This is a genomic window from Nocardioides carbamazepini, from assembly GCF_024614185.1.
Taxonomy (GTDB): domain Bacteria; phylum Actinomycetota; class Actinomycetes; order Propionibacteriales; family Nocardioidaceae; genus Nocardioides; species Nocardioides carbamazepini.
Genome location: NZ_JAHTLF010000025.1, coordinates 229,972 through 285,570 on the forward strand (window position 1 = coordinate 229,972; position 55,599 = coordinate 285,570).

The following is a 55,599-nucleotide window of genomic DNA, read 5'->3' on the forward strand; positions in this document are numbered from 1 at the left end:
GTCGCGGCCCCGGAGCGCCTGCTCCATCGCGTCGAGGTCGTTGAAGGGGACCTGGGGGAACTCCTCGGGCCGGTCGGCGAGGAAGAGCTTGGCGAACCGGTCGTCGCCGGTCGCGACGGCCAGGCCGGTGTGGCCGTGGTAGGCCTTCACGATCGAGACGATCTTGCGCTTCTGCATGGCGTGCCGTGCGCTCTTGAGCGCGATGTCGATCGCCTCACCGCCGCCGGAGGCGTAGGCCACCTTGGTCAGGCCGGCCGGTGCCGACTCGACGAGGACCTCCGCGAGCGCGGTGCGCCCGAGCGAGGGGAAGTGGTGGTTGCCGACGTCGAAGCGGTCCATCGCGTGCTTCACCGCCGTGACCACCTCGGGGTTGCGGTGGCCCAGGTTGTAGGTGCCGCCGTTGAGGTGGACGTCGATCAGCCGGCGGCCGTCCATGTCCCAGAGCAGGTAGCCCTCGCGACGGTCGATCACCAGGTCGACCCCGCTGTCGGACCAGAACCGCGTCTTGTCGGGGTTCCAGTAGTGCGCCGACTTCTCGAGCATCTCTGCCTTCGAGTCGAAGCTGAACGCGTCGTAGTCGTGCATCGCCATCCCTACGTGTCGGTGGCCGCCCCGTGCGGCACCGGAAGCCGTGTGCTGAGGATCTTGTTTGGTCGGACCGAAAAAGTCAATGGTTGGAAACTGGAAAAATTGTCTGACCCAAAACCTTGATTTGGTCTGTTCGGTAGTGCCAACATGCGGGGCCTGGTGTGAGCCAGGACACAACCCGGACGTGCCCCCTGGGCACAGGAGAGAGAGCCTCATGTCTGCAGAGGAGACGCGCGCCGTACCGGACGCCGACGCGAAGGTCCAGCGCCTGAAGCCGAACGCCGTCGGCCTGGTGGGGGTCATGTTCATGGCGGTCGCGACCGCCGCGCCGATCACCGCGATGGTCGGCAACGTGCCGATCGCGATCGGCTTCGGCAGCGGGGCGAACGCCCCCGCCGGCTACCTCGTCGCCACGATCGTGCTCGGCCTGTTCGCGCTGGGCTACTCGGCGATGGCCAAGCACATCACGTCGACCGGAGCGTTCTACGGCTTCATCTCGCACGGTCTGGGCCGCGTGGTCGGGATGGGCGCCGGGGCCCTGACGACCCTCGCGTACGTCGTGTTCGAGGCCGCCCTGGTCGGGATCTTCTCGTTCTTCGCGGCCGGCTTCTTCGCCACGCACACCGGCCTGGACATCTCGTGGATCTGGTACGCGCTGCTCATGCTCGGCGTGAACTCGGCGCTGACCTACTTCGACATCAACCTGACCGCGGTCGTCCTCGGCGTCTTCCTGGTCACCGAGATCGTCATGCTCGGCGCAATGACGGTCTCGATCCTCGTCTCCGGCGGCGGTCCCGACGGCTGGTCGCTCGGCTCGCTCAACCCGCTCAACGCCTTCCAGGGCCTCAGCGGCAGCGTCACCCACCCCGACACCGGCGCCACGCTGGTCGTGGCCGGCTCGGCCGGCATCGGCCTCTTCTTCGCGTTCTGGTCGTGGGTGGGCTTCGAGTCGACCGCGATGTACGGCGAGGAGTCGCGCAACCCGAAGAAGATCATCCCGCTCGCGACCATGCTCTCCGTGCTCGGCATCGGGCTCTTCTACGTGCTCGTGTCGTGGTCGGCCATCGTCGGCACCGGTCCGGACAACGCCGTCGCGCTCGCCCAGGACAGCGGTACCGCCGGCCAGATCTTCTTCGGCCCCGTCGAGCAGCACCTCGGACACGGAGCGGTCGTGCTGTTCGAGTTCCTGCTGATGAGCGGCTCGTACGCCTGCGGCATGGCCTTCCACAACTGCGCGTCGCGCTACATCTACGCGATCGGCCGCGAGAACCTCGTGCCCGGCTTCGGCAAGACGCTGGGCGCCTCGCACCCGCGGCACGGCTCGCCGTACATCGCGGGATTCGTGCAGACCGGAGTCGCGACCGCGATCGTGCTTCTCTTCTTCGTGACCGACCGCGATCCCTACGGCCAGCTCTACGCCCTGATGGCGATCATGGGGACCACGGCGATCATGATCGTGCAGGCGCTCGCCGCGTTCGCCTGCATCGCGTACTTCCACGTGCAGGGGAAGCACCCGGAGACGGCCAACTGGTTCCGGACCCTCCTGGCGCCACTGATCGGCGGCATCGGCATGGTCTACGTGATCTGGCTGCTCGTCGAGAACGCCGGCTTCGCGGCGGGCGCCGCGGCCAGCGACATCGTGTTCAAGCTGTCGCCCTGGGTGGTCGGCGTGGTGGGCGTGGCCGGCCTGCTGTTCGCCCTCTGGGCCAAGCGCTTCGCGCCGGAGCGCTACGACACGATCGGCCGGATCGTCCTCGAGGACACCCAGGAACGCTCCGCCTGACCCCCGTCGTACCGGACAAAACGGTCGTGAAATCACCGATTTTGTGACCGTTCCGTCCGGTACGACGGAGGCGGGCAGAGCGTAGGCTGGGCCGATCGTCAGCAGGGAGACCCGATGAGCAGCCGTCCTTCGCCGCTCGACCTGGTGGCCGACGTGGCTGCCATCTGCGTCGAGCACACCCCCGCCACCGTCCGGGCCACGGCCGTCCTGGAGCGCATCGGTGAGGCGATCCCGCTCGAGGCGGCCGCGCTGTCCACCTTCGACCCGGTCGAGGAGCGACACCTGACGGTGGCCGAGATCGGCTACTCCGACCCCGTGCTGACCTACCTCAACGACGGCTTCGTCAACGACGACCCGGCGTTCCTGACCATGCGCTTCCGCAACCCGCGGCCGCTGCGGTGGTGCGACATCCCCAACTACCGCGACATGTTCAGCGCGCACGAGGTCTTCATCCCGGGCGGCTTCGCGGAGGGGTCGACCACCTGTCTCTTCACCCGAGACGGGCGCTACACCGGGGCGCTGCACCTGAGCTCCGACTCGCCGTTGCCGATCAGCGACTCCGCCGTCGAGACGCTGATCGCGTTGCAGCGCGTGATCGCGCCGCTCATGGACGCCATGCGCCCGCCCGAGGGGCACAGCTGGACCGAGCTCCTCGAGGACGCCGCCGAGGCCGGCCTGATCACGGCCGACCGGCGGCTCGTGGCGCTGCCCGGCCTGCGCCGGGACCGCTGGCTGGCGGACGACTCGCCGCTCACCGCCGAGCTGCTGGCCCGGCCGGAGGGCCCGCCGTCGCGGTTCGCCTGGGTGTCGCCGGCCGGCCGGTGCCACGAGGTGCGCACCACCCGCCTGGCGACCGGAGTCCTGGTGACGCTGCGCGAGGCGGCGGCGCCGTACCGGCTCTCCCCGCGCGAGGTCCAGGTGCTCACCCTGGTCGCCGCCGGCCTGGGCAACCCCGGGATCGGGCTCTCGCTGTCGCTGAGCCCGCGCACGGTCGCCACCCACGTCGAGCACATCCTCGCCAAGCTCGGCTGCGCGACCCGGGTGGCCGCGGCGAGCAAGGCGGTGGCCGAGGGGATCGTCCCGCTCGCGGCGCCCATCCCCACCCCCCTGCTCGTCCGCATCTGACGCCCGGTCCCTCAGGCGTCCAGCTCGACCGGCGTGCCGATCGTCCAGCCGCCGTCGACCAGCAGGTTGTCGCCGACGACGTGGTCGGCGAGCGGGCTGGCGAGGAACAGCACGGCATTGGCGACGTCCTGGGGGCTCGCCCAGCGACCGCGGGGCGTCTGCCCGGCGAGCGCGTCGTGGGTGGCCTGGTCGTAGAGCGCCGTCATGTGCGTGGTGACGAAGCCGGGAGCGACCGCGTTGACGTTGATCCCCCTGCTCGCGTAGTCCAGGGCGACCTGGCGCGTGAAGTTCACGATCGCGCCCTTGGTCGCGCAGTACGCCGCGAAGCCCGGGTTGCCACGGAAGCCGCTGATCGAGCTGATGTTGACGATCTTGCCCGGCCGCTCGCGGGCGAGCAGGCCGCGCACCATCTCGCGCGTGCAGTGGAAGGTGCCGTCGACGTTGACGAGGAACTGGGTGCGCCAGGTCTCGTCGTCGGTCTCGTGCACGCTGCCCTCGCGCAGCACGCCCGCGTTGTTGACGAGGATGTCCAGCCCGCCGAGGCGCTCGTCCAGGTCGGCGAAGACCGACGCCACGTGCGCGCTGGCGGTGACGTCGAGCTTCACGAACTCCGCCGAGCCGCCCTCGGCGGCGATCAGGGCGGTGGTGGTCTCGCCACCCTCGCGCGCCTGCTCGGTCAGGTCGGCGACGACGACGTGCGCGCCGCCCCGGGCGAGGGTGGTGGCGATGGCCCGGCCGATGCCGGAGGATCCGCCGGTGACGACGGCCACCTTGTCGGTGAGGTCGATCATGATCGGTCCCTTCTTCAGTGGTCGGTGTTCGGGAGGCTCACGCGGTGCCGCACCAGTCGAGTGCCAGCGAGGCGTACGTCCGGGTGGCCAGGTGGACCTCGTCGATGAGGCAGTACTCGTCGTCGGCGTGCGCGACCCGCAGGTCGCCCGGGCCGTAGCTGATCGCCGGGATGCCCGCCGCCGTGAGGAAGCTGCAGTCCTCGACGGCGCAGAAGCCGGCCACCGGAGGCGGCCCCTGGTACGCCGTCTGGCCGGACACGCGCTCGTGGGCCGACGAGACCGCGGCGGTGATCGCGTGCGCCGCCTCGCCGGGGTCGTTGGCGGGCCAGTTGAGCTTCCACTCCACGACCGGCGGGTGCTCGCGCAGCCAGCCGTCGGTCTGCGCGATCGCGCGGATCTGTGCCTCGACCTCGGCCTTGACCGAGGCGGGATCATCCTGCGGCGGGTACCAGATGCAGTACTCGATGGTCATGTACTCCGACAGGATGAACGGCACGAGCACGCCGTGCGGCCCGCCCTGGACGACACCCGGGTGGATCGTGAAGTGGCCCGGCGCGAAGAGCGGATGGGTCTTGGTGAACGCCCACTCCTCCTCCAGGCGCTGCATCGCCTGGAAGACGAGCATCCCCTTGTCGATCGCGTTGACGCCGACCGCGCTGCCCCCGCCGCCCGCGCGGATGGTCTGGCCGCGCATCGACGAGTGCGTCGCCTTCCCCTGGACGGTGACGGAGAACCACAGCAGGCCCGGCGTCACGGGGATCACCCCGAGGTTGGTGGGTCCGCTCGGCTCGGCGACGACGGCCGCGTCGGCGCGGTAGCCGTGCTCGACGGTCGAGGTGACGCCGCACTCGTGGTCCATCACCTCCTCGCCGACGACGGCCTCGACGATGAGGTCGCCCTTCAGTGCGACCCCTGCTCGCTGCAGCGCCTTGACCGCGAACGCCTGCGCCACGAGGCCGGCCTTCATGTCGCTGGCGCCGCGGCCCCAGACCCGGTCGCCGTCGACCTTGCCGGAGAACGGGTCGCCCGAGGTCCACCGGTCCGGGTTGCCCGGCGGCACGACGTCCACGTGGCCGTTGAAGATGAGCGACCTGCCGCCGCCGGTGCCCTTGAGCGTGCCCACCGCGTTGTCGCGGCCCTTCTCGACCGCCCAGTACTCCACGTCGGCGCCGGCGTCCTCGTAGATCTCGCCCACGAGGCGGGACACGCGTCCCTCGAGGCCGACCACCTCGTCGTACACCTGGCCGGGGTACTTCGGGTTCACACTCGGGATCGAGATGACCTCCGAGAGCGTGGCGACGAGGTCGTCCTTGAGGGCGTCCACCGCCGCCAGCACGCGGTCGTGGGTCTCCTGCGATGTCATGACGCAGCTCCGTTTCGGATCGGTGGTGATCAGTGGGTGGGGGTGAGGGACGGCTCGGGGCGCGACCGGCCGGCCTCGAAGAGCTCGTCGATGCGCCGGCGCTCCTCCTCCGGCTGCGGCAGCAGGTAGGCCAGCACGACGTACACGACGAGGTTGATCGCGAGGGCCACGACACCGCCGGTGAGGCTGCCGAGGCCGGGCATGTCGTCCGGGTACTTCCAGGTCAGCACGGCGGCGACGAGGAAGCCGGTGCACATCGAGGCCAGGGCCGCCGTCTTGTTGCCGCGCTTCCAGAACATGCCGAGGAACATCGGGACGGCGAGCTGGACGATGCCCTGGTAGGACATCTGCGCCAGCAGCTGCAGCCGTGGGTAGTCGAAGGCGATGTAGGCGACCACGGCCGAGGCGAGCATGTACACGACCATCGAGCCCTTGGCGACGACCTTCAGCTGGAAGTCGGTGCGCGGGGAGATCACGTGGACGATGTCGTTGGCGATCTGGGCGCCACAGACCTGGACGCAGCCGTCGATCCAGCCCATGCTCGCGGCGAGCACGATGACCAGCGCCATGCCGAGCAGCCACTGGCCGCCGCGGTCGTAGAGCAGCGTGAACCAGCCGTCCTGCGGGGAGCCGGCGATGTCGGTCATCGAGGCGGCGGCGAGCGCGACCAGCGTGAGCATCAGGTAGAAGCCGCCGGCGACGAGCATCGTCTGCAGCGTGCCCTTCTTGACGCTGCGGACGCCCTTGGCGGTGTAGATCCGCTGGTAGCTGGTCGGCCAGCACAGCGAGCCGATGACGCCGGTGACGATGAGCGAGAAGAGGTACCAGGGGCCGTAGCTGCCGCCGTCGCCCGGCACGACGAGCAGGGCGTCCGGCAGGTCCTTCAGCGCCGTGAAGCCGCCCGCGTCGGAGGGGCCGAACAGGATGCCGAGGCAGACCAGCGCGGCCAGGACGTAGGCGACGATGCCCTGCACCAGGTCGGTGATCACCAGGCCCCGCATGCCCATCTGGACGGTCCAGATCTGACGGACCGCGATCACGGCGACGCCGACGATCAGGCAGGTGGTCACCGACCACTGGCCGAAGCTGGCGAAGCGGAAGATCAGGCCCATCGCCTGCATGCCGAGGACGATCCAGGGGAACAGGCACACGACGCCGATCGCGCTGGCGATGACCCGCACCGCCTGGGAGTCGAAGCGCAGGCCCAGCATGTCCGGCTGGGTCTTGAGGTCGTAGCGCTTGCCCCAGAGCCAGGCCCGCTCGGCCATCAGGTACATCGCGGTGACGCCCAGCAGCGAGTAGGCCAGGGCGTAGAACCCGAGCACGCCGGCACCGACGCTGAGCCCGAAGAAGGCGGTGTACGTCGCACCCGGCCACCACGAGTTGGTGTAGGACATCGCGATGTACCAGCTGGTGAACGACCGACCGCCGACGGCGTAGTCGGAGAACGACTTCGCGCTGCGGTTGGTCGCGTAGAGCACGAACACGATGAGCGCGAAGAACGCCGTCAGCATCCCGAGGGTGACGGCCATGGATCCGGTCATGGAGGTCATCAGGCCGCCACCTCCTCGGGCTCCTCGCCCACCTCGCCACGGATGTTCTCGAAGATCCACAGCAGCCACACGGCGGCGGTGGCGAGCAGGGCGTCGAAGATCCAGTAGGCGACGCTGAACGGGACGCCGAGGATCGGGGTGTCGATGCCGCTGCCCGCCAGGTAGAGCGGCGGGAAGACGGCAAGCAGGATGCTGGCGCCGAACAGCAGCCAGAAGATCGTCATCTTGGTGTGTGACGACATCGCTCGGATGGCGCTTCTCATGAGTCCTCCAGGGTTCGGTCTGACCGAGATGGCCTGAAACTATGTGCGCTGGGCCACGTCCGGTATCGGCTCATCTGCCCGAGCTCGGCACCCGGGAGCCCCGCGGCATCCGTCAGTTGACGGATGCCCACGCCTGGGAAACCCGACCACGCCTCGGACGCTGTGGTCCGACCGAAGCGGGGCGACGTGGAATAGAGGCGATCCCGACCTCGTTGGAGAAGACCGTGACCGGACTCGTGCTGCTCCTGCTGGCCGTCGCCGCGGCGGCCGGCTTCGGCCTGTACCGGCGCCGCACCGACGGCACCTTCGCTGCGGCGGCCCCCGCCTCGCCCACGGCCTGGAGCGCCGTCGCGACGGCCGTGCCCGAGGCCGCCCTCGGCGCGCGGGCCACGCTCGTCCAGTTCTCCAGCGCCTTCTGCGCCCCCTGCCGGACCACGCGGGTCGTGCTCGCCGACGTGGCCGGCCGGGCCGACGGCGTCGCTCACGTCGAGATCGACGCCGAGCAGCACCTCGACCTGGTCCGGGCACTCGACATCCGCCGTACGCCGACGACACTGATCCTCGACCGCGAGGGACACGAGGTCACCCGCGCCGCCGGCGCCCCGCGCCGCGAGCAGGTGCTCGCCGCGCTTCCCGCGCTCCAGGAGTCCTGATGGCCGGCGACAACCCGGGCATCGACCCCCGCGGGCCCCGCTTCACCGCGGCCGTGACCCTCGTCGTCTTCGCCGCCGCGCTGCTGCTCTCCGACGCGTCGCCGCGTGCGGCAGCAGCGCTCACCGGCGTCCAGGCCGTGCTCTTCGCGATCGGCGCGGGTCTCGGCGTGCACCGGACCCCGACCGGCGCCGTCTTCCGCCGCCTGGTCCGCCCGCGCCTCAGCCCGCCCACCGAGCTGGAGGACCCGGCTCCGCCGCGCTTCGCCCAGGCCGTCGGCCTGGTGTTCGCCGTCGTCGCCACGATCGGCTTCGCCACCGGCGCCGTCCTGCTCGGTCAGGTGTTCGCGGCCTTCGCCTTCGTCGCGGCGTTCCTCAACGCGGTCTTCGCGTTCTGCCTGGGCTGCGAGCTGTACCTTCTCGGGCTGCGTCTCTCCCGTCGCGCCGCGGCCTGATCTCATCGTCGTACCGGACGAATCGGTCGGATCTCAGGCGATTTCACGACCGTTCTGTCCGGTACGACGATGCGCGAGCCAGCGTTCGCGGTCGGCCGGGCTGAGCGCGCGGCGCCGGGCCACGGTCGAGGTGTCGACCCACCAGTCCGGCTGATCGGTGGTCCACGCCCGCGTCCCGGCCCCGGCGCGCTGGTAGGCGCCGGCGCGCTGGTAGGCGCCGGCGAGGCGGCGCTGGAACCGGCGCTGCTCGCCGGTGCCGCCCATCATCGTCACCACCTCGATGCCGAGGCGTCGGGTGAGCTCCGTCCGGTCGAGGTCCTGGCTCCGCCGGCGCCCGGCCTCGTGCACGCTGCCGTCGTACTCTCCGGCGACGCCCGCCTCCGGATCGAGCAGGTCCGGCGTGAAGAGATGGTGGCCCGCCAGATCGAAGACCGGCTGGTTGCACAGCAGCGGCCGCTCGTAGCAGCGCTGCCAGAACCGCCGCATGACGATCTCCATCGGTGACCACGCGTTCTCGTCCGCGATCTCGAGGGCGGATTCGAGGCGCTTCTTCCCGGGCCGGCTGACGAGGCGGGAGGTGTAGGCCCGCAGCTCCGCGACACTGACCAGGTCGTCGTACGCCGCCAGCTCGATGGCGCGCAGCGCCCCGATCTCGTCGCGAGCCACGCGGGCCTCGTAGGTCACCGACCGCACCGGAACTGTCACGGGCAGGCCATCGACCACGGTCACGTCACCGGGGAACAGCCAGTCCTCCGACACCCGCACCCCGGCGCGTCCGCGCTTCGCGTGACGATCGCCGACCGCGACCGGGACGGGCAGCGGCATACCGTCGGCCGCGAGCCCGTCAAACCACCGGGCTCCCTGCCAGTGGAGCGCCGCCCAGCCCGTCGCGGCGCTTCCGTCGGGCAGCGCGGTGACAGCGTCGACGATCCTCTGGGCGACCGTGTCGGGTGCCCCGGCCGGTCGGTAGCGCCCCGGGCCGACCCGGGTCCAGGCAGGTCCGCGGGCCTGGCCGGGCGTCGGTCCGCTGAGGCCCCGGGGATCGATCCGCGACGGTACGACGACACCCGGTCGGGTGAGGTGCAGGTCCATCCGAGGAGGATCCGCCGAACGGCCGCGCCGTGCTCGGGCTCATCCACAGGCTCGTCGTACCGGACATTCCTGTCGTGAACTCACCGAATTCGCGACAGGAATGTCCGGTACGACGGTCAGGGGGAGTCGAGGAGGACCGTGAACGGACCGTCGTTGACCGAGGCGACCACCATGTCCGCCCCGAAGACGCCGCGCTCGACCGGGGTGCCGGCCGCCTCGAGGGCGGCGCAGACCGCTTCGTAGAGCGGCTCGCTGACGGGGCCCGGCGCCGCGGCGATCCAGGTCGGGCGGCGTCCCTTGCGCGCGTCGCCGTACAGCGTGAACTGGGAGACCACCAGCACCGGCGCACCGGTCTCGCCGACGGACCGCTCGTCGTCGAGGACGCGCAGGTCGCGGATCTTGCGGGCCATCCACGCGACCTCGGCCGCGCCGTCGTCGTGCGTGACGCCGAGGTAGACCAGCAGGCCCGGCTCGTCGATCGCACCGACGACCACGTCGGCCACCACGACGGACGCCGACGACACCCGCTGCAGGACCGCCCGCACGTCAGTAGACCAGCGCCTGGACGCCCTCGGCGAGTGCTTCCTCCACGAAGACCGGCGCCCCCGCGATCCGTACGCCGGGCAGCAGGTCGGCCTCCGTCAGCGAGCGCCGCGCGGCGCACTGCGCGCACACCGTGACCCGCCCGGAGGCGAGGACCGCCTCGAGCAGGTCGGGCAGGGGAGTGGCGAGCGGCAGCTCGAGCTCGGCGGCCCGACCGGGAACGGCCAGCCAGGAGGCCTCGCCGGTCAGCCAGAGCGATACCGCGACCCCCGAGACGGCTGCCGCGCCCGCCACGGTGAAGCCCTGGTTGCAGCGCTCGGGCTCGTCGGCACCGCAGGTGACCTTCACGACCAGAGAGCGCGACATGCGCCGAGCCTACGCAGCGGGTCGCCCGCGACTAGACTCGGCCCTCGTGGCCTTCGAACTCCCCGACAACCTGCACCCCAACTGCGGTCCCATCGCCTGGCTGCTCGGCACCTGGCGGGGCAACGGCCACGGCGACTACCCCACGATCGACAAGTTCCAGTTCGGCCAGGAGCTGATCTTCACCCACGACGGGCGGCCGTTCTTCCACTACATGGCGCGCGCCTGGATCGTCGACGAGCAGGGCGAGAAGGTCCGCGACGCCGCGATCGAGACCGGCTTCATCCGCGGCGTCGGCGACGGGAAGTTCGAGATCCTGCTGACCCACAACACGGGCATCGCCGAGATCTGGCACGGCGAGGCCGACAACGGCAAGTTCGAGTGGACGACCGACGCCGTCGCCCGCACCGAGACGGCCAAGGAGTACGTCGCCGGCAAGCGCCTCTACGGCAACGTCGAGGGTGACCTGCTCTACGCCTTCGACATGGCCGCGATGGGCCAGGCACTGCAGCCGCACCTGTGGGCGAGGCTCAAGCGTGCCTGACGACCACGATCACGACGACCATGGCCACGACTGGCGGGCGGCCCTTCGCGAGAAGGGCTACCGGCTGACGCCCCAGCGGGAGCTGATCCTGGCGGCGGTCGACGCGCTGGGCCACGCCACTCCCGACGAGGTGCTGGCCCACGTCCAGCAGACGGTGAGCACGGTCAACCCGTCCACCGTCTACCGCACGCTGGAGGTGCTCGAGGAGCTGGGCCTGATCCGCCATGCCCACCTCAGCGACCGCGCCGCGACGTACCACTCGACCCGGGGGCACGTGCACTTCCACCTGGTGTGCCGCGACTGTGGTGACATCATCTCCGTCGACGCGGAGGAGGCCGCGCCGTTCGTCGCGATCCTCGCCGACCGGGGCTTCACCCCCGACCTCGGTCACCTCACCGTCTTCGGGCGCTGCGCCCGGTGCGAAGGAGAGTCCGCATGACCACGGTGTTGACCTATGGCACCTTCGACCTGTTCCACATCGGCCACCTGCGCCTGATCGAGCGTCTCACGGCGCTGGGAGACCGGGTGATCGTGGGCGTCTCGACCGACGAGTTCAACGCCGGCAAGGGCAAGCGATCGGTCGTCTCGTACGACGACCGGGCGGCCATCGTCTCCGCGATCAAGGGGGTCGACCTGGTCGTCCCCGAGCAGTCGTGGGAGCAGAAGCGCTCCGACATCGTCGAGCACGGCGTCGACCTGTTCGTCATGGGCGACGACTGGGCCGGGAAGTTCGACGACCTCGCCGACGTTTGCGAGGTGAGGTACCTGCCGCGCACCTCGGGTGTGTCGAGCACCGAGATCAAGGAGATGCTCCGCACGCTCGACCCGGCACACATCGAGGAGATGCAAGCAGCCCTCGGCACCCTGACCCGCCTCCTCGAGCACTACCGGGACCTGACATGAGCACCGACCTCCGCACCAGCCCCCTCCTCGACCTCCCCGGCGCCGTCGCCGGCGAGGGCATCGACGCCGGCGTGGCCGCCCACTACGGCAGCCTGTACGGCGAGCAGCGCGCCCTCGCGGCCGGCGAGGGCTTCGTCGACCTCTCGCACCGCGACGTGATCCGGGTCAGCGGCCCGGACCGGCTGAGCTGGCTGCACTCGATGACCACCCAGTACTTCGAGGGCCTGGAGCCCGGGCGCTGGACCTCCGCGCTCCTGCTCGACGCCCAGGGCCGGGTCGAGCACGCCTTCGCCGGCCTCGACGACGGTGAGGCGTTCACCGCCCACACCGAGCCGGGTGCGGCGGCGGCCCTGCTCGGCTTCCTCGACCGGATGCGCTTCATGCTCCGCGTCGAGGTCGCCGACGTGACCGCGGATCTCGCGGTCGCGTGGCGCCCGGCGGCAGGGGGCGGCAAGCACGACCTGGTCCCGCGCGAGCAGCTGACGTCGTACGCCGAGGCGGCGGGGCCCGCCGCCGGTCTGTGGGCCTACGAGGCGCTGCGGATCGCGCGCGGCGAGCCGCGCCTCGGCTTCGACACCGACGAGCGGACGATCCCCAACGAGGTCGGCTGGCTCGACCTCGGCGCGGACGCGGCCTGGACGCCTGCCGTCCACCTCGACAAGGGCTGCTACCGCGGCCAGGAGACGGTCGCGCGGGTGCACAACCTCGGCCGCCCGCCGCGCCGGCTGACCCTGCTCCACCTCGACGGCTCGGAGAACCGGCTGCCCACCCGTGGCGCCGAGGTGCTGCCGGAGGGCGGGGGCCGCGCGGTCGGCTTCGTCGGCTCCTCGACGCGCCACCACGAGCTCGGCCCGATCGCGCTGGCCCTGATCAAGCGCAACACCGACGTCTCCGCGCCGCTCGTCGTCGACGGTCTGCCCGCCGCCCAGGAGGTCCTCGTGGACCCCGAGATCGGCATGCACTTCCGCCCCCAGCGCTGACCCGTCGCAGACGGAACCGAAAGACACGCCGACCCGGCGCAAACAAAGCTCTGAAATGCACCGACCCGGCGCAGATTGAACCCAGAAAGTTCAATCTGCGCCGGGTCGGCGTGATCTGAGCGTCAGTCTGCGCCGGGTCGGGGCTCAGCCGTTGATCATGCCGGCGCCGACGGTGACGCCGGTCGCCTCGTCGATCAGGACGAACGAGCCCGTGGTGCGGTTCTTGGAGTACGGGTCGCACAGCAGCGGCACCGTGGTGCGCAGGGTGACCCGGCCGATCTCGTTGACGCCGAGCTCGCCGGCGCCCTGGTCGCGGTGCAGCGTGTTGACGTCGAGGCGGTACTGGACGTCCTTGACCAGTGCTCGGCCCGTGCGGGTCGTGTGCTTGATCGCCAGCTTCTGCCGTGGCTGCAGCGGAGTGGTGGTCATCCAGCAGATCATCGCGTCGATGTCCTGGCTGGGTGTCGGGGCGTTCTTGACCCGGGCGATCATGTCGCCGCGCGAGACGTCGACGTCGTCCTCGAGGTGGACCGTCACGCTCATCGGCGGGAAGGCCTCGGGGACCTCCTGGTCGAAGAGGTCGATCTTCGCGATCCTCGACGTCATCCCCGACGGCAGGACGACGACCTCGTCGCCCGGCTTGAGGACGCCGCCGGCGATCTGGCCGGCGTAGCCGCGGTAGTCGTGGAACTCGTCCGACTTCGGCCGGATGACGTACTGCACCGGGAAGCGGGCGTCGATCAGGTCGCGGTCGGAGGCGACGTGGACGTGCTCGAGGTGGTGCATGAGCGTGGGACCGGAGTACCACGGCATGTTCTCGGAGCGGGTCACGACGTTGTCGCCCTGCAGCGCCGAGATCGGGATGACCTCGAGGTCGGGGACGTTGAGCTTGGTCGCGAACTGGGTGAACTCGCGGTAGATGTTCTCGTAGATCGACTGGTCGAAGTCGACGAGGTCCATCTTGTTGACCGCGAGCACCAGGTGCGGGACCCGGAGCAGCGAGAGGATCACCGCGTGCCGGCGGGACTGCTCGGTGAGTCCCTGGCGGGCATCGACGAGCACCAGGCCGAGGTCGGCGGTGGAGGCGCCGGTGACCATGTTGCGCGTGTACTGCACGTGCCCGGGGGTGTCCGCGATGATGAACTTGCGGTTGGGCGTCGCGAAGTAGCGGTAGGCCACGTCGATGGTGATGCCCTGCTCGCGCTCGGAGCGCAGGCCGTCGGTCAGCAGCGCGAGGTCGGTGTAGTCGTAGCCCTTGGCCGAGCTGGTGGCCTCGACCGCCTCGAGCTGGTCCTCGAAGATCGCCTTCGAGTCGAGCAGGAGGCGCCCGATGAGGGTGGACTTGCCGTCGTCGACCGAGCCGGCCGTGGCGAAGCGCAGGAGGTCCATGTTGGTAGCGGACATCAGAAGTAGCCCTCCTTCTTGCGGTCCTCCATGGCGGCCTCGGAGAACCGGTCGTCACCGCGGGTCGCGCCACGCTCGGTGACCCGGGCGACCGCGACCTCCTCGATGATCTCGGGGATCGTGCTGGCGGTGGACTCCACGCAGCCGGTCAGGGTCAGGTCACCGACGGTGCGGAACCGCACGGTGCGCTCCTCGGCGACCTCGCCGTCGCGGAGCGGGTTGTGCTCGCTCTCGCTCAGCAGCATGCCGTCGCGCAGGAACACGCGGCGCTGGTGCGAGAAGTAGATGCTGGGGATCTCGATGCCCTCGCGGCCGATGTAGTCCCAGATGTCCAGCTCGGTCCAGTTGGAGATCGGGAAGATCCGCATGTGCTCGCCCTCGTGCAGGCGGCCGTTGTAGAGGCTCCACAGCTCGGGACGCTGGTTCTTCGGGTCCCACTGACCGAACTCGTCGCGGTGGGAGTAGACGCGCTCCTTGGCGCGGGCCTTCTCCTCGTCACGCCGGCCGCCGCCGAAGGCGGCGGTGAAGCCGTTCTCCTCGATGGCGTTGAGCAGGGTGCCGATCTGGTGCCGGTTGCGGGAGGTCTTGCCGTCATCGATGACGATCCCGTCGGCGAGGGCCTGCTCGACGCTCGCGACGATCAGCTTCACGCCGAGGCGGTCCACCCAGTTGTCCCGGGTCGCGAGGACCTCGGGGAAGTCGTAGCCGGTGTCGACCTGGAGCACCGGGAACGGGATCTTCGCCGGGTAGAACGCCTTCTCCGCAAGGCGCATCATCACGATGGAGTCCTTGCCGCCGGAGAACATCAGGACCGGCTTCTCGAACTCGGCCGCGACCTCGCGGAAGATGTGGATCGACTCTGCCTCCAGCTGGTCCAGCTGGCTGAGGCGGTAGTCGCTGTGCGTCTGAGTCATGCCTGGGCGACCCGTCCTTTCGGTGGTTCCTCTGCCTTCAGGGCCCGCTCATCGTGCCATGCCGCACCTGCCCCGGCGGCATCCGAGGACGTTGCGTAGACAAATCGACGAGTTTGGCGTCGCCGGCAGCGGCTCGGGTACGGCGAAGCGGCTGCGGGCACGGTCCGGCGCTCACTACGATCCGCGCGTGGGGATCCGCGCGTGAGGGTGGTCATCGACGTGCTCGGCGCGCCCGCCGACTCCGGTGGCATGCGCCTGTACGCCGAGCAGCTGCTGCGTGCCTGGGCGCAGGTCGCACCCGACGACCACCTCGTCGTCGTCGGCGCCCCCTGGGTCGTCGAGGTCCTCGCCGGCCATCCGTCGGCGAGCGTGCACGTCGTACCCGAGGGCTTCGCGGCGCGGGCCCTCGGCCAGTGGGTCCGGGCCGGCGTGGTCGCGCGCCGGTCCGGCGCCGACGCGCTCCTGTCGGTGAGCCCCCTCGTGAGCCCGTTCGCGGGACCACGGCCGCAGGTCTGCATCGCGCACGACTGGCGACACGTCCGGCACCCGGAGGAGTTCCCCCGGCACCAGCGGCTCTACCGCCGGCTCTGGGCGTGGTCGGCCACGCACGCGACGCGGTCGATCCAGATCTCCGCCAAGACCGACGCCGAGACCGCGCGGATCGCACCCCGGGCCCGGCGGGTGACGGTGGAGAACGGTCAGGACCATCCGCGGACCTGGCCGCCGGTGGATCCGGAGCCCGGCGCGGACCCGTTCGTCGTGACCTACGGACACCATGCCAACAAGCGCCCCGACCTCGTCATCCGCGCGCTGCGCGTCGCCCACGAGCGACTCGGGCAGCGACCCCGCCTGGTCGTGCTGGGAGCCGGAGGCGGGCTGCGTGAGCGGCTGCGCCGGACCGCGGTGGCGCAAGGGGTGGGCGCCGCGGTCGACTTCCCCGGGTACGTCGCGACGTCGGTCTACCAGGAGCTCATCCAGCGTGCCGGGCTCGTGGTCCTCGCGTCCTCCGACGAGGGCTTCGGGCTCCCCGTCGCCGAGGCGCGCTACTTCGGGATCCCGGTCCTCTCCACCGACGACAGCGGCCTGGCCGCGATCCACGGGGATCGCGTCGTCACCGCGGCCGCGACCCCCGGCGGCCTCGGGACGGCGATGGCCGAGCTCCTCAGCGAGCCCGGTCGCCGGCGCCCGCCCGCCACGGTCGCCACCTGGGCCGACACGGCGCGTGGCATCCGCGACGTCCTGGCGGAGGCGGCCGCGCAGTACGTGCCCGCTGGACAGCGGCGGTGAGCCGCCTACGCTGCACGTCGTGTCCGCCGACTTCGTCGCCCGCCTGGGCTCCCGGGCCCCGGCGCCCGAGGAGATCCGGTCGGCCTGGGAGCTGGACGACTACCTGGCCCGGCTCGACCGGCCCGGTGCCGCCGACGAGCTGGCCGCCGTCACGCGTCGTGCCCGTCGCCTGCGGCGGCTCGACCCGGACCGGCTGCACGCCGTCCTCGTGGCGCTGGCGGACCCTCCGGCCGCGGAGCTCAACAAGGCGCGCATCGCGGCGGCTGCCGAGCTTCCCGTCACCACGCTGGCGCCGTACGTCGACGTGCTGGTCCACCTCGACGTCCTCCGTCTGCTTCCCGGGTGCCGGGCGGCGGTCGCCAAGCGTGCCATCGGACGTCCCGCGGCCGTGTTCGCCGATCCGTCGCTCGCCCGGCACCTGACCGGTGCCACGAGCGCGGACCTGGCGGAGCTCGGCGGCCGACGCCTACTCGCCGCGCTCCTGCGCGGCGCCGTGGCGGCCGAGCTCCTGCGCCAGCGCGGGACGAGCGTGGTGGAGCATCGGGTCAGCCACCTGCGCGAGCGCAACGGGCTCGAGGTCGATCTCGTCATCGAGCTCCCCGACGACAGTCTCTTCGGGATCGAGGTGCGCACCGCGGCGAGCCTGCGGCCCCATCAGTTCACCGCCCTGCATGCGCTGGCGCGGCGCGCCGGTGGCCGGTTCCGGGGCGGGGTGGTGCTCAACACGGCCTCACGCGGTCACCGGTACGGCGCCCGGATGTGGAGCCTGCCGATCGCCACGATCTGGGAGTGAGCCCCTCCGGCATCTCGCCGCCTGCCCGTCACCGCGCGGCCATGCCCGCTCCGGACGCCGTTCAGGGTCCGGCCGCAGCCTCGGAGGCATGAAGATCACCGTGGTGGGCGCCGGCTACGTCGGCCTGTCCAACGGGGTGCTGCTCGCGCAGCACAACGACGTCTGGATCCTCGACGTCGATCCGGCCCGGGTCGACGCCGTCAACACGCGGCGCTCGCCGATCGTGGACCCCGAGCTCGAGCAGCACCTGCGCCGCCCCGAGCTCTCGCTGCGGGCCACCCGCGACGCGAAGGCTGCCTACGCCGATGCGACGTACGTCGTCGTCGCGACCCCGACGAACTACGACCCCGAGACCGACCGCTTCGACACCTCGACCGTCGAGCGGGTCACGAAGGCGGCGCTGGCCGCGAACCCGGCCGTGACGGTCGTCATCAAGTCGACCGTGCCGGTCGGCTACACGAACACGCTCCGCGCCGCGCATCCGGGCGCGTCGATCCTGTTCAGCCCCGAGTTCCTCCGCGAGGGGCGTGCCCTCCACGACAACCTGCACCCGTCGCGGATCGTGGTCGGCTCGGACACCGAGCCCGGCCGGCTGTTCGCCAAGCTGCTGCTCCAGGGTGCGGTCGCGGTCGACGTGCCGGTGCTGTTCACCGGCTCGACCGAGGCCGAGGCGATCAAGCTCTTCGCCAACACCTACCTCGCGCTGCGGGTGGCGTACTTCAACGAGCTGGACACCTACGCCGCCACCCACCGTCTCGACACCCGCCAGATCATCGAGGGCGTGGGCCTCGACCCGCGCATCGGCGGGCACTACAACAACCCGTCGTTCGGGTACGGCGGCTACTGCCTCCCGAAGGACACCCGGCAGCTGCAGGCCAACTATCGGGAGGTCCCGCAGAACCTGATCAGCGCCATCGTCGACGCCAACACCACCCGCAAGGACTTCATCGCCGACGACGTGCTGCGTCGCGATCCGAAGGTGGTCGGCATCTATCGGCTCACCATGAAGGCCGGCTCGGACAACTTCCGCGAGTCGGCCGTCCAGGGCGTGATGAAGCGGATCAAGGCCAAAGGCGTGAAGGTCGTCGTCTTCGAGCCCGAGCTGGACCAGAAGCGGTTCTTCAACTCGCGGGTGATCAAGGACCTCGACGCCTTCAAGGAGAAGGCGGACGTGATCATCGCCAACCGGCGCGTCGACGCCCTCGACGACGTGGCGGACAAGGTCTACACCCGCGACGTCTACGGACGCGACTGACGAGGACCGACGGGTCCGCCCGGTGGCCCGAACGGACTACCCGGGCTTACCCCGTTCAGGGGAAGGATCCGGTGGGGACGTGCGGGTACCGTGGTCAGCAGTACGGAGGGGGAGTGCCATGGACATGCTGATCGGAGTCGTCGGCGCGATGTGGGTCGCGGCTGCCGCGGTGTTCACCGTCGGGGTCGGCCGCGCCGCTGCCGACGACTCGCCGTTCCGGGTCGAGGACGCCCAGGAGTTCCGCCCCGTCGGCTGATCTCCCAGGTCCAGGCTCCGTCCGGTCTCAGGTCCGGGCGCGCTTGCGCTCCCGACTGCCGAAGGACTCGATCTCGGCGACCGTGGGCGCCCCGAACATCGGCAGTCCGTGCTGCTTGCGCAGCAGGCCCCACACGAAGGGCACCAGCACCAGCATCGCGACGCCGATCGCGGCGACGAGCATCGCCTCCAGCGTCTCGTGGCCCTCGCCGAAGGGGTGCAGTCCGGCCTTGAACAACAAGGCCACGCCCGACATCGTCAGCACGATCACGATGCCCCGGCGGATGAACGACTGCGGCACCCGCGGCGCGAGCCGGGCGCCGAGCAGGGTGCCGGGCACCGAGCCCACGATCAGCGGGATCACCAGGTCCCACTCGAGGCCGTGGATGGCGATATTGGCCAGCGCCGCGCTGAGCACCAGCGGCACCGCCTGCACCAGATCGGTGCCCACCAGCCGGACCGCGGACAGGCCGGGGTAGAGCATCAGCAGCGCGATCATGATGACCGAGCCCGAGCCGACGCTGGTCACGCCGACGAGCAGGCCACCGAGCATGCCGACCAGCAGGGTCGGGACCGGTCGGATGCGGGGGTTGTCGTCGGGCAGCGCGCCGCCGCGTCGTACCCGCTTGAGGTTGATGTAGAGCCGCAGGGCGTAGGTCGACGCCGCGAACAGCAGCGCGGTGCCGATGCAGAGCTTGAGGGTGTCCTCGAGGTGCGCGGGGTCGTCGGTGAGCGCCTTGACGAGATAGGGCCCGACGAACGCCATCGGGACCGACCCGAGGATCAGCCAGCCCGCGAGCCGCAGGTTGGGTGACCCCTCCCGGGCGTGGGTGAGTGCGCCACCGGTCTTGTAGACCGCCGCGGCGGTCAGGTCGGCGGTCACGATCGACGCGGTGTGGCCGACGCCGAGAAAGATCAGCGCCGGCGTCATCAGCGCGCCGCCGCCCATGCCGGTCAGGCCGACGACGATGCCGACGAGGAAGCCGGCGACCGCGATGGAGAGCGCGGTCAGGGTGAGGAGGTCGCCCACTACTCGTCGCCTGTCTGTGTGGTCGAGGGCAGCGCCAGCCGGAGCAGCACCGCCCGGAGCAGGACGTCGATCTGGTCGGCCGACACCTCGGCCGCCGCCTTGCCGCGCCGGTAGGGATCGCGGATGTCGTGGTGGTCGGCGGTGCCCGCGCGCCGGTGTCCGACCGCGGTCACCAGCTCGGTGCCGTGCAGGAGCGGGTCGACCCGGTCGACGGACTCCGCGAACTGGGCGAGCGTGAACGCCTTGCGGAACGCGCCCGGCACCTCCTCGAGCACGAACTGCCGGTGCGCCGCCTCGGCGGTGAGGACGAGGTCGGCCGCGGCGATCAGGTCGTCGGTCAGCGGGCGGCTGGCGAACCCGCCCAGCAGGTCGTTGCCGACCCCGCGCTCGGCCAGCACCGCCGCCATCGTGCGGTCGACCGGGTGGGCGTTGAAGCCGTGGGTGCCGGCGCTGGCGAACTCGATCCCGCTGCCGGGACCGGCCAGGGACCGTGAGCGGAGCTCCATGTACGCCGAGCGGCAGATGTTCGCCGTGCAGACGAAGAGCACCCGCAGCGGCCGGGCCCCGGACGTCGCGGTGCGGGCCCCGGTCGCGCCCGGCTCCGGGTCCTCGTCGGGGACCCGGATCGACCGTTGCGCGACCTCGTCGAGGTCCACTGGCGGCAGACCCTCCGGCGGCGCGGGTGAGGTCTGGGCCGGCGGCGCGGGCGCGGTCAGGTCGGCGTACCCGGTCTCGCGCAGGGCGACCACGACGTCCTCCAGGGCGTCCTCGATCGACCGGCCGGTCGTGTCCACCCGGACGTCGGCGTCGCGGGGCTCCTCGTAGGGCGAGGAGATGCCGGTGAACTCGGGGATCTCGCCGCGCCGGGCCTTGGCGTACAGGCCCTTGCGATCACGTCGCTCGCACTCCTCCAGCGGCGTCGCGACGTGGACGAGGAAGAACGCGCCGCCGGCCTGCTCGACCATCGCCCGCACCTGCTGGCGGGTCTCGTCGAACGGCGCGATCGGGCTGCAGACCGCGAGCCCGCCGTGGCGGGCGATCTCGGCGGCGACCCAGCCGATGCGGCGGATGTTGGTCTCCCGGTCCTCACGAGAGAAGGTGAGCCCGGCGGAGAGGTTGCGGCGGACGACGTCGCCGTCGAGGCTGGTGAGGCTGCGGCCGCCGTGCTCGAGCAGGCGGTCCATCAGGGCCTGGGCGAGCGTGGACTTGCCGCTGCCGGACAGGCCGGTGAAGAAGAGGACCAGGCCCCGCTGGTCGGGGCGCGGCCGCTCGGTCGCCGCGATGTCGGCCAGGGCCGGCAGCAGGTGGCCGCCGTAGGCCAGCTCGACGACCGGGTCGGTGTCGGCGTAGGACGTCAGCACGGAGATGCGCAGCGCGGGGTCGGCCAGCGAGGCGTGGTCGGCGAGTGGGACGGCCACGACGGCGGCGTCGATGGTCTCCGCCACCCGCTGGGTCGCGCGGAGCAGGCCGACCGGGCTGACCGCGGGAGTGCCGGTGCCGACGAGTGCGACGAGCACGACCGGTCCGAGCCCGCGCAGCTGCTCGACCTGTACGTCGGTCATCAGGTCGGTGACGGGGACGAAGGTGCGCCCGGCGTACTGCTGACGCACGGCGGCGGGCGCCAGGTAGAGGCGCCGGAACGGCCCGAACTGCGCGTGGGTCAGCGGGGTGACGGCGAGCCCGCGCAGCACGCTGGAGACGCGGGCGAGGGGGAGTCCCTCGGGGTCGACCAGCTCGATCTCGTTGCCCTCGTCGAGGTGCAGGGCGAGCTCGTCGGGCAGGGAGAGGGTGAGCGGACTGCCCGGCTCGTTGAACCCCCGGATCGGGGCGGCAGCTCCGGACGTCAGCAGCTCGAGGTCGTCGAGCTCGCGCTGCGTCGGGCAGTGCTGGGGCAGTGGCGGGCGTGGCACACGGGTGATCGTACAGAGTCGAGTGAGTTGATCCGCTTTGAACAGTGACAGCGGACACCTGCCATCGCGTGCGCTTGTGAACGAGTTCACGTTCCCTCGTGCTTGCACTTTGCTAACTATTGCTAGCACCATGGTCCGTATGGCCAAGGGCAAGGTTGTCAAGACCGTCGGTTCACTCGGCGACTATCTCAAGGAGCAGCGGGTGTCCGCCCGCCTCTCCCTGCGGCAGCTCGCCGACCAGGCGGGTGTCTCCAACCCCTACCTCAGCCAGATCGAGCGTGGGCTCCGCAAGCCGTCGGCCGAGGTGCTGCAGCAGATCGCCAAGGCCCTGCGGATCTCCGCGGAGCAGCTCTACATCAGGGCCGGGATCCTCAGCCCCGATGACGGCGTGGGGGGATCGGTCGAGCTCGCCATCGTGAGCGACACCGGCCTCACCGAGCGGCAGAAGCAGTCGCTCCTCGACGTCTACGCATCGTTCCTCGCGCTCAACGCCGCGGATGGCTCCGTCGACGCCGCGGCCGGGGCGCAGGAAGACGCGCCGACCACCACCGAGACGGACTCCGACGCCGTCGCCAACGAAGGGTGAAACCAGCAATGCCGAAGCTCGAGCTCCCCAAGATCGAGATCCCGACCCTCGACCTGCCCAAGGTCGCCATCCCCAAGGTCGACCGCCCCAAGGTCGACCTCCCCGAGATCCCCGCCGCCGCGGCGAAGCCGATCTACGCCGGCGTCGGGGCGACCGACCTCGCCGTCGAGAAGGTCAAGACCTACGTGGCCGACGTGCAGGCCAAGGTGAACTCCTACGTCGCCGACGTGCAGAAGGACGTCGCCGCCCGCGTCGCGGACGTACAGAGCAGCGTCACGAGCACCGTCAAGGGCTTCGAGCTGCCCGAGCCGAAGCGCCTGCAGAACAAGGCCGTCGCCACCTTCGCCGAGCGCCGCACCCAGGCCGAGGCTCGCATCGCCGGCATCCAGGCCGACGCGAAGGCCCTCCCGGCCAAGGTGCAGAGCTCGGTCAAGGGCGCGTACGACGAGAACGTCGCCACCGCCACCGCGCTGTACGCCGACCTCGCCAAGCGCGGCGAGGGCGTCGTCGTGAAGCTCCGCACCGGCGAGGCCCCGAAGGCTCCGGCCGTGCCGCAGGCTCCGGTCGCCAAGGCCCCGGCCGCGAAGAAGGCGCCGGCCAAGAAGGCCACCGCGAAGAAGGCGCCGGCCAAGAAGGCCACCGCGAAGAAGGCGCCCGCCAAGAAGGCCACGGCCACCAGCTGAGCCCGATGCTCGCATCCGTCCGGCCCCGGGGCATCGGCCCCGGGGCCGAACTGCGTCCCGCGCCCCAGGGCGGGCCAACTACGATCGCCCCATGAGCGGTGGCTTCGTGTGGGCGTTGGGCGACGTCGAGGGCTGGATCAACGTCGGCATCGCCTTCGTGCTGCTCGTGGTCAAGATCTTCGCGTTCGTCAGCTCGCTCCTCTACTCGGGCGAGTCGTACGTCGCCGCCGACAAGCTCAACAAGCCGACCTGGACCGCGATCCTCGGCGTGGGCGTGCTGCTCCAGGTGGTGCCGATCAACCTGTCGATCATCAACCTGGCGCTGCTGGTCGCCGCGCTGGTCTACCTCGCCGACGTCCGTCCGGCCCTCGCCGGTCTGCGACGCCGCTGAGGAGCACGGGGACGCGTCAGTAGGGTCGGGGACATGAAGGTTCTCGTGACTGGCGGCGCCGGCTACCTCGGATCGATCACGGCCAAGGCGCTGGAGGAGGCCGGGCACACGCCGGTCATCCTCGACTCGCTGCTGAGCGGGCCCCGGGCCTACGTCGGCGACCGGATCTTCTACGAGGGCGACATCGCCGACCGGGCGCTGCTCGGCCGGATCGTCGCCGAGCACCCCGACCTCGACGTCACCGTGCACATGGCCGCGCGGATCGTCGTACCGGAGTCGGTGGAGCAGCCGTACGGGTACTACCGCAACAACGTCGCCAAGTCGCTGGAGATGTTCGACGAGCTCACCGCCCTCGGCAAGCCGCGGATCCTGTTCTCCTCGACCGCCTCCCTCTACGCGCTCACCGCGGCGTTCGAGGTCACCGAGGAGGACCCGGTCGACCCCACCTCGCCGTACGCCCGGACCAAGCGGATGATGGAGCAGGTCCTCGAGGACCTGGCCCGGGCCACCGACCTGCGGGCGATCATCCTGCGCTACTTCAACCCGATCGGCGCCGACCCGGACCTCACCACCGGCTACCACCTGCGCGACGCGACCCATGTCGTGCCGCTGATGGCGCAGACCGCACTCGGCTTCCGCGAGTCCTTCACGCTCACCGGCACCGACCACCCCACCCGCGACGGCACGGGCATCCGCGACTACATCCACGTGTGGGACCTGGCCCGTGCGCACGTCCGCGCGGTCGAGGAGTTCGACGCCGTGCTGCAGAAGGTCGGCGCGCCGGCCACCTACATCAACCTCGGCGCCGGCGACGGCGTCACCGTCCGCGAGCTGCTCGCCGCCGTCGAGCGGGTCGTCGGCCGGCCGATCCCCGTCGTCGAGGCGCCGGCCCGGCCGGGAGACGCCGCCGGCGCCTTCGCCAACGCCGACAAGGCCGCCGAGCTCCTCGGCTGGCGCACCGAGCTGTCGCTCGACGAGGCGATCGCGTCGGCTCTCGCGTGGGGTGAGAAGCGCAAGGACGTGCTGGGGTACGCGTGACCAGGGCCGTCGCCGTCCTGCTCGCCGTCGCCGTCGCGGTCCTGGCCGCCGGCAACGGATCGTGCCGATGAGCCTGCGACGAGGCGGCCGAGCCGTTGGGCCGGCGTACCGAGTTGTCCCACGACCCGGCGATGGCCCCTGTGTTCGCGCCGAGTGCTCGGGCCGCGACCGCGTATCCTGGGCGGATGAGCGCTGACGCCCCCGACATGGTGAGCATCCCGCGCGCGGATCTGGAGGCGCTGCAGGCAGAGTTGCGGCGCCTTCGCCAGCGAGAGGGCGATCGGCTCGCCGTCACTCGGATGAATGCCGACTCGGAGCCTAGTCCCGACGAGCCCGGACGGGTGTTCACACGGACAGACCTCGCGCAGGCGTGGGGAATCAGTGGCTGATCGGCTCGTCCGATTCCCCGGATCGGCGTGGGCCGAGATCGAGGCACTGCCTCACCCCCTGCGCTGGGCCGTCCAACGGGCCATCTTCTCGTTGCTCGATGAGCCCGTGCCGTTGTTGGCGGAGCCGTTTCCCGCCGATGAGCCACTCGCCGGCGCCTACCGGTTGCACCTGCCCTCGGACGGCGCGACCGTCTGGTACGTCGTGGCCGAGCGGGGTGGCATCGAGATCATCAGCATCCAGCTGGTCCGCGTTGACACGTAGTCTCGAGCGACGCTGGCCTCTCGGAGCGGGTGACGGCGGACGTCCTGTCGGCACCTGTGTGCTGCGGCGGTGGCGCCGAGCGGCCGACTCCTCGTCGTGATCTCCCCGTAGGGTGGTCCGGTGCCTCGCCGTGTCGCTGTCGTGACCGCGCTGTTGGCGACGGGGCTGCTTCTGGGCGGGTGCGGTGACGGGCGGCCGGACGGCGGCGACGGCCCGGTGGGCCGGACGTCGGCCACGACGGACAGCAGCAGCGCCGCCCCGGCGAGCTCGCCCACGGCCCCACCGACGCCGACGCCGACGCCTACGCCGAGGCCGCTCGCGGGTCGCGTCGTCGTCCTCGATCCCGGTCACCAGCTCGGCAACGCCCGCTTCCCCGCCGAGATCAACCGGGAGGTCGACGCCGGCGGGTTCGACAAGGCCTGCAACACCACCGGCACCTCGACCGATGACGGCTATCCCGAGGCCACCTTCACCTGGGAGGTGGCGGTCGAGCTCCGCAAGCGGCTGCGGCGGCTCGGCGCCCGGGTGCTGCTGACCCGCGACGAGAACTCCACCGGCGCCTGGGGACCGTGCATCGACGAACGCGGGCGGATCGGCAATCCCGGCGAGCCGGGCCCGGACGCCGACGTCCGGGTGAGCATCCATGCCGACGGCAACCGGTCGTCGGCGGCCCACGGCTTCCACGTGATCCGGCCGGGGCAGCGCGAAGGCTGGACCGACGACGTGCTCGTCCCCTCCGAGCGGCTCGCGGTCGCCCTGCGCGACGCCCTGGTCGCCGCGGGGTTCTCGCCGTCGACCTACCTCGGGGAGGACGGGATCGACGTCCGGACCGACCTCGGGACCCTCAACCACTCCGACGTCCCGGTCGTCATGGCCGAGCTCGGCAACATGCGCGACGCCGACGACGCCGTGGCGATGGAGCGCGCCGCGGGCCGCCAGCGCTACGCGCGGGCGCTGGCGACCGCGGTCCGCGCCTTCCTCACGAGCTGAGGGCGCGGTATGCGGGCCGGGAGGCCGGGGTACGGCCCAGGCATGAGGCTCGACACCATCCGACCGATCTACGAGTCCGCGGGACCGTTCGTCACGTTGCACCTGGACGTCAGTCGGGACAGCGAGGATGCCCGGCAGCAGCTCGACGCGCGCTGGACCACCGCACGGCACGAGCTGGAGAGACTCGAGACCGGAGCGCGGCTGCGGGCCGAGCTCGAGGAGCGGTTCCGCGCGCCGACGCATCTCGCGGGCCCGGCCCGACGCACCCTCGTCGCGGCGGGCGACGAGGTCCTCCTCGACGACGTCCGAGCGGGGACCGGCTCGTGGCCGGAGTCGGTGGTGGCGGGCCCGCTGCCGGATCTCGCCCCCTGGCTCGCCATGGCGGACGGTCAGGTCCCCTTCATGGTGGTGCGGGCCGACCGGGTCGGCGCCGATCTCGAGCTCTACCTCGCCGCGAACCAGGCCGCGACCGACGAGCTCTCCGTCGACGGCTCGACCCTGCACCTCACCAAGGTGCCCGACGGCGACTGGGCACAGGACCGCTACCAGCAACGGTCGGAGAACCAGTGGCACGAGAACGCCCGGCTCGCGGTCGAGGCGATCGAGGACGTGCTCGCACGGCACGAGGTGCGGGCCGTGTTCGTGGCTGGCGACGTGCGGGCCCGCAGTGACATCGCGGGCATGCTGGAGCAGCGCGACGATCTCGCCGTGGTCGTCGTGGAGGCGGGTGGCCGCGCGGCCGGTGCCTCCGACGACGCTCTCTGGCAGGAGGTGCGACCCCAGCTCGCCGCTCTCCAGGCCCGGGAGATCGACGACCTGGCGCAGCGGCTGGCGCGCGGTCTCGCCGTCGCCGAGGGGGTCGTGACCGGTCCCGATGCCGTTGCCGACGCACTCGCCCGGGGCGCCGTCGACCACCTGGTGCTCGAGCTGGGCGACGCGCGGGCCGTTCGGCTGACACCGGAGGAACACCCGGGCCTGGCACTGCCCGACTCCGCCTTGAGCGCGCGGGAGCTGCCCGCCGATCTGGTCCTCCTCGGCGCGGCCGCGCTCACCGACGCCGCGGCCTCCGTCGTACCGTCGGAGCTGCCGTTGCCCCGCGAGCTCGCGCTGGCGTCCGGGACGGCGGCCCTCCTGCGGTGGGACGACCGCTCGCCGTCCTGAGCGCGGTGCGGCCGTTCAGTCCCGCGTGTGCTTCCCGACGGGCGGCATCGCCACCGGCGCGGCCGGCATCCGGGCCGGGCCGGGGATCGGCTCCGCGGCCTGCCGCTTCGGGCGGCGGGTGTGGCGTTCGATGTGCGGACATCCGCGCGGCCCGTGTTTGAGCACGCATCGCACCTTGCGTCGGAAACGGCGAAACGACATGACCAACTCCAGAGGGGAGGGAGCACCCACAATTCCCGAGACCCCTTGACGGTAACACCGTGTACCTGGTTGGGGAGGCGAACGGCGGGGTCGATGCGAGAGGTAGGTTGAACGGCATGGGGATCCGGGCGGGCCACTGGGACGACTGGGCCCTCGAGGGGCTGCTGGGGCAGAAGGCGGCGACCGGCCACCGGGTCAGCCTCGTGGTCCCCGCCCGCAACGAGGCGGCCACCGTCGGCGCGGTCGTGGCACGGGTGCGTGAGGCCCTGATGGAGACCGTGTCGCTCGTCGACGAGATCGTGGTGATCGACAGCGACTCCGTCGACGACACCTACGCCGTCGCCGAGTCGGCCGGCGCCCGGGTGCACCGCTCCGCCGAGATCCGTCCCGACCTCGGCACCCATCCGGGCAAGGGCGAGGCGATGTGGAAGTCGCTGTTCGTCACGAGCGGTGACCTGGTCGTGTTCATGGATGCCGACCTCCACGACTGGGACACCCACTTCGTGCCCGGCCTGCTGGGCCCCCTCCTGCACCACCCGGAGGTCCAGCTGGTCAAGGGCTTCTACGACCGCCCCGGCGCCGACGGCCCGCTCGAGGGCGGCCGGGTCACCGAGCTCGTCGCGCGGCCGCTGATCGCGCTGCTCTTCCCGGAGCTGGGCGAGCTCGTGCAGCCGCTCGCGGGGGAGTGGGCGGTGCGGCGGGACTGGTTCGCCGGGCTCCCCGTCCCGACCGGGTACGCCGTCGAGCTGGCCGCGCTCGTCGACACCGTCCGCGCCGCCGGCCCGTCCGCGATCGCCCAGGTCGACCTCGGCGTCCGCGCCCACCGGCACCAGGCGCTGCGCGACCTCGGCGGCATGGCGACCCAGATCCTCGCGGCGGCCCTGACCCGGGCGGGTGCCGCGGCTCACCTACCGGATGCGTCCCCGGAGAGCCCGGACGGCGACGATTCCGGTCGTTGCGTGGCGACCCAGGCGGTGCTGCGGCAGTACCTGCGCGGACTCGAGCCGGTGGAGCGCGTCGTACCGACCCTCGAGCGACCCGCGGCGGAGGCGTACCTGTGCTGAGACTCGGACGGCACGCGTTCGGTGACGACGAGGCGCTGATGATGGCGATCGTCAACCGGACGCCGGACTCCTTCTTCGACAAGGGCGCCACGTGGGCCGAGGACGCCGCGTTCGACCGGGTGGCCGAGGTGGTCGCCCAGGGCGCGGAGATCGTCGACATCGGCGGGATCAAGGCGGCGCCCGGCGTCGAGATCTCGGCGGTCGAGGAGAAGGCACGGGTCGTCGACTTCGTCGCGCGGGTGCGTGCGACGTACCCCGATCTCGTGATCTCGGTCGACACCTGGCGGGCCGAGGTCGGCGCCGCCGTGTGCGCGGCCGGTGCCGACGTCCTCAACGACGCCTGGGGTGGCGCGGACCCGGAGCTGGTCGACGTCGCCGCGGAGTACGACGCCGCGATCATCTGCACCCACACCGGCGGCGTGACACCGCGGACCCGCCCCTACCGGATCGAGTACGACGGGCCGGGCGGGGTGGTCGCCGCCGCGATCGCCGACACCGTCGCCTACGCCGAGCGCGCGCTGGCAGCGGGCGTCGCGCGGGAGTCGATCGTGATCGACCCGGCCCACGACTTCGGCAAGAACACCTTCCACTCGCTCGAGGTGACCCACCGGCTGGGGGAGATGGTCGCGACCGGCTGGCCGGTGCTGGTGTCGCTGTCCAACAAGGACTTCGTGGGCGAGACGCTCGGCCTCGACGTCGGCGAGCGGCTGCTCGGCACGCTGGCTGCCACCTCGGTCTGCGCCCTCGCCGGCGCCCGGATCTACCGGGTGCACCAGGTCGTCGAGACCCGGCAGACCGTCGACATGGTGTGGTCGATCGCCGGGCGCCGCCCGCCGCTGCGCGCGATCCGGGGCCTTCAGTGATCGCCCTGGTGCCGGGAGTCCCGGCCCTGCTGCCGTCGTACGCCTCGCTGGACGACCCGGTGGCCGAGCTGCGGGCCGCGTGCCTCGAGGTCGTCGCCGGGCTCGGCCCGCGGGTGCGGGTGCGCGCCTCGGGGCCGTCGGCGGCGCGCGTCGCCGCCGCGCTGGTCGAGGCCGTCGGAGCCGCGGTCGTCGATGACGCCGGGACGGGCGAGACCGGTGTCCTCGTCGTCGGCAACGGCTCCGCGAAGCGCACCGAGAAGGCGCCCGGCCACTTCGACCCGCGCGCCGAGGAGTTCGACGCCGCGCTGCGGCGTACCTTCGCGGGCATCGACGCCGACCTGGCGGCCGAGCTGTGGGCCGACACCGGGTGCCTCGGTGGGTTGCCTCCGTTGGCCGAGGCCACGGTGCTGTACGACGACGCGCCGTTCGGCGTGCAGTACTGGGTCGCGCTCTGGGCCTGACCCGCCACACTGTCCGCATGGACGTACGGAACCGCCCGGGCTGGCAGGTCGCCGCGATCGGCGCCGCCGGCTTCGTCGTGCTGCTGTGGGGGATCGAGCTCGTCGACGTCGCCGCCTCCCACCGGCTCGACGGCTGGGGGATCCGGCCGCGGTCGGGCGAGGGCCTGCTCGGCATCCTCGCCGCGCCGCTGCTGCACGGCGGCTGGGGGCACCTGGGCGCCAACACGGTGCCGGCGCTGGTCCTCGGCTTCCTCACGCTCGCGACCGGCATCGGCCGCGGCCTGGCCGCGACCGCGATCATCTGGCTCCTCGGCGGTCTCGCGGTCTGGCTGGTCGCGGGTGGCAACTCGGTGCACCTCGGCGCGTCCGGGCTGATCTTCGGCTGGCTCACCTATCTCGTGGTCCAGGGCTTCGTCGACCGCAAGCCGGGCGAGATCGCCATCGGCCTGGGCGTCCTGGTGATCTACGGCGGCGTGCTCTGGGGCGTGCTGCCCGGCCAGGCCGGTGTCTCCTGGCAGGGACACCTGTTCGGGGCGGTGGCCGGCGTCGTCGCGGCCCTCGCCGTGAGCGAGCGGCGCCGAGCGGCGACGGTGTGAAGCCGCTGCGCTGGCCCTGGCTGTGGGCCGGGGCCTGGGTCGGCCTGCTCCTGGTCGTGGTCGCGCTGTCCCTGGCGCCGCCGCCACCGTCGCCCGACGTGCCGCAGGGCGACAAGTGGCAGCACCTCCTGGTGTACGCGAGTCTCGCCGCGGTGGCCGTCCAGGTCTTCCGTCCTGGTCGCGCGCTGCTGCTCGCCGCGCTGGTCGTGGTGGCGCTGGGCGCGGGCCTGGAGCTCGCGCAGGGCGCGCTCACCGACGACCGGATGATGGACGGCCGCGACGCCCTCGCCAACACGATCGGCGTCGGGCTGGGACTCCTCACCAGTCGGACGCGGGCGCGGGACCTGCTGCTGCGCGCCCTGGGAGATCCCGCGGCCAGGTGACGCCTGCTGCGCGCCGCGATGCACGGGCGCCGGCGGCGTTGGCGTCGCTCGAGGGGCGGCCCAGCACGTCTTCGCTCCGCCGCCTTGCCATCACCCGTGTCTCACGACGCTCGCGTCGGCATCACCTGACCGCGGAATCTCCTACCCTCTCGGACGTGAGTGCTGACGACCTGCTGATCGAACGCGACCGGCTCGGCCCGGGCGTCCTCGAGGTGACCTTCAACCGACCGGAGCGTCGCAACGCCTTCACCACGGACATGTACACCCACCTGCGCGCCCTGTGGGACCGGACCGCGGAGGACCGCTCGGTGCGGGTCGTCGTGCTGCGCGGCGCGGGCGGCAAGGCGTTCGCCGCCGGCAACGAGATCAGCGACTTCCTCGAGGCCGACGCCGTCGACTACGAGAACTGGATCCGGGAGATGTTCGACCGGCTCTGGGCGCTCCCGCAGGTCACCATCGCCGCCGTCGACGGCGTCTGCGTCGGCGGCGGCCTCGCCGTCGCGACCCACTGCGACCTGCGCGTGGCGACCGAGTCCTCCCGGTTCGGCTACCCGATCGCCCGCACCCTCGGCAACGCCCTCTCCGGCACGGTCCTCTACCGCTGCCAGGCGATCTTCGGCGAGTCGCTGACCCGCGAGATGCTGCTGGCCTCGCGCCTGGTCACCGCGGACCGGGGGTACGCCGTCGGGGCGCTCGCGGCCGTCGTACCGGACGCCACGGCGCTGGACGCCGAGGTCACCTCGCTCGCGGAGGGGATCGCCCAGGCCTCGCGGGTGACGATCGAGACCACCAAGCACCAGCTGCTGACCCGGGCGCGCCCGGCCGAGGCCTCGATCGAGGGCGAGGAGGCGCTGCTGCGGGAGGTCTACGGCGGACCGGACTTCGCCGAGGGCGTCCGCGCGTTCCTCGCGAAGGAGAAGCCCACCTTCACGCGGTGACGCTCGTGCCCAGCGCCGCGGCGAGCGCCGCGACCTGGTCCGCCGGCGGGTCGTAGCCGGGGAAGTAGCAGCAGACCCGGTCGACGCCCGGGACACCGCCGAAGCGGCGGTGGATCTCGGCCGCGCACTGCTCGGGCGTGCCCGCGACCGCGATCGTGTCGAGCATCGTGTCGTCGACGAGGGCGACCATGGCGGCAATGTCGCCGGTCTTCGAGAGCCGGTTGAGCTCGAGCTGCAGGTCCGCCCAGCCCTCGACCTCGAGCACGGGAAGGTACGACGGCGTCGAGCCGTAGAACGCGAGCAGCGCGCGTACGCCGGCCCGTGCGCCGCTCACCTCGGCGTCGGTGCGGCCCATCGCGACGATGGCCTGAGGGTGGACGGCGAAGTCCGCTGCTGGGCGCCCGGCGCGGGCGAGGCCCTCGGCGACGGCCGGGAGCGTGCGCTCGTGGAAGTGCCGGTGGCTGTGGAACGGCATCACGAGCAGCCCGTCGGCCACCTCGGCCGCGGTCCGGGTCATCAGCGGGCCGAGGGCGCCGAGCAGGATCGGCGGGAGCCCGAACGGGTTCGGCCCGGGCACGAAGGTCGGCGGCATCAGTGTGTGGGTGGTGTGCTCGCCCCGGAACTCCAGCCGGGTGCCGTCCTGCCACGACCGCAGGATCGCCGAGACCGCCAGCACGATCTCGCGCATCCGGGCCGCGGGCGGCGACCACCGGGCGCCGTACCTCTTCTCGATGTGGGGCCGGATCTGCGAGCCCAGGCCGAGCCGGAACCGGCCGCCGGACATGAGCTGGAGGTCCCACGCCGTGTGTGCCAGGTGCATCGGTGAGCGGGGCATCGCGATCGCGACATTGGTCATCAGGTCGGCATCGACCCGCCCGGCCACCGCCGCGAGGGGCAGGAACACGTCGTGCGGGCCTTCGAAGGTGAACAGGCCGGCAGCGCCGGCCCCGGCCAGCTCGCGGGCCCGGATCAGGGACCGGTCGGCGCGGGCGTCCAGCTGCAGGTCGAGGAGCACGGGCCCCATCCAACCGCGACCCGGGCCCGCCCGTCAGCGGTCCGGGTCAGTTGGTGTTGACGATGTAGACGTCGCACGGCGCGTGATGGGCCACCGCGGCGGGCACGCTGCCGAGGACGCGGGCGATGCCCTGCATCCGCCGGTTGCCGACGACGATCAGGCTGGCGCCGAGCCGCTCGGCCTCGGCCAGGAGCACGTCGGCGGGCCGGCCCTGGACCGCGGCGCTGGTGACCCGGCCGGAGCCGGCGTCGAGCCGGGCCGCCGTGCGGGCGGCGATGTCGGCGCTCTCCTCGGCGATCGAGACGGACAGGCGGGCGTCGCCGGTCTCGACCTCGGCCGCCTGGTCGCGGACGTAGGCGCACACGACATGGAGCGCCGCGCCGTAGGCGGCGGCCAGCCGCGCGGCGGTCATGGCCGCGCGCTCGGCACGTTCGTTGCCGTCGACGCCCACGACGATCAGGTCTGCCATCCTCGTCACCTTCCGCTGGTCCGGGATGTCCCGGAGACGCCAACCATCCTATTGATGATTATGAATCGCGCAACCTGCCCGGGTCAGACGCCGTCGCTGGGAACGGTCCAGGTGTCCCCGCTGTCGAGGAGGTCCTGCAGCTCACCGCGGCCGCGGGTCGCGATCGCCTCGGCGACCTGGGCGCGGGCCTGGTCGTCGTAGGTGGGTCGCTGGACCTGGCGGAAGATGCCGACCGGCACGGGGGAGTCGGGGTCGGCGTCGAGCCGCGAGAGGGCGAACTGGCGCGACGGGTCGATCTCGCCCGGGTCGTGGGCCCAGGTGCGCCCGGCGGCGGTGACCTCGAGTCCGGGCTCGAGGCGCAGCAGGTGGTCGGCGGCGGCCGGTCCCTTGAGCGCCTCGAAGGCGCCGTCGTTGAAGATCGGGCAGTTCTGGTAGATCTCCACGAAGGACGTGCCGCGGTGGGCGGCGGCGGCGGCGAGGACGGCGGTGAGGTGTTTGCGGTCGGAGTCGATGGTGCGGGCCACGAAGGTGGCTTCGGCGCCGAGGGCGAGGGAGACGGGGTTGAAGGGGTGGTCGATGGAGCCCAGGGGGGTGGACTTGGTGACCTTGCCGGTCTCGCTGGTGGGGGAGTACTGGCCCTTGGTGAGGCCGTAGATGCGGTTGTTGAAGAGCAGGATGGTCATGTTGACGTTGCGGCGTAGGGCGTGGATGAGGTGGTTGCCGCCGATGGAGAGGGCGTCGCCGTCGCCGGTGACGACCCAGACGGAGAGGTCTTCGCGGGCGGTGGCGATGCCGGTGGCGATGGAGGGTGCTCGGCCGTGGATGGAGTGCATGCCGTAGGTGTCGAGGTAGTAGGGGAAGCGGGAGCTGCAGCCGATGCCGGAGACGAAGACGATGTTCTCGCGGCGTAGGCCGAGGTCGGGGAGGAAGGACTGGACGGCTTTGAGGACGGCGTAGTCGCCGCAGCCGGGGCACCAGCGGACCTCCTGGTCGCTGGAGAAGTCCTTCGCCGTCAGCGTCGGTGCCGGCAGGTCGATGGCGGTCATGCGGTGGCCTCCGCGGTGGTGGTGACGTGGGCGAGCAGGTCGGCGGCCAGCGCCTCGGCCCCGAAGGGCAGTCCGCGCACCGTGGTGATCGGCCGGACGTCGATGAGGTACTCCGCGCGCAGCAGGCGGGAGAGCTGGCCGAGATTCATCTCCGGGCACACGACGCGGTCGTAGCGGCGCAGGATCTCGCCGAGGTCGTGGGGGAGCGGGTTCACGTGGCGCAGGTGCACCTGGGCGATCGCATGTCCCGCGGCCCGGACCCGGCGGCAGGCGGCGCCGATCGGGCCGTAGGTCGAGCCCCAGCCGATGACCAGGACCCCGGCCTCGCCGGAGGGGTCGTCGACCTCCAGCGGCGGGAGGGAGTCGGCGATGCGCCGGACCTTCTCGGCGCGGATGCGGACCATGCGGTCGTGGTTGGCCGGGTCGTAGGAGATGTTGCCGTGACCCTCGCCCTTCTCGAGGCCGCCGATGCGGTGCTCCAGGCCCGGGGTGCCTGGGATCGCCCAGGGGCGGGCGAGGGTGTCCTCGTCACGCAGGTAGGGCCAGAAGTCCCGCTCACCGTCGCCCCTGTCGTGGTTGGGGCCGGTGGCGAAGTCCGGATCGATCCGGGGCAGGGTGGCGACGTCGGGGATCGCCCACGGCTCCGACCCGTTGGCCAGGTAGCCGTCGGACAGGAGCATCACGGGGGTGCGGTGGGTGACCGCGATCCGCGCCGCCTCGAGCGCCGCGTCGAAGCAGTCCGAGGGGGACTGCGCCGCGATCACGGGCATCGGCGCCTCGCCGTTGCGGCCGTACATGGCCTGCAACAGGTCGGACTGCTCGGTCTTGGTCGGCAGCCCCGTCGACGGTCCACCGCGCTGGACGTCGATGACGACCAGCGGGAGCTCGGTCATCACGGCCAGTCCCATCGCCTCGGACTTCAGGGCCACGCCGGGACCCGAGGTCGCGGTCACGCCGAGTGCGCCGGCGAAGGACGCGCCGACGGCGGCGCCGATCGCGGCGATCTCGTCCTCGGCCTGGAAGGTCGTGACGCCGAAGCTCTTGTGCTTGCTCAGCTCGTGGAGGATGTCGGAGGCCGGGGTGATCGGGTAGGCGCCCATCAGCACCGGCAGCCCGCTCAGCCGGCCGGCGGCGACGAGTCCGTACGAGAGCGCGGTGTTGCCCGTGATGTTGCGATAGCGGCCGGCGCGGACCGGCGCCGGCTTCACGACGTACGACACCGCGAACGTCTCGGTGGTCTCGCCGAAGCTCCAGCCCGCCCGCAGCGCGGCGATGTTGGCGTCGCGGATGGCCGGCTTGGTCGCGAACTTGGCCGCCAGGTGGGCCTCGCTCCCGTCGACGTCGCGCCCGTAGAGCCAGGAGACCAGGCCGAGGGCGAACATGTTCTTGGAGCGCGCCGCGTCCTTGCGGGAGAGCCCGAACTCCTTGACCGCCTCGACCGTCATGCCGGTGAGGTCGAGGGCATGCACCGCGAACTCGGCCAGCGTGTCGTCCTCGAGGGGGTTGACGTCGTACCCGACCTTGGCGAGGTTGCGCGCGGTGAAGTCGTGCGTGTCCACGATGATCGTCGCCCCGCGCCGGAGGTCGGTCAGGTTGGCCTTCAGCGCGGCCGGGTTCATCGCCACGAGCACGTCGGGCCGGTCGCCCGGCGTGAGGATGTCGTAGTTGGCGAAGTGCAGCTGGAAGCTGCTGACGCCGGGGATGGTCCCCTGCGGCGCGCGGATCTCGGCGGGGAAGTTCGGCAGGGTGGAGAGGTCGTTGCCGAAGACGGCCGCCTCCTGGGTGAAGCGGTCTCCGGTCAGCTGCATCCCGTCGCCGGAGTCGCCGGCGAAGCGGATGACCACGCGGTCGAGCTCGGTCACGGTCGAGGACACGGTACTCCTATCTCTGATAATGATTCCAATGTAATGTCGGCTCGAAGGGGTGTCAATCGAGTAGGAGTCCCATGTCGCAGAGTCCGTCGGTCGCCCTGGTCACGGGAGGGGCGCGCGGGATCGGCGCCGCCCTCGTCGAGCGGATCGTCGCCCAGGGCGGGCAGGTCGTCGTCGCCGACATCGACGAGCGCGCGGGACGGGCGCTCGTCGGACGTCTCCGCGGAGGCGCCCGGTTCGTGCCCTGCGACGTGACCGACGAGCGGCAGGTCGCCGCCGCGGTCGACGCGACCGCGGCCCTCGGTCCGGTCGACGCCGTCTTCGCCAACGCCGGCGTGGTCGGCGTGACCGGCCGGATCGAGGAGACCGGCCTGGCCGACTTCCGGCGGACCATGGACCTCCTGCTGACGAGCGTCTTCCTCACCGTCAAGCACGGGGTCCGCGTGATGCGTCCGCAGGCGCACGGCTCGATCGTGTGCACGGCGAGCGTCGCCAGCGTCCGGGGCGGGCTGGGCCCGCACGTCTACACCGCCGCGAAGCAGGGGGTGAAGGGGCTCGTCGAGTCGGTCGCGGTCGAGGTCGCGCCGTACGGGCTGCGGATCAACGCGGTCGCACCGGGCGGCACGGTGAGCTCGCTGTCGGCCGGCCTGATGGGCGACGCCGACGACCTCGCGACGCCGTACCGGCGGCTGGCGGAGGCCTCGTCGAGCGGCATCCCGACGACGGCGGACGACGTCGCGGCGGCCGCGCTCTTCCTGGCCACTGCGGCCCGGGTCAACGGCGCCTGTCTCGTCGTCGACGGCGGGGACGACGTCCCGGCCGCCAGGGGGCGCAGCTACTACGGCTGATCTGCGGCTACGGCGTGAAGCCGGCTCTGTGATCCCGACCATGACTATGGTATTCATAGATAGCGCGGGTGTGGCAAGGTGAGAGTGAGGAGACCGGGCGGCATGGCCGAGGTGGAGGACTTCCGGGACGCCGTGGCGGGTGTGCTCGACGGGCTCTGGCCCGCCGCTGTCGACGTCGCGACGGCCGACGTCGCCAAGGTCGCCGAGGCCGCCGTCCAGCAGGGGTGGTTCCAGCTCGGACCGGAGGGTGCCGCGGACTACCTCGTCGCCGCCGTGCGCACGCTCGGGCGTCGCGCGTGCCCGCTGCCCCTCGCCGACGCGTACGTCGCCAGCCGGCTCCTGCCCGACCGGGCCGGCGCCATCGGCGCCGGTGAGATCCGTCCGGCCGTCGTCCTGGACACCGGCCCCCTGATCGTCGACGACGCCGGCACGTCCTCCCACGTGCTCGTCGTCGACACCCACACCGGCGCGGTCTCCCTGCGGGAGATCGACGTCGCCGAGCCGCTCGAGGGGCTGGCCCGCCCGGCCTGGCGCCGGCTGGCGCCGGGGGCCGTCGTGGCCGAGCGCACGGTAGAGCCCGCGGCCGTGGCCGAGGCGGTCGCCGTACTGCGCCTGTGCGTCGCCGCCCGCGCCGTCGCCGCCGCGGGCCGGGCGCACGAGCTCGCCGTCGAGCACGCGAAGGTGCGCCGCCAGTTCGGCCGGGTGATCGGCGCGTTCGGCGCCGTCCAACAGCGGGTGGCCGCCGGCCAGATCGACCTGTCCGCGAGCGAGGCGCTGGTCGACGAGGCCGTCGGCGCGCTGCTCGCCGGACGCGACGACGCCCCGCTCGCCGCGGCCCTGGCCGCCCGGCACGCGCGGACCGCCGCGCAGCGGGTGCTCGCCGGCGCCCAGCACACGCTCGGCGCGGTCGGCTTCTTCGAGGAGCACGACGCCGCCTGGCTCTTCCGCCGGGTCCACACCGACCTCACCCATCTCGGCGGCGGTCTCGACGACCGTCGCGATGACGGCGTGGCCGCCCGGCTGCTCGCCGGCGAGGCGCTCCCGCACTTCCACCTGGGGACGCGCGCCGAGGCGTTCCGCGACGAGGTCCGCGCGCTGCTCGCCCGGCACCGGACCGGCGACGGGTACGACGTCGAGGCGCTGCGCCAGGAGATGGACGACCAGGCGCTGCTCGCCCTCAACTGGCCCCCGGAGCACGGCGGTCGCGCGGCCGCTGTCGAGGAGCAGGTCGTGCTCCACGAGGAGATGAAGTACGCCGGCGGCCCGGTCGACCGCGCGATGAGCGCCACGATGCTGATCGGCCACTCGCTGCTGCGCCACGGCACGCCGGAGCAGAAGGCGCAGTTCCTGCCGCTCCTGCACGCCGGGCAGCTGGCGTTCTGCCTCGGCTACTCCGAGCCGGAGGCCGGTTCCGACCTCGCCTCGCTGCGCACCCGCGCGGTCCGCGACGGCGACGGGTGGGTGATCGACGGGCAGAAGCTGTGGACCACGCGCGGGCAGACCGCCTCGCACGTGTGGCTCGCGGTCCGCACCGACCCCGACGCCACGCCCCGGCACGCGGGGATCACCATCTTCCTCGTCCCGATGGACACGCCGGGGATCACCGTCCAGCAGCACGTCGCGCTGTCCGGCGAGATCTCCTGCACCGTGTTCTACGACGGCGTGCGGGTGCCCGACAGCGCCCGGGTCGGCGAGGTGCACGGCGGCTGGAAGGTCGTCACCGACGCGCTCACCGCCGAGCGGGTGGTGATGGGCGGCGTGGCCGCGACGCTGCGCCGGCACTTCGACGAGACGCTCGCGTTGCTGCGGGCCCGGGTCGCGGACGGCGGCACGGTCGACGCCCTCGACCGGGACCGGATCGCCTGGGTCGCCGCGCGGCTCCAGGCCGCCCGGGCGCTCGTGCTGCGGGCGACGCGGTCGATGGACGGCGGCGGCAGTGGCGGCGGCGACGCCCGCATCGCGGGCCCGATGGCCGCCGTCCTCAGCGGCGACCTCGCCGAGGAGCTCGGCCGCACCTGCCTCGACGTCCTCGGTCCCGAGGCCGCGCTCGCCGGCCGGTACGACGCCGCCATCCGGGTCGCGCCGATGTACGTCATCGGCGGCGGCACCAACGACATCCAGCGGGGGATCATCGCCCGTGGCCTCGGCCTGCCCCGGGAGTGAGGGTGCGGACCAAGCTCACGAGTCCGGTGCCTTCGGTGCGCGTGGTGCAGTACGCGTATGGCGGACCGGAGGTCCTCGAGCAGGCGGTGGTGGAGGTCCCTCGACCGCGCGCAGGCGAGGTGCTGGTGCGGATGGCGGCCACGTCGGTCAACCCCATCGACGTGAAGACGCGCGAGGGGAGGGGAGCGGCGGCGTCACTGGGCTCGTTCCCGATCTCCGTGGGATGGGACGTCGCCGGAGTCGTCGAGGCGGTGGGCGAGGACGTGCACTCGCTCGCTGTGGGACAGCGGGTGTTCGGGATGCCCTTCTTTCCGCAGCAGGCGGCCTCCTACGCCGTCCACGTCGTGGCTCCGGTGGAGCACCTGGCCGTCCTGCCGGACGCGGTCGACGTCGCGACAGCGGGGGCGCTGCCGCTGGCCGGTCTGACCGCGCTCTCGGCTGTGCGTGACCTCGCCGGGGCGCGCCCCGGACGACGACTGCTCATTCGCGGCGCGGCGGGCGGCGTCGGCCATCTCGCCGTACAGATCGCGAAGATCCTCGGTGCGGAGGTCGTCGCGGTCGACGGCGCCGAGAAGGGAGACTTCGTCCGAGGCCTCGGGGCCGACGAGTTCCGGGACCGCGCCGACGAGGGTCCCCTGCCGCAGGTCGATGCGGTCGTCGACCTCGTCGGTGGGGCCCAGCTGGCGGGCTCGGTCGCGACGACCGTGCGGGGCGGCGTGGTCGTCTGCGTGCCGGGCGGAGCCGACGCCGGGCTCGATGAGCTCGCGTCCCGGGCGGGGGTGCGCGCGGAGCGCGTCGCCGTCCGTCCCGACCGCGACGGTCTGGAGACACTCGCCCGGTGGTGCGCAGAAGGTGCGCTCCACGTCCACCTCTCCGCGCGGTTCGCGCTCGACGAGATCGTCGAGGCGCACCGCGCGCTGGCCAGCCGCGGGATCCGCGGCAAGATCGGCATCACCGTCGATGCCGCAATCCCATGACGACGAGCACTCTGCGTCGTTCGACGATCTCTCACTGGAGGACACCATGCCGTTGAAGTTCGGTCTCGCCATCATGAACGACTTCCCGCCGGGGGTCGTGCCCGCGTCGCGGGTGTCGATGCTGCGTGAGCAGGTGCGCGCCGCCGCGGATGCCGGCATCTCCTCGATCTGGGTGCTGCAGCACTACCTGGGCAGCATGCCCACCCTCCAGCCGGTGCCGCTGCTGTCGGCGCTCGCGCAGGACGCCGGCGAGATGACGCTCGGTACCAACATGTTCATCCTCCCGCTGCGCCACCCGGTCGAGGTCGCCGAGGAGTTCGCCACGCTCGACCACCTCACCGGCGGTCGTGCGGTGGCCGGCTTCGGCATGGGCTACCGCGAGAACGAGTTCGCCGCCTTCGGCATCCCGATGGACGACCGGGTCGGCCGGTACGACGAGAGCGTGCGGCTCATCCGCCAGCTCTGGAGCGGCGAGCAGGTGACCTTCGAGGGCGAGCACTTCCAGGTGGTGGACGAGAAGATCAGCCTGACCCCCGTCCAGCCCGGCGGTCCGCAGGTCTGGATCGGTGCGGGCCCCCACAAGAAGGGCGCCGAGCGCGCGGCCCGGCTCGGCGACGCGTGGATCGTGCCGCCCCACGTCACGCCCGAGCGGCTGGCCGTCGTCCTCGGTCACTACCGCGCCGAGCGCGAGCGGCTGGGCAAGCAGACCTCCGAGCTGGTGGTGCGCCGCGAGCTCGTGCTCGACGACGACCGGGACCGGGCCCGGGCGATCGGCGTCGCCGCCCGCGGCGCCCTGACCCAGAAGTACGCCGCCTACAACGCGCCGCAACAGGGCGAGGCCTACAAGCACCTGCAGACGGACCAGGCCGCCGAGGAGGTCGCCGACGCGTCGTACCTGTTCACCGACCCGCCCTCGGCTGAGGCCGCGCTCAAGGACCTCGAGGCTCAGGGGCTGACCCATGTCGTGCTGCGGATGCAGTGGTACGAGCTCGGTCAGGAGCAGGTGCTCGCCACGCTGGAGAAGTTCAAGAACGAGGTGCTGCCGGCGTTCCGGTGACCTGGGGCGGGCGGAGCTGTAACTACCTGTTCTTGCTGCTATCTGATCCGTAGACCGGTATGGCAGAGGCAAGGACAGGTAGTTACAGCTCGCGGATCGCGCCGGCAACGACAAACTGCGGACTCGTCACCCTGGCCCCTCGACAGGCCACTTGCTGTCCACAGGGGGTGTAGTAGGCAACCTTGCCCACAGGCCTGACGGGCGAGTGTTGAACGCCGGCGAGGGCGCGCACACCCTCGGGCACATGGATCCTCGTGTGGAAGCTGCCATCGCCGCCAACCACGGAGTCATCAGCCGGGCGCAGGCGCTCGATCTCGGTGTTGGCCCGAGTGCTGTCCGTGCCCTGCTGCGGGATCGGGTGTGGGTCGTGGTGCGACGCGGTGTGTACACGACGCGATCGATCTGGGAGGCCTTCGACGAGTACGTCGCTCGCCCGCTCCTCATTGCCCGCGCGGCCACCTTGAACATCCAGCGTGGGTGGGTCCTCAGTCACGACTCGGCGTGCCACCTTCTCGGGCTGCCGGTTCTGGCCCTGACGGATCCGCTCGTCCACATCACGCGGCCAGGGTGGACCAACGCCTGGACCAGGGACGGGGTGGGGCGCCACCTTGCGCGCTTCGGCGCCGCCCAGGTCATCGAGAAGGACGGGCTGCGTGCGCTGAACCACGCGCGTACCGGCGTCGACATGGCGCGTACGCACGGCGTGCGCAGTGGCCTGGTCGTGTGCGACGCCGTGCTGCGTACCGGGGGGAGGCGCGCCGATCTCGAGGCGGCCGCCGCGATCATGGAGAACTGGCCTGGGCGCACCCATGTCGCGACCTGCATCGAACTGGCTGATCCTGGAGCAGAGACGGCGTTGGAGAGCGTCACCCGCGAGCTCGTCATTGAGGCGGTCGGACGACGACCGGAGACCCAGTTCCCGGTCCGGACCGATCGAGGGATCGTGTGGTGCGACATGGTGGTCGGCAACCACGCCGTGGAGGCGGACGGGCGGGTCAAGCTGCGCCATCGCGACCGCGGCGGGGTGGCCGATGATGCCGAGAATGCGGCGTGGGAGGCAAAACTCCGCGAGCGCGCGATCCGGGACCGAGGTCTGGTGGTCTCACCGGTGGTGTGGGCGGATCACTGGAACGAGCGCCGGGTGGCGACGGTTGAACGAGTGCGGCGTGCGCAAGCCGAGGCCGACCGCGTCTATGGTCGGGAGACGAACCCGGAATTGCTGCGGGAGGCTGAGGAGATTCGCCGGGTCCACGGGGATCGCAAGACTGCCTGACGGGGGGCCTGCTGAGACGTCCTCGGGCTCGCTGGGTTGTAACTATCTGTCGTTGCCACTACCTGACCCGTAGACCGGTACGCCAGTGACACGAACAGGTAGTTACAGCGGGCCGGCCCCTCAGGGAGCCGCCGGCCAGCCGGCGGTCAGGTCGGTGGCGAGGTGCGGGGTGATGGTCTTGTGCCGGAACCGAGCGACGCCGTCGGAGACCGCGACGAGGTCGAGGTAGGTGCCCCAGCCGAGGCCGCTCGCGTCGGGCTCGCGCGCCGTGAACACGAAGTACGACGCGATCTCGACCAGGCCGGGGCCCTGGGGCCGGGTCCGCACGTTCATGATGAAGTGCCGCTTCTCGGACGCCCCGGCCAACCGGTCGCGGTAGAAGCCCGCGACCTCGGCGTGGCCGGTGAAGTCCCCCGCGGGAACGCTGAGCACGCCGTCGTCGGTGAACAGGGCGGCCACCGCCTCCGGCGTCGGGTCGTCCAGCACCTCCGCGTAGGCGTGCAGCAGGTTGCGGGCGAGCTCGGCCTCCTCGAGCCGGGCCACCCGGTCGGCCAGTGCGGCGAGTGCGGCGAGATCCGTCGTGGTCATGCGGTCACCTTCTTCCGGTCCCAGGGTGCCAGGGCGACCAGCTCCGCGAGCGGTACGCCGTCCGCGACCGCCGTCCGGCAGCGCATCAGTCCCGCCGGGATCCCCGCGCCGGAGACCGCGCGGACCCGGCCGTCCGCGACGTGCGCGGCGAGGAAGACGCCGTCGTCGAGGGAGCCGGTGAGCAGGACGACCTCGTCGCCGGCGCGGGGCAGGCCGAGGCACTGGAGCTTGGTGTCGTACTGGTCGCTCCACATGTAGGGGAGCTCGGTGTGCGCCTTCGGGTCCTCGTCGCGCAGGGCGGCGAGGACGTTGCCGGCGACGGTGGCGGCGAGGTCGCCGGCGGCGGTCCAGTGCTCGATCCGGAGCCGGCCGGTGCCGCGTGGGTCGGCCACCGAGGCGAGGTCGCCCACCGCCCAGATGCCGGGGTGGGAGGCGGCGCCGTGCGCGTCGACGGCCACGCCGTCGTCGAGCGCGAGGCCCGAGCCGGCGAGCCAGCCGGTGTCGGGAGCGCCGCCGACGGCGGCGACGACGAGGTCGGTGGCCCAGTGGCTGCCGTCGTCGAGGCGCACGCCGCGGACGTGGCCGTCGGCGGTCGTGAGCTCGGCGACCGCGCGTCCGAGGTGGAGGCCGACGCCGTGGCTGCGGTGCAGGCCGGCGACGACGGCGCCGACCTCCTCGCCGACCACGCGGCACAGCGGCTGGGGGAGCGGGTCGACGAGGTCGACGGCGAGCCCGCGGCCGCGCAGGCCCGCGGCGATCTCGCTGCCGAGCACGCCGGCGCCGACGACGGTGGCGTGCGTGGCGCCGCCGGCGGCGCGCCGGATCGCGAGGCAGTCGTCGAAGGTGCGCAGTGTGTGGACGCCGGCGAGTCCGGCCCAGGCCGGGACGGTGCGGGCGACCAGGCCGGTCGCGAGGACGACGTGGTCGGCGGCCAGGGTGGCGCCGTCGGAGAGCGTGAGTGTGCGGGTGCCGGCGTCGAGCGCGGTGGCCCGGATGCCGAGCCGCAGGTCGAGGTCGAGCTCGGCGAGCCGCTCCGCGGTGCGGAGCACGGGCGGCGCCGCCGGGTCGTCGGTCGCGCTCAGCAGCGCCTTGGACAGCGGTGGCCGGTCGTAGGGGAGGTGCCGCTCGGCGCCGGCCAGGACGAGGGTGCCGTCGTACCCTCCCCGGCGCAGGCGCTCCGCGGTGCGGAGTCCGGCGAGCCCGGCTCCGACGATCACGACACGGGCTGGTTCCATGGATCGACTCCTCATCTGTGGCTGGCGTCACGTGGCACCATACGGTATGTTTCATTATCAGCAATAGACACCCGCGAGGCGACCTGTCGCCGGAGGGAGGACCCATCTCATGTCGTTGACCGATCGGCCCGAGCTGTTCATCGGAGGCACCTGGCGACAGCCACGGGGTGGCGAGGTGATCGAGGTCCGCAACCCGGCGACGCGAGCGCTCGTCGGCCGTGCCGCACTCGCCTCCACGGGGGACGTCGACGCAGCCGTCGCCGCGGCCCGCGCCTCGTTCGACTCCGGCGTGTGGTCGCGAAGCTCACCCGCCGAGCGCGCCGAGGTCCTGCACCGGGCCGCCGACCACCTCGAGAAGCGCGCCCCCGAGCTCGCCGTCAGCATCACCTCCGAGCTGGGCTGCCCGCTGTGGTTCAGCGAGATGGCGCACGTGCCCAACCCGATCCGGCACACCCGCTACTACGCCGACCTGGCGCGTGACTTCGCCTACGACGAGGTCCGGTCCGACGGCCGCAACGCCAGCCTCGTCACCCAGGAGCCGGTCGGCGTGGTCGCCGCCATCACCCCCTGGAACGGCCCGCTCAGCACCCCGTCGCTCAAGCTCGCCCCCGCCCTCGCCGCCGGCTGCTCGGTGATCCTCAAGCCTCCGCCGGAGACCCCCCTCACGGCGTACGCCTTCGCGGACGCCCTGCTCGAGGCGGGACTGCCCGAGGGCGTGCTCAGCATCATCCCGGGCGACCGCGAGGCCGGGGAGCACCTCGTCGAGCACCCCGAGGTCGACAAGATCGCCTTCACCGGCAGCAGCCTCGCCGGCAAGAAGATCATGGCCGCGGCAGCCGCCCGCGTCGCCCGGGTCACCCTGGAGCTCGGCGGCAAGTCCGCCGCGATCGTCCTCGACGACGCGGACCCGTCGGTCGTGGTCCCCGCGCTGCTGCCGATGGCGATGATGGTCAACGGCCAGGCGTGCATCGCGCAGACCCGGGTGCTCGTGCCCCGCTCCCGCGAGACCGAGTTCGTCGACGCGCTCGCCGACGCGATGCGGGCCCAGGTGGTCGGCGACCCGATGGCGTCCGACACCAAGATCGGGCCGATGGTCAGCGAGCGCCAGCGCGACCGCGTCGCCGGCTACATCACCGTCGGCCGGCAGGAGGGCGCCCGCGTCGTCACCGGGGGCGAGAGCCTGGTCCTGCCGCCCGAGCTCGCCGACGGCTGGTTCGTCCCGCCGACGCTGCTCGCCGGGGTCGACAACGGGATGCGCGTGGCGCAGGAGGAGATCTTCGGACCCGTGGTCGCCGTCATCGCGTACGACGACGAGGACGATGCCGTCCGGATCGCGAACGACTCCGTCTACGGCCTGTCCGGCTCGGTGTGGAGCGCGGACGACGAGCGGGCGATCGGCGTCGCCCGGCGGGTGCGCACCGGCATGGTGAGCATCAACGGTCGCCCCCAGGCCTACGGCTCGCCGTTCGGCGGCTACAAGCAGTCGGGCATCGGCCGCGAGATGGGCCCCGAGGGCTTCGCGGCCTTCCTCGAGACCAAGTCGATCGCGGTCGGACTGTGAGCGGCGAGGCGGCCCCGACCGGACGCCTCGCCGACAAGGTCGCGGTCGTCACCGGTGGTGCCAGCGGGATCGGTGCCGGCACCGTGCGGGCCTTCCACGCCGAGGGTGCCTGCGTCGTGATCGCCGATCTGCAGGCCGAGGCGGGCGCGGCCCTCGCCGCCGAGCTGGGGGAGCGTGCTCTCTTCCGCCGCACCGACGTCACCGACGAGGGCTCGGTCAGCGACGTGGTCGACGCGGCGGTGGCGCACTTCGGGCGCCTCGACGTCATGTTCAACAACGCCGGGATCATCGGCGCCGTCGGACCCATCGACCGCACCCGCACCGAGGACGCCGACCTCACCATCGCGGTGAACCTGCGCGGCGTCCTGCTCGGCATGAAGCATGCCGCGCGCGTCATGAAGCCCCAGGGCTCCGGGGTCATCATCTCCACGTCCAGCCCGGCCGCGGTGATGGGTGGCGTCGGCGCGCACGTCTACAGCGCCGTCAAGGCGGGCATCATCGGCCTGTCCCACTCGGTCGCCGCCGAGCTGCGCCCGTTCGGGATCCGCGCGAACGTCGTCATCCCCGGCGCGGTCGTGACCCAGATGACGGCGGACCTGGTTGCGGGCGGAGCCGACGACCTGGCCGGCGCGGAGGCCGCTCTCGACCGCTCCCGCTACATGAGCCGGCCGCTGCGGCCCTCCGACGTCGCCGCCGGTGTCGTCTATCTCGCCAGCGACGACGCTGCCTTCGTCACCGGCGTCGTGCTGCCCGTCGACGCCGGGATGACCGGCGCCGGCGGCCCCTCGTCGATGGCCGCCGCGACGTACGCCGACCAGGCCGGACGCCGTGAGGGCGGTCGCCGGGTGGGCGACCCCGGCCCCGAGGAGGCGTGACGCGTGGTCACCCGAGAGTCCGTCGACGCCCTGCTGACACCGCGCTCCTTCGCGCTGATCGGGGCCAGTGACAAGTCGACCTTCTCCACGCTGCTGCACGGCAACCTGGTCGCCGCGGGTCATGGGGAGAGCACCTTCCTGGTCAACCCGCGGCGCGCCGAGGTGCACGGGCGGACGACGTACCCGACCTGCGCCGCCGTGGGCCGGCCGATCGACCTGGTCCATGTCATGGTCCCGGCGGCCGCCGCCCCCGACGCACTGCGGGACGCCGCGGCGGCCGGTGCCAAGGCCGCGATCGTGCTCAGCTCCGGGTGGTCGGAGACCGGTCCGGAGGGCCTCGCCCGCCAGGAGGCACTGGTCGCACTCGCCGGCGAGCTCGGCATCGCGGTCCTCGGTCCCAACGTGCTCGGCCTGGTCAACGTCGGCGCGGGCATTCCCGCCATGGCACTCTCCGACCCGCCGACCGAGCCGGGCCCGGTCGCGCTGATCTCCCAGAGCGGCGCCAGCTGCGGTGCGATGAAGGAGTTCGCCGCGATGGCCGGCGTCGGCCTCTCGCACGTGCTCACCGTGGGGAACGAGGCGATGGTGAGCGTCGGCCACCTCGTCGACGCACTCGTCGACGACGACGCCGTTCGTGCCGTGGCGATCTTCATGGAGAGCATCAAGCAGCCCGCGATCTTCGCGGACGCCGCGCGCCGCGCGGCCGCCGCGGGCAAGGCCGTCGTCGTGCTCAAGGCCGGCCGCAGCGAGCTCGCGGCGCGCTCCGCCGCGTCCCACACCGGTGCCCTCGTCGGCGACGACCGGGTGGTCGACGCGATGCTCGCGGATCTCGGGGTGATCCGCGTGGACACCATCGAGGAGATGCTGGTCACCGCCGGGATCGCCGCCCACACCGGTCCGCTCGTCCGCCCCGGCATCGGTGTCGTCTCCATCTCCGGCGGCGCCTGCGACATCGTCGCCGACCTGGCCGAGGCCGTCGGTGCCGAGCTGCCCGAGCTCTCCACCGCGACGACCGCCGCGCTGCGGGAGCGGATGCCCGACTTCGGCCACGCCCACAACCCGCTCGACATCACCGGCGCGGCGATCATCGACCCCAGCCTGTGGACGGCGTCCGTCACCGCCGTCGGCACCGACCCCTCCGTCGGTGCTGTGCTCGCGGTCAACAGCCTCCCGTGGCGCGAGGACGGCCGCCCGTTCTACGGCCAGAGGTTCGTCGACGCGATCGGCACGGGCGCCGCGGGCGCGGCCGTGCCGGTCCTCTACGTCACCCAGACCAGCCAGCCCGTAGGCCCCCAGGTGCGCGAGATCCTGCGCCGGGGCGGCATCGGGCACGTCGTGCCGGGACTGCGCCTGGCCGTCGACGGCGTCGGCCGCATCGCGCGCTGGTCCGAGCGCCGACGGCGCCCCCGGCCGCGGCCGACGACCCTGGCGCTGCCCGAGGTCGCCGCGCTGACGCCCGGTGAGCCGCTGTCCGAGGCCGCCGCGCGGGACCTGCTGCTCGCGGCCGGCGTGCCTGCCGTCCCGTCGTGGCACGTGCACTCCGCCGACGAGGCCGCGAAGGCGGCGGCGGACTCCGGCTCGCCGCTGGCGATGAAGATCGTCTCCGCCGACATCGGCCACAAGAGCGACATCGGCGGCGTCCGGCTCGGCGTCGAGCCCGCCCACGCCGCGACGACGTACGACGACCTGGTGGCCACCTGCGCGGCCGCTCGGCCCGATGCGCGCCTGGACGGGGTGCTCATCTCGCCGATGCGCACGCCGGCCACCGAGCTGCTCGTCGGCGTGACCCGCGATCCCGAGTGGGGACTGCTCCTGGCCGTCGGTCTCGGCGGCGTGCTCGTGGAGGTCCTCGACGACGTCGCGCTGGCCCCGCTGCCGGTCGACGAGGCCGCCGTGCTGCGGATGCTGCAGGGGCTGCGCGGCTCCGCCCTGCTCGACGGCGTCCGCGGCCGCCCGGCCGCGGACCGGGCTGCCGTCGCGTCCGCGGTGGCCGGGATCGGCCGGCTCGCCGAGGCTCTCGAGGCCGTGCACGGCGCCGCCTTCGACGGCATCGAGGTCAACCCGCTGCGGGTCGAGGGCAGCGCCGTCGAGGCCCTCGACGCCCTCGTGACCTGGGCCGGCGCGGAGCCGGACGGACACTGATCACCACCCGGCAAGACCGAGAACAGGAGTCAGACCGATGCTCGACGACAAGAGGGTGCTGGTCACCGGTGCCGCCCAGGGGATGGGGCGCGAGATCGCGATCGAGGCGGCGCGCCAGGGCGCGGCGTACGTGACCGTCGCCGACATCGCGGCTGAGGGCGCCGAGGAGACGCTGGCGCTGGTCGAGGAGGCGGGGGGCGCGGGCCAGGTCGTCCGCGTCGACCTGACCGACATGGCCGACGTGCGCGCGATGGTCGACGCGGCCGTCCGTGGCGGCGGCGGGCTGGACACCCTGGTCAACAACGCCGGCGTGATCGACTCCGCCTTCGCGCCGGACCGGGCGAGCGTCGACCTGCTGCCGGAGGACGTGTGGGACAAGGTCATGGCGATCAACGTCAAGGCGGTCTTCGTCGCGACCCAGGCGGCGTCCCCCGCACTGCGGTCCTCCGGGCGCGGCCCCTCGATCGTCAACGCCGCCTCGGTGGCCGGCCTCACCGGCTACGCGTCGCCGGCGTACACCGCCAGCAAGGGGGCGGTCGTGCAGCTGACCAGGTCCACGGCGATCTCGCTGTCGCCCGAGGTGCGCTGCAACGCGTTCGCGCCGGGATCGATCGAGACGCCGATGGCGATGGAGAAGATCGCCTCCGCCGCGGACCCGGTGGCCCAGGAGCGGCTCATGACCGGCGCGCACCTGATCCCGCGCTTCGGCCGCCCGAACGAGGTGGCCCAGGTGGTCTGCTTCCTCGCCTCGGACGCCGCGTCCTTCCTGACCGGCGTGACGCTGCCCGTCGACGGCGGCACCCTGGCCTGGCGCGGCCTGCGGTGAGCACCGGGCGGACGGCACCCGACGACGGGAGCGTCGACTACCGGGTGACACTTGCCAACGAGCGGACGTTCCTCGCCTGGACCCGGACCGCGCTCGGCGCCGCGGCCGCCTCGGTCGCGGTCACCCAGCTGGTCGACGACGGCGACCACCGTCTCCGGGTGGTCCTGGCCGTCGTCCTGGCCGTCGCCGCGGGGGCGGCCGCACTCTGGGGCGCGCGCCGCTGGCGTGCGGTGGAGGCCGCCCTCCAGGCGGGCCGCCCCATCCCGACCTCGGCCCCGTGGCCGGTGGCGGCGGTGCTCGTGGTCGTCGCCGCATGCGCGGTCGTCCTGGCAGTGACCGCCTGACAACGCATCAGGAGCGTGCAGATGAGTGACCCCACAGCCCGGCCCTTCGAGCCCTACCGCGACTTCGGGGGCGAGGTGCGTACGACGATGGCGGAGTCGACCCCGTGGTGGCCCGAGCGTCCCGCGCGCCCGGCGGGCCGGCCGAACGTGATCGTCGTCCTCGCCGACGACCTCGGCTTCTCCGACATCGGCTGCTTCGGCTCGGAGATCCCCACGCCGCACCTGGACGCCACGGCGGCCGACGGCGTGCGCTACGCGAACTTCCGGGTCACCCCCCTGTGCTCGCCGACGCGGGCGGCGCTGATGACGGGGCTCAACGCGCATGCGGCCGGCATCGCCTTCCCCACGCACGTCGATCCCGGCTTCCCCGGCTATCGCTCGGAGCTGCCGCTCGACCAACCGGTGCTGCCGGAGATCTTCCGGGCCAACGGCTACGCCACCTTGATGGTCGGCAAGTGGCACCTGTGCAAGGACGAGGACTTCTCGGAGGCGGGCAGCCGGCACAACTGGCCGCTGCAGCGCGGATTCGACCAGTACTACGGGTTCCTCGAGGCGCTCACCGACTTCCACCACCCGCACCGGCTGATCGAGGGCAACTCGGTCGTCCAGGTCGACGAGTACCCCGACGACTACTACCTCACCGACGACCTCACCGACCGCGCCGTGCGGATGATCCGTGAGGTGCGCACGGCCGACCCGGACAAGCCGTTCTTCCTCTACCTCTCCCACGGCGGCGTGCACGCTCCGATGCAGGCGCGGGCCGAGGACATCGCCCGGCACCGGGGCCGGTACGACGAGGGCTGGGACCTCGTGCGGGAGCGGCGCCTGGCCCGCCAGATCGAGCTCGGCATCATGCCGGAAGGCACGACGCTGCCCGCGCGCAACGGCGAGGAGGGCCTGGACGTCGGACCGTGGGACGCGCTCTCGGCCACCGAGCGCCGGGTGCATGCCCGCCAGATGGAGGTCTACGCCGCCATGGTGGAGGCGATCGACCGCGGTGTCGGCCGGCTGCGCGACGTGCTCGCCGAGCTCGGCGAGCTCGAGAACACCATCATCATGTTCAGCAGCGACAACGGCGCGGCCCGGTTGAGCGACCAGCCGCGACCGGTCCCGAGCTGGGCCACCTCGCCGGACACCGGCACCGCGTCGTACTTCGGCTACATGCAGAACCCCGAGGTGTGCGAGATCGACGAGCGGCTGCCGGAGATCCTCGACGACCTGGGTGGTCCGACGACGTGGCCGCACTACCCTCGTGGGTGGGCGATGGCCTCGAACACTCCCTTCCGGCTCTACAAGTTCAGCACGCTGCGGGGCGGCCAGCAGTCGCCGTTCGTCTTCTCCTGGCCGGCACGCCTCCCGGAGGGGGGAGCGGTGGTCCGCCGCCAGTACACCCACATCACCGACGTGCTGCCCACCCTGGTCGACCTGCTCGGACTGGAGGTGCCGCTCTCGCCGACGGCGGTCCCGGGAGCCGCCGTGGCGGGCAGCAGCTTCGCGCCGACACTGGCCGACGCGGCCGCGGCCGCCACCCATCGCGAGCAGTACACCGAGTGCGTGGGCAACCGGTCCTACTACAAGGACGGCTGGGAGGCGGCCACGGTACGCCGACCGCTCACGCCCTTCGACGAGGAGAGCTGGCAGCTCTTCCACGAGTCGGACCCGGTGCAGGCCGACGACCTCGCCGAGCGGCACCCGGAGAAGGTCGCCGAGCTGGTGGCCGACTTCGACCGGGCGGCCCGCGCGAACCAGGTCTATCCGCTGGACGAGGGCTCGGGAGTGAAGTTCCTGCAGCGCCCTCCGGCGCCCACCCCCCGTCCGGTCCGGATCGCCGCGGGCACGCCCACCCTCGAACGGCACCGGGCCGGCGCACTGGTCCAGGGTGCGCGATGGCGGGTCGAGCTGGAGTGGACCTATCGGCAGGGCGACGAGGGCGTGCTCCTCGCGCACGGCAGCCAGGCCGCGGGCTACCTGCTGTTCGTCGAGGAGGGCGGCCTCTGGTTCGAGCACAACGACTTCGGCACGCCTCGGCGCCTCGGCCCGGTGCCGCTGACCGACGGCCTCCGTGGGCTGGAGCTCGCGGTGACGACGAACGGCGGCCGGTGGGACGCCGTCGTCCGGCTCGGTGACGGCAGCGTGCTGGAGGCGCCGGGACTGCGGCGCTTCGGGGGCTTCTTGCCGTTCGAGGGGATCGACGTCGGCATCTGCCGGCGTTCCCCGGTCTCGTGGGAGCTCTACCGCCGCCGTCGGTCCTTCCCGTACTCCGGCGACCTGCGAGCCGCCACCTATCACCCCGACCCGGGCGTCGCCGAGGGGCTGGCGGCCCGGTTGGCCGAGGCCCGCCGACTCGCCCTGAACACCCAGTGAGCGGCGCGGCGAGCCCGGGCGAGCCTCCGGACCCGGGGGCTCCCCGGCGGATCGCGCTGCCGGGCGGACGGTTCGCGATGGGCTCGACCGCCTTCTACGACGAGGAGGGCCCCGTCCGCCAGGTCGAGGTGGGCCCGTTCGCGGTCGACCGGGGTCCGGTGACGAACGCGCGCTTCGCCCGGTTCGTGGCGGACACCGGCCACGTGACGCGCGCCGAGCGCCTGGGCGCCGCCGTGTTCGTCGTCCCCGAGGGTGTGGTCGACCTCGCCGATCCGTCCTGGTGGCGCCTGGTCCCGGGTGCGTCGTGGCGCGCCCCCGAGGGGCCGGGGAGCGACGTCGCTGCCCGCGCTGATCACCCGGTCGTGCACGTGGATCTCGCCGACGCCGAGGCGTTCGCCGCCTGGGCGGGCGGTCGACTGCCGACGGAGGCCGAATGGGAGTACGCCGCCCGGGGTGGGGCGAGCACCGCCTACCCGTGGGGCGACTCGCCCCGGCCGGGCGGTCGCGTCCCGGCCGTCGTGTGGGACGGCGACTTCCCGGTCGTGGGGCCGGGCGGCTGGGGCACCCGGCCGGTGGGCTCGCACCCGGCGAACGGCTTCGGCCTGGTGGACGTGGTGGGCCAGGTCTGGGAGTGGACGACGACGGCGTACGTCGAGCCCGCGGCCGGGTGCTGCGCGGCGGGTCGCGACCCGTGGGCGCCCCCCGACCCGCCGCGGGTGCTCAAGGGCGGCTCGTTCCTGTGCGCGGACAACTACTGCCGGCGCTACCGGCCGGCGGCTCGGATCCCGCTCACCCCGGACTCCGCGAGCGCCAACGTGGGCTTCCGCTGCGTGTTCTCGCCTGCGGATCCGGCAGCTGGCGGGAATTGATGCGCATCATCTATTGACGTGGCGGCAATCTAGGCTAATGATATTCATGGCGCGTGATGGAGGTCACGCACCATGACCGTGGTCACCGAGTGATCATCAGAATCGCAGGATGGAGATTCAGGCCAATGGCTGGATTGCGTAAGTCTCAGCGGGTCAGCGTGCTGACCGCCCTGGCTGTGGTGGGCGCGACCGCCCTCGCTGGATGTGCCGAATCGAGCAGCTCGGGCTCGTCAGGCGGAGAGGGCGGAGAGGGCATCGACGCCGGTGCCAGCATGGAGGAGTACCAGGAGGCGTTCGACGACGTCTCCGAGATCACCCTGCTGACCCAGACACCGGCGCCCAAGGGCTCGGTGACCGGTCTGCCGATGGAGCGGTACTTCGAGGCCGTCGAGGAGTGGTCGGGCGGCAAGATCAAGTTCGACGTCTCCTACTCGAACGCGGTGGCCGAGCCCGGTGAGGCCGACGACGCGCTGACCGACGGACGGCTCGACATCGCCTCGGTGCTCCCGATCTACGACCCCAGCGAGTACCCCGCCAACGCGGCGCTGATCGAGGCGGGCTTCATCTCCGACCAGAGCGCCATCGACGGCGTCCTGGCCTCGAACGCCTGGCCGAACCAGGTCGCGTTCGAGACCGACGAGATCATGCAGGAGTTCGACGACCACGGCATGGTGCCGATGGTGCCGATCTACAACTCAGGGGCCAACGCCCTGTTCTGCTCCCAGGCACGCACCAGCCTCGGCGACATCAAGGGCACGTCCGTCGGCTCCGGCGGCCAGGCACAGTCCGCGCAGGTCGAGGCCCTCGGCGGCTCGCCCTCCTCCATTCCCTACACCGAGCTCTACGAGAGCCTCCAGCGCGGCGTCGTCGACTGCACGGTCGCCAGCCCCACGGTCGCGGTCCTCGGCGGCTTCCTCGAGGCGGCGCCCTTCGTGACCATCGACCCGCAGGCCGGATTCGGCCTGGCGCCGGGAGCGCTGGCGTTCAGCAAGACGACGTGGGACGGCCTCCCGCTGGTCGCCCAGCAGCTGCTCTGGGACCGTCTCGACATCTTCGTCGGCAGCAACGTCGACGACAAGATCTTCGTCAACAACGCCCAGATGGCCGACGACGTCGCGAAGTTCAAGGGCGGCATCCAGGCGTTCGACGAGGATGCGCGGGCGAAGCTCCAGGAGAAGAACGAGGAGCTGCTCGCCAACCTCGCCAAGACCGAGGCCGTCGCGGACGGCGCGGCCTTCGTCCAGGCGATGCAGGACGCGAACGACGAGTGGAACGCCACCGTCGCGGAGTACGGCTTCGAGGACGTGGGCTACGCCGAGTTCGGCGCCTGGTTCGCGCAGAACAAGGACTCGATCGACCTCACGGAGTACACCGCCGCGGTCATGGAGATCCTCTCGGAGCACCGGCCCTCCTGAGCCCGACCGGTGGCCCGGGTCCCGAGCCCGGGCCACCGGACGACTCCTTCCGACGGAGAGAGACAGATGAGCAACGCAACCCAGCGCAAGGGACACTTCCGGCCCGCACTGCTGATCGAGGTCCCGGCCGTGGTGGTGACCTTCGCGATGATGGTCCACGTCACCGCGAACGCGCTGATGCGGACCTTCGCGAACGATCCGCTCCCCAACACGCTCGAGATCACCCAGTACTGGTACCTGCCGATCATCGCCTTCCTCGGCTTCATCGCCGCCCAGGCGCGGGGGCAGCACATCGCGGCCGACCTGATCTACGAGCGGTTCCCCGAGGCGACCAAGCGCTACGTGCTCGCCGTGCTGTCCGTCCTCGCCGCCGTCGTGTGCCTGGGCTTCGCCTGGTTCGGCTGGGGCGAGGCGGTCCACGCCAAGGACATCGGCAAGACGGCCGGGGTCAGCAACCTGGTGGCGTGGCCGCCGTACTTCCTGGTCCCGCTCTGCTTCGGCATCTTGTTCGTCCAGTTCCTCTACGCCGCCGTCCGGGCGATCGTGAAGGGCGACGACCAGCACGTCGTCACCGATCCCGACGACGTCCTGCTGCTCGACGAGCTGGACGAGATGGAGGCGCAGGAGCACGAGAAGCACCGCAACGAGAAGGAGGCTGCCCGATGAGCGCCGACATCGCCGTCGACCCCGCCGCGGCACCGCCCGCGGACCCCGCGGACCCGCAGGGCTCGAAACCACGTGACTCCGCACGCTCGTGGATCTTCTTCGCCGTAACCGTGGCCCTGATCATCGGGTCGACCACCGCGATGCT

Annotated in this window: 59 protein-coding genes (2 of these 59 cut by a window edge); 41 read left to right on the forward strand and 18 right to left on the reverse strand. The window is 72.1% G+C overall.

Annotated elements, in window-relative coordinates:
* Window positions 1-585, reverse strand: the beginning of a protein-coding gene (locus KVF89_RS27125) for a class-III pyridoxal-phosphate-dependent aminotransferase (protein ID WP_257430252.1). The gene continues 702 nt to the left of window position 1, outside the view; the window shows 585 of its 1,287 coding nt (coding positions 1-585); the start codon lies at window positions 583-585; its stop codon lies beyond the left edge, outside the window.
* A gap of 217 nt (window positions 586-802) precedes the next feature.
* Between KVF89_RS27125 and KVF89_RS27130 the strand changes: the two genes are divergently transcribed.
* Entirely contained in the window at window positions 803-2,371 is a 1,569-nt protein-coding gene (locus KVF89_RS27130) for an APC family permease (protein ID WP_257430253.1), read from the forward strand.
* Window positions 2,372-2,485: 114 nt separating this feature from the next.
* On the forward strand, window positions 2,486-3,496 hold the full coding sequence (locus KVF89_RS27135; protein ID WP_257430254.1) for a response regulator transcription factor: 1,011 nt from the start codon (window positions 2,486-2,488) through the stop codon (window positions 3,494-3,496).
* Window positions 3,497-3,507: 11 nt separating this feature from the next.
* Here KVF89_RS27135 and KVF89_RS27140 read toward each other — a convergent pair whose 3' ends face one another.
* Genes KVF89_RS27140 through KVF89_RS27155 form a run of 4 tightly spaced genes read right to left on the reverse strand, consistent with a single transcriptional unit; the run spans window position 3,508 to window position 7,445 of the window.
* Entirely contained in the window at window positions 3,508-4,287 is a 780-nt protein-coding gene (locus KVF89_RS27140; RefSeq protein ID WP_257430255.1) for an SDR family NAD(P)-dependent oxidoreductase, read from the reverse strand.
* 37 nt (window positions 4,288-4,324) lie between these two features.
* Window positions 4,325-5,650: a M20 family metallopeptidase gene (locus tag KVF89_RS27145; RefSeq protein WP_257430256.1), complete on the reverse strand. Its 1,326-nt coding sequence runs from the start codon at window positions 5,648-5,650 to the stop codon at window positions 4,325-4,327.
* A gap of 29 nt (window positions 5,651-5,679) precedes the next feature.
* Complete coding sequence (locus KVF89_RS27150) at window positions 5,680-7,203, reverse strand: sodium:solute symporter family protein (protein ID WP_257430257.1); 1,524 nt, start codon at window positions 7,201-7,203, stop codon at window positions 5,680-5,682.
* A complete protein-coding gene (locus KVF89_RS27155; protein WP_257430258.1) occupies window positions 7,203-7,445 on the reverse strand; it encodes a hypothetical protein in 243 nt (80 codons plus the stop codon). Before KVF89_RS27155 ends, KVF89_RS27150 begins: the two co-directional genes overlap by 1 nt.
* A 245-nt stretch (window positions 7,446-7,690) precedes the next feature.
* Between KVF89_RS27155 and KVF89_RS27160 the strand changes: the two genes are divergently transcribed.
* A complete protein-coding gene (locus KVF89_RS27160; protein ID WP_257430259.1) occupies window positions 7,691-8,119 on the forward strand; it encodes a thioredoxin family protein in 429 nt (142 codons plus the stop codon).
* The gene (locus tag KVF89_RS27165; protein ID WP_257430260.1) at window positions 8,119-8,571 is read left to right on the forward strand and encodes a DUF4395 domain-containing protein; all 453 of its coding nucleotides are present in this window, start codon (window positions 8,119-8,121) and stop codon (window positions 8,569-8,571) included. The genes KVF89_RS27160 and KVF89_RS27165 overlap by 1 nt, the downstream gene beginning before the upstream one ends.
* A gap of 33 nt (window positions 8,572-8,604) precedes the next feature.
* Here KVF89_RS27165 and KVF89_RS27170 read toward each other — a convergent pair whose 3' ends face one another.
* The 3 genes from KVF89_RS27170 to KVF89_RS27180 form a co-directional block, all read right to left on the reverse strand.
* Entirely contained in the window at window positions 8,605-9,663 is a 1,059-nt protein-coding gene (locus KVF89_RS27170) for a hypothetical protein (protein WP_257430261.1), read from the reverse strand.
* A gap of 116 nt (window positions 9,664-9,779) precedes the next feature.
* Window positions 9,780-10,208 carry a D-aminoacyl-tRNA deacylase gene (gene dtd, locus KVF89_RS27175; protein WP_257430262.1) on the reverse strand — a complete coding sequence of 143 codons (429 nt, stop codon included), beginning with the start codon at window positions 10,206-10,208 and terminating at the stop codon, window positions 9,780-9,782.
* Between the two features lies 1 nt (window position 10,209).
* Window positions 10,210-10,572, reverse strand: coding sequence for a DsrE family protein (locus tag KVF89_RS27180; protein ID WP_257430263.1), 363 nt, complete (start codon window positions 10,570-10,572; stop codon window positions 10,210-10,212).
* Window positions 10,573-10,618: 46 nt separating this feature from the next.
* Between KVF89_RS27180 and KVF89_RS27185 the strand changes: the two genes are divergently transcribed.
* Genes KVF89_RS27185 through ygfZ form a run of 4 tightly spaced genes read left to right on the forward strand, consistent with a single transcriptional unit; the run spans window position 10,619 to window position 12,996 of the window.
* Complete coding sequence (locus tag KVF89_RS27185; RefSeq protein ID WP_257430264.1) at window positions 10,619-11,113, forward strand: heme-binding beta-barrel domain-containing protein; 495 nt, start codon at window positions 10,619-10,621, stop codon at window positions 11,111-11,113.
* A complete protein-coding gene (locus tag KVF89_RS27190; protein ID WP_257430265.1) occupies window positions 11,106-11,552 on the forward strand; it encodes a Fur family transcriptional regulator in 447 nt (148 codons plus the stop codon). The genes KVF89_RS27185 and KVF89_RS27190 overlap by 8 nt, the downstream gene beginning before the upstream one ends.
* A complete protein-coding gene (locus KVF89_RS27195) occupies window positions 11,549-12,016 on the forward strand; it encodes an adenylyltransferase/cytidyltransferase family protein (protein WP_372497969.1) in 468 nt (155 codons plus the stop codon). Before KVF89_RS27190 ends, KVF89_RS27195 begins: the two co-directional genes overlap by 4 nt.
* The gene (gene ygfZ, locus KVF89_RS27200; RefSeq protein ID WP_257430266.1) at window positions 12,013-12,996 is read left to right on the forward strand and encodes a CAF17-like 4Fe-4S cluster assembly/insertion protein YgfZ; all 984 of its coding nucleotides are present in this window, start codon (window positions 12,013-12,015) and stop codon (window positions 12,994-12,996) included. Before KVF89_RS27195 ends, ygfZ begins: the two co-directional genes overlap by 4 nt.
* Before the next feature lie 144 nt (window positions 12,997-13,140).
* Here the strand turns inward: ygfZ and KVF89_RS27205 are convergent, their stop codons facing one another.
* Complete coding sequence (locus tag KVF89_RS27205) at window positions 13,141-14,400, reverse strand: sulfate adenylyltransferase subunit 1 (RefSeq protein WP_257430267.1); 1,260 nt, start codon at window positions 14,398-14,400, stop codon at window positions 13,141-13,143.
* Window positions 14,400-15,314 carry a sulfate adenylyltransferase subunit CysD gene (gene cysD / locus KVF89_RS27210; RefSeq protein ID WP_257430268.1) on the reverse strand — a complete coding sequence of 305 codons (915 nt, stop codon included), beginning with the start codon at window positions 15,312-15,314 and terminating at the stop codon, window positions 14,400-14,402. Before cysD ends, KVF89_RS27205 begins: the two co-directional genes overlap by 1 nt.
* A gap of 201 nt (window positions 15,315-15,515) precedes the next feature.
* Between cysD and KVF89_RS27215 the strand changes: the two genes are divergently transcribed.
* The 4 genes from KVF89_RS27215 (at window position 15,516) to KVF89_RS27230 (ending at window position 18,905) form a co-directional block, all read left to right on the forward strand.
* Window positions 15,516-16,601, forward strand: coding sequence for a glycosyltransferase (locus KVF89_RS27215; RefSeq protein WP_257430269.1), 1,086 nt, complete (start codon window positions 15,516-15,518; stop codon window positions 16,599-16,601).
* 19 nt (window positions 16,602-16,620) lie between these two features.
* Window positions 16,621-17,394 carry a DUF4143 domain-containing protein gene (locus KVF89_RS27220; protein ID WP_257430270.1) on the forward strand — a complete coding sequence of 258 codons (774 nt, stop codon included), beginning with the start codon at window positions 16,621-16,623 and terminating at the stop codon, window positions 17,392-17,394.
* A gap of 88 nt (window positions 17,395-17,482) precedes the next feature.
* Window positions 17,483-18,649, forward strand: a complete 1,167-nt coding sequence (locus KVF89_RS27225; protein WP_257430271.1) for a nucleotide sugar dehydrogenase — start codon at window positions 17,483-17,485, stop codon at window positions 18,647-18,649.
* Window positions 18,650-18,767: 118 nt separating this feature from the next.
* Entirely contained in the window at window positions 18,768-18,905 is a 138-nt protein-coding gene (locus KVF89_RS27230) for a hypothetical protein (protein ID WP_257430272.1), read from the forward strand.
* 27 nt (window positions 18,906-18,932) lie between these two features.
* Here the strand turns inward: KVF89_RS27230 and KVF89_RS27235 are convergent, their stop codons facing one another.
* Entirely contained in the window at window positions 18,933-19,934 is a 1,002-nt protein-coding gene (locus KVF89_RS27235) for a sulfite exporter TauE/SafE family protein (protein WP_257430273.1), read from the reverse strand.
* Complete coding sequence (gene cysC, locus KVF89_RS27240; protein WP_257430274.1) at window positions 19,934-21,844, reverse strand: adenylyl-sulfate kinase; 1,911 nt, start codon at window positions 21,842-21,844, stop codon at window positions 19,934-19,936. Before cysC ends, KVF89_RS27235 begins: the two co-directional genes overlap by 1 nt.
* A gap of 139 nt (window positions 21,845-21,983) precedes the next feature.
* Here cysC and KVF89_RS27245 point away from each other — a divergent pair, with 139 nt between their 5' ends.
* The 14 genes from KVF89_RS27245 to KVF89_RS27310 all read left to right on the forward strand — a co-directional run bounded on the left by KVF89_RS27245 (window position 21,984) and on the right by KVF89_RS27310 (window position 31,850).
* Window positions 21,984-22,430, forward strand: a complete 447-nt coding sequence (locus tag KVF89_RS27245) for a helix-turn-helix domain-containing protein (protein ID WP_257430275.1) — start codon at window positions 21,984-21,986, stop codon at window positions 22,428-22,430.
* An 8-nt stretch (window positions 22,431-22,438) separates the two neighbouring features.
* Entirely contained in the window at window positions 22,439-23,113 is a 675-nt protein-coding gene (locus KVF89_RS27250) for a hypothetical protein (RefSeq protein ID WP_257430276.1), read from the forward strand.
* 91 nt (window positions 23,114-23,204) lie between these two features.
* Window positions 23,205-23,504, forward strand: coding sequence for a DUF2516 family protein (locus KVF89_RS27255; protein ID WP_257430277.1), 300 nt, complete (start codon window positions 23,205-23,207; stop codon window positions 23,502-23,504).
* 33 nt (window positions 23,505-23,537) lie between these two features.
* Entirely contained in the window at window positions 23,538-24,542 is a 1,005-nt protein-coding gene (gene galE, locus KVF89_RS27260) for a UDP-glucose 4-epimerase GalE (protein ID WP_257430278.1), read from the forward strand.
* A gap of 185 nt (window positions 24,543-24,727) precedes the next feature.
* On the forward strand, window positions 24,728-24,931 hold the full coding sequence (locus tag KVF89_RS27265) for a hypothetical protein (RefSeq protein WP_257430279.1): 204 nt from the start codon (window positions 24,728-24,730) through the stop codon (window positions 24,929-24,931).
* Entirely contained in the window at window positions 24,924-25,193 is a 270-nt protein-coding gene (locus KVF89_RS27270; protein ID WP_257430280.1) for a hypothetical protein, read from the forward strand. Before KVF89_RS27265 ends, KVF89_RS27270 begins: the two co-directional genes overlap by 8 nt.
* A gap of 120 nt (window positions 25,194-25,313) precedes the next feature.
* Entirely contained in the window at window positions 25,314-26,183 is an 870-nt protein-coding gene (locus tag KVF89_RS27275) for an N-acetylmuramoyl-L-alanine amidase family protein (RefSeq protein ID WP_257430281.1), read from the forward strand.
* A 42-nt stretch (window positions 26,184-26,225) separates the two neighbouring features.
* Complete coding sequence (locus tag KVF89_RS27280; protein ID WP_257430282.1) at window positions 26,226-27,344, forward strand: baeRF2 domain-containing protein; 1,119 nt, start codon at window positions 26,226-26,228, stop codon at window positions 27,342-27,344.
* A 317-nt stretch (window positions 27,345-27,661) separates the two neighbouring features.
* Window positions 27,662-28,609, forward strand: coding sequence for a glucosyl-3-phosphoglycerate synthase (locus KVF89_RS27285; protein WP_257430283.1), 948 nt, complete (start codon window positions 27,662-27,664; stop codon window positions 28,607-28,609).
* A complete protein-coding gene (gene folP / locus KVF89_RS27290; protein ID WP_257430284.1) occupies window positions 28,603-29,472 on the forward strand; it encodes a dihydropteroate synthase in 870 nt (289 codons plus the stop codon). The genes KVF89_RS27285 and folP overlap by 7 nt, the downstream gene beginning before the upstream one ends.
* An 8-nt stretch (window positions 29,473-29,480) precedes the next feature.
* Window positions 29,481-29,933: a class III extradiol ring-cleavage dioxygenase family protein gene (locus KVF89_RS27295; RefSeq protein ID WP_257430285.1), complete on the forward strand. Its 453-nt coding sequence runs from the start codon at window positions 29,481-29,483 to the stop codon at window positions 29,931-29,933.
* A gap of 17 nt (window positions 29,934-29,950) precedes the next feature.
* On the forward strand, window positions 29,951-30,529 hold the full coding sequence (locus tag KVF89_RS27300) for a rhomboid family intramembrane serine protease (RefSeq protein WP_257430286.1): 579 nt from the start codon (window positions 29,951-29,953) through the stop codon (window positions 30,527-30,529).
* Window positions 30,526-30,912, forward strand: a complete 387-nt coding sequence (locus KVF89_RS27305) for a hypothetical protein (protein WP_257430287.1) — start codon at window positions 30,526-30,528, stop codon at window positions 30,910-30,912. Before KVF89_RS27300 ends, KVF89_RS27305 begins: the two co-directional genes overlap by 4 nt.
* A gap of 155 nt (window positions 30,913-31,067) precedes the next feature.
* The gene (locus tag KVF89_RS27310) at window positions 31,068-31,850 is read left to right on the forward strand and encodes an enoyl-CoA hydratase-related protein (RefSeq protein ID WP_257430288.1); all 783 of its coding nucleotides are present in this window, start codon (window positions 31,068-31,070) and stop codon (window positions 31,848-31,850) included.
* On the opposite strand, the gene KVF89_RS27315 is transcribed toward KVF89_RS27310, so the two are convergent.
* The 4 genes from KVF89_RS27315 to KVF89_RS27330 form a co-directional block, all read right to left on the reverse strand.
* Window positions 31,840-32,865, reverse strand: coding sequence for a TIGR03617 family F420-dependent LLM class oxidoreductase (locus KVF89_RS27315; RefSeq protein ID WP_257430289.1), 1,026 nt, complete (start codon window positions 32,863-32,865; stop codon window positions 31,840-31,842). The two genes, KVF89_RS27310 and KVF89_RS27315, sit on opposite strands and share 11 nt — an antisense overlap.
* A gap of 46 nt (window positions 32,866-32,911) precedes the next feature.
* Entirely contained in the window at window positions 32,912-33,334 is a 423-nt protein-coding gene (locus KVF89_RS27320; RefSeq protein ID WP_257430290.1) for a universal stress protein, read from the reverse strand.
* Window positions 33,335-33,417: 83 nt separating this feature from the next.
* Complete coding sequence (locus tag KVF89_RS27325; protein WP_257430291.1) at window positions 33,418-34,380, reverse strand: 2-oxoacid:ferredoxin oxidoreductase subunit beta; 963 nt, start codon at window positions 34,378-34,380, stop codon at window positions 33,418-33,420.
* Entirely contained in the window at window positions 34,377-36,254 is a 1,878-nt protein-coding gene (locus KVF89_RS27330) for a 2-oxoacid:acceptor oxidoreductase subunit alpha (protein WP_257430292.1), read from the reverse strand. The genes KVF89_RS27325 and KVF89_RS27330 overlap by 4 nt, the downstream gene beginning before the upstream one ends.
* Window positions 36,255-36,325: 71 nt before the next feature.
* Between KVF89_RS27330 and KVF89_RS27335 the strand changes: the two genes are divergently transcribed.
* The 5 genes from KVF89_RS27335 to KVF89_RS27355 all read left to right on the forward strand — a co-directional run bounded on the left by KVF89_RS27335 (window position 36,326) and on the right by KVF89_RS27355 (window position 42,569).
* A complete protein-coding gene (locus KVF89_RS27335) occupies window positions 36,326-37,099 on the forward strand; it encodes an SDR family oxidoreductase (RefSeq protein WP_257430293.1) in 774 nt (257 codons plus the stop codon).
* Window positions 37,100-37,201: 102 nt separating this feature from the next.
* The gene (locus tag KVF89_RS27340) at window positions 37,202-39,262 is read left to right on the forward strand and encodes an acyl-CoA dehydrogenase family protein (protein WP_257430294.1); all 2,061 of its coding nucleotides are present in this window, start codon (window positions 37,202-37,204) and stop codon (window positions 39,260-39,262) included.
* A 2-nt stretch (window positions 39,263-39,264) separates the two neighbouring features.
* Window positions 39,265-40,239 (forward strand): NADP-dependent oxidoreductase, encoded by a 975-nt coding sequence (locus tag KVF89_RS27345; RefSeq protein ID WP_257430295.1) that lies wholly within the window; start codon window positions 39,265-39,267, stop codon window positions 40,237-40,239.
* The gene (locus KVF89_RS27350; RefSeq protein ID WP_257430296.1) at window positions 40,223-41,296 is read left to right on the forward strand and encodes an LLM class flavin-dependent oxidoreductase; all 1,074 of its coding nucleotides are present in this window, start codon (window positions 40,223-40,225) and stop codon (window positions 41,294-41,296) included. Before KVF89_RS27345 ends, KVF89_RS27350 begins: the two co-directional genes overlap by 17 nt.
* Window positions 41,297-41,540: 244 nt before the next feature.
* Entirely contained in the window at window positions 41,541-42,569 is a 1,029-nt protein-coding gene (locus tag KVF89_RS27355; RefSeq protein WP_257430297.1) for a type IV toxin-antitoxin system AbiEi family antitoxin domain-containing protein, read from the forward strand.
* A 120-nt stretch (window positions 42,570-42,689) separates the two neighbouring features.
* Here the strand turns inward: KVF89_RS27355 and KVF89_RS27360 are convergent, their stop codons facing one another.
* Window positions 42,690-43,157 carry a nuclear transport factor 2 family protein gene (locus tag KVF89_RS27360; RefSeq protein WP_257430298.1) on the reverse strand — a complete coding sequence of 156 codons (468 nt, stop codon included), beginning with the start codon at window positions 43,155-43,157 and terminating at the stop codon, window positions 42,690-42,692.
* Complete coding sequence (locus tag KVF89_RS27365; RefSeq protein WP_257430299.1) at window positions 43,154-44,392, reverse strand: NAD(P)/FAD-dependent oxidoreductase; 1,239 nt, start codon at window positions 44,390-44,392, stop codon at window positions 43,154-43,156. Before KVF89_RS27365 ends, KVF89_RS27360 begins: the two co-directional genes overlap by 4 nt.
* A gap of 109 nt (window positions 44,393-44,501) precedes the next feature.
* Between KVF89_RS27365 and KVF89_RS27370 the strand changes: the two genes are divergently transcribed.
* The 10 genes from KVF89_RS27370 to KVF89_RS27415 all read left to right on the forward strand — a co-directional run.
* Window positions 44,502-45,953 (forward strand): aldehyde dehydrogenase, encoded by a 1,452-nt coding sequence (locus KVF89_RS27370; protein ID WP_257430300.1) that lies wholly within the window; start codon window positions 44,502-44,504, stop codon window positions 45,951-45,953.
* The gene (locus KVF89_RS27375) at window positions 45,950-46,828 is read left to right on the forward strand and encodes an SDR family oxidoreductase (protein WP_257430301.1); all 879 of its coding nucleotides are present in this window, start codon (window positions 45,950-45,952) and stop codon (window positions 46,826-46,828) included. The genes KVF89_RS27370 and KVF89_RS27375 overlap by 4 nt, the downstream gene beginning before the upstream one ends.
* A 3-nt stretch (window positions 46,829-46,831) precedes the next feature.
* Window positions 46,832-48,970, forward strand: coding sequence for an acetate--CoA ligase family protein (locus KVF89_RS27380; RefSeq protein ID WP_257430302.1), 2,139 nt, complete (start codon window positions 46,832-46,834; stop codon window positions 48,968-48,970).
* Between the two features lie 37 nt (window positions 48,971-49,007).
* Entirely contained in the window at window positions 49,008-49,796 is a 789-nt protein-coding gene (locus KVF89_RS27385) for an SDR family NAD(P)-dependent oxidoreductase (protein ID WP_257430303.1), read from the forward strand.
* Entirely contained in the window at window positions 49,793-50,140 is a 348-nt protein-coding gene (locus KVF89_RS27390; protein ID WP_257430304.1) for a DUF202 domain-containing protein, read from the forward strand. Before KVF89_RS27385 ends, KVF89_RS27390 begins: the two co-directional genes overlap by 4 nt.
* Window positions 50,141-50,161: 21 nt before the next feature.
* A complete protein-coding gene (locus KVF89_RS27395; RefSeq protein WP_257430305.1) occupies window positions 50,162-52,504 on the forward strand; it encodes an arylsulfatase in 2,343 nt (780 codons plus the stop codon).
* Complete coding sequence (locus tag KVF89_RS27400) at window positions 52,501-53,373, forward strand: formylglycine-generating enzyme family protein (protein WP_257430306.1); 873 nt, start codon at window positions 52,501-52,503, stop codon at window positions 53,371-53,373. Before KVF89_RS27395 ends, KVF89_RS27400 begins: the two co-directional genes overlap by 4 nt.
* A 272-nt stretch (window positions 53,374-53,645) precedes the next feature.
* Window positions 53,646-54,788: a TRAP transporter substrate-binding protein DctP gene (dctP, locus tag KVF89_RS27405; RefSeq protein WP_257430307.1), complete on the forward strand. Its 1,143-nt coding sequence runs from the start codon at window positions 53,646-53,648 to the stop codon at window positions 54,786-54,788.
* 66 nt (window positions 54,789-54,854) lie between these two features.
* Window positions 54,855-55,454, forward strand: a complete 600-nt coding sequence (locus KVF89_RS27410) for a TRAP transporter small permease (RefSeq protein WP_257430308.1) — start codon at window positions 54,855-54,857, stop codon at window positions 55,452-55,454.
* A protein-coding gene (locus KVF89_RS27415; RefSeq protein ID WP_257430309.1) for a TRAP transporter large permease crosses the window boundary here: on the forward strand, window positions 55,451-55,599 show its 5' portion. Its footprint extends 1,357 nt past the window's final position; the window shows 149 of its 1,506 coding nt (coding positions 1-149); its start codon is at window positions 55,451-55,453; its stop codon lies beyond the right edge, outside the window. The genes KVF89_RS27410 and KVF89_RS27415 overlap by 4 nt, the downstream gene beginning before the upstream one ends.

Coding starts and splice junctions, on each gene's coding strand:
- KVF89_RS27170 (WP_257430261.1), bottom strand. CDS start 9,663: ATGGACCTGCACCTCACCCGACCGGGTGTCGTCGTACCGTCGCGGATC.
- KVF89_RS27385 (WP_257430303.1), top strand. CDS start 49,008: ATGCTCGACGACAAGAGGGTGCTGGTCACCGGTGCCGCCCAGGGGATG.
- KVF89_RS27155 (WP_257430258.1), bottom strand. CDS start 7,445: ATGTCGTCACACACCAAGATGACGATCTTCTGGCTGCTGTTCGGCGCC.
- KVF89_RS27300 (WP_257430286.1), top strand. CDS start 29,951: ATGGACGTACGGAACCGCCCGGGCTGGCAGGTCGCCGCGATCGGCGCC.
- KVF89_RS27195 (WP_372497969.1), top strand. CDS start 11,549: ATGACCACGGTGTTGACCTATGGCACCTTCGACCTGTTCCACATCGGC.
- KVF89_RS27140 (WP_257430255.1), bottom strand. CDS start 4,287: ATGATCGACCTCACCGACAAGGTGGCCGTCGTCACCGGCGGATCCTCC.
- KVF89_RS27365 (WP_257430299.1), bottom strand. CDS start 44,392: ATGGAACCAGCCCGTGTCGTGATCGTCGGAGCCGGGCTCGCCGGACTC.
- KVF89_RS27335 (WP_257430293.1), top strand. CDS start 36,326: ATGTCGCAGAGTCCGTCGGTCGCCCTGGTCACGGGAGGGGCGCGCGGG.
- KVF89_RS27285 (WP_257430283.1), top strand. CDS start 27,662: ATGGGGATCCGGGCGGGCCACTGGGACGACTGGGCCCTCGAGGGGCTG.
- ygfZ (WP_257430266.1), top strand. CDS start 12,013: ATGAGCACCGACCTCCGCACCAGCCCCCTCCTCGACCTCCCCGGCGCC.
- KVF89_RS27145 (WP_257430256.1), bottom strand. CDS start 5,650: ATGACATCGCAGGAGACCCACGACCGCGTGCTGGCGGCGGTGGACGCC.
- KVF89_RS27230 (WP_257430272.1), top strand. CDS start 18,768: ATGGACATGCTGATCGGAGTCGTCGGCGCGATGTGGGTCGCGGCTGCC.
- KVF89_RS27395 (WP_257430305.1), top strand. CDS start 50,162: ATGAGTGACCCCACAGCCCGGCCCTTCGAGCCCTACCGCGACTTCGGG.
- KVF89_RS27255 (WP_257430277.1), top strand. CDS start 23,205: ATGAGCGGTGGCTTCGTGTGGGCGTTGGGCGACGTCGAGGGCTGGATC.
- cysD (WP_257430268.1), bottom strand. CDS start 15,314: ATGACTCAGACGCACAGCGACTACCGCCTCAGCCAGCTGGACCAGCTG.
- KVF89_RS27250 (WP_257430276.1), top strand. CDS start 22,439: ATGCCGAAGCTCGAGCTCCCCAAGATCGAGATCCCGACCCTCGACCTG.
- dctP (WP_257430307.1), top strand. CDS start 53,646: ATGGAGGAGTACCAGGAGGCGTTCGACGACGTCTCCGAGATCACCCTG.
- KVF89_RS27350 (WP_257430296.1), top strand. CDS start 40,223: ATGCCGCAATCCCATGACGACGAGCACTCTGCGTCGTTCGACGATCTC.
- galE (WP_257430278.1), top strand. CDS start 23,538: ATGAAGGTTCTCGTGACTGGCGGCGCCGGCTACCTCGGATCGATCACG.
- KVF89_RS27325 (WP_257430291.1), bottom strand. CDS start 34,380: ATGACCGCCATCGACCTGCCGGCACCGACGCTGACGGCGAAGGACTTC.
- KVF89_RS27280 (WP_257430282.1), top strand. CDS start 26,226: ATGAGGCTCGACACCATCCGACCGATCTACGAGTCCGCGGGACCGTTC.
- KVF89_RS27135 (WP_257430254.1), top strand. CDS start 2,486: ATGAGCAGCCGTCCTTCGCCGCTCGACCTGGTGGCCGACGTGGCTGCC.
- KVF89_RS27340 (WP_257430294.1), top strand. CDS start 37,202: ATGGCCGAGGTGGAGGACTTCCGGGACGCCGTGGCGGGTGTGCTCGAC.
- KVF89_RS27150 (WP_257430257.1), bottom strand. CDS start 7,203: ATGACCTCCATGACCGGATCCATGGCCGTCACCCTCGGGATGCTGACG.
- KVF89_RS27205 (WP_257430267.1), bottom strand. CDS start 14,400: ATGTCCGCTACCAACATGGACCTCCTGCGCTTCGCCACGGCCGGCTCG.
- KVF89_RS27245 (WP_257430275.1), top strand. CDS start 21,984: ATGGCCAAGGGCAAGGTTGTCAAGACCGTCGGTTCACTCGGCGACTAT.
- KVF89_RS27320 (WP_257430290.1), bottom strand. CDS start 33,334: ATGGCAGACCTGATCGTCGTGGGCGTCGACGGCAACGAACGTGCCGAG.
- KVF89_RS27225 (WP_257430271.1), top strand. CDS start 17,483: ATGAAGATCACCGTGGTGGGCGCCGGCTACGTCGGCCTGTCCAACGGG.
- KVF89_RS27165 (WP_257430260.1), top strand. CDS start 8,119: ATGGCCGGCGACAACCCGGGCATCGACCCCCGCGGGCCCCGCTTCACC.
- KVF89_RS27130 (WP_257430253.1), top strand. CDS start 803: ATGTCTGCAGAGGAGACGCGCGCCGTACCGGACGCCGACGCGAAGGTC.
- KVF89_RS27410 (WP_257430308.1), top strand. CDS start 54,855: ATGAGCAACGCAACCCAGCGCAAGGGACACTTCCGGCCCGCACTGCTG.
- KVF89_RS27265 (WP_257430279.1), top strand. CDS start 24,728: ATGAGCGCTGACGCCCCCGACATGGTGAGCATCCCGCGCGCGGATCTG.
- KVF89_RS27180 (WP_257430263.1), bottom strand. CDS start 10,572: ATGTCGCGCTCTCTGGTCGTGAAGGTCACCTGCGGTGCCGACGAGCCC.
- KVF89_RS27370 (WP_257430300.1), top strand. CDS start 44,502: ATGTCGTTGACCGATCGGCCCGAGCTGTTCATCGGAGGCACCTGGCGA.
- KVF89_RS27360 (WP_257430298.1), bottom strand. CDS start 43,157: ATGACCACGACGGATCTCGCCGCACTCGCCGCACTGGCCGACCGGGTG.
- KVF89_RS27355 (WP_257430297.1), top strand. CDS start 41,541: ATGGATCCTCGTGTGGAAGCTGCCATCGCCGCCAACCACGGAGTCATC.